Source organism: Streptomyces sp. NPDC001135 (assembly GCF_053598395.1).
In genome coordinates this window covers 1-54,395 of record NZ_JBSFKD010000043.1, presented here as the reverse complement: position 1 = coordinate 54,395, position 54,395 = coordinate 1, and the positions used below count along the sequence as shown (strand labels likewise).

General features: G+C 72.1%; 59 protein-coding genes and 1 pseudogene (1 of these 60 running past the window's edge). 30 read left to right on the top strand and 30 right to left on the bottom strand.

Going from position 1 to position 54,395, the window contains the following annotated elements; all coding sequences use genetic code 11:
* Together ACWC94_RS36970 and ACWC94_RS36965 are read right to left on the bottom strand one after the other, a co-directional pair.
* On the bottom strand, positions 1-285 hold the 5' portion of the coding sequence (locus ACWC94_RS36970; RefSeq protein WP_450801663.1) for a hypothetical protein. 141 nt of this gene lie to the left of the window's left edge; only the first 285 of its 426 coding nucleotides appear in the window; its start codon is at positions 283-285; its stop codon lies beyond the left edge, outside the window.
* 92 nt (positions 286-377) lie between these two features.
* Positions 378-1,244 (bottom strand): SCO2400 family protein, encoded by an 867-nt coding sequence (locus tag ACWC94_RS36965; protein ID WP_450801662.1) that lies wholly within the window; start codon positions 1,242-1,244, stop codon positions 378-380.
* Between the two features lie 148 nt (positions 1,245-1,392).
* Here ACWC94_RS36965 and ACWC94_RS36960 point away from each other — a divergent pair, with 148 nt between their 5' ends.
* The 6 genes from ACWC94_RS36960 to ACWC94_RS36935 all read left to right on the top strand — a co-directional run bounded on the left by ACWC94_RS36960 (position 1,393) and on the right by ACWC94_RS36935 (position 8,094).
* Positions 1,393-2,166 (top strand): VOC family protein, encoded by a 774-nt coding sequence (locus ACWC94_RS36960; protein WP_450801661.1) that lies wholly within the window; start codon positions 1,393-1,395, stop codon positions 2,164-2,166.
* 132 nt (positions 2,167-2,298) lie between these two features.
* On the top strand, positions 2,299-3,057 hold the full coding sequence (locus ACWC94_RS36955) for a GntR family transcriptional regulator (RefSeq protein WP_450801660.1): 759 nt from the start codon (positions 2,299-2,301) through the stop codon (positions 3,055-3,057).
* A gap of 1 nt (position 3,058) precedes the next feature.
* Entirely contained in the window at positions 3,059-4,774 is a 1,716-nt protein-coding gene (locus ACWC94_RS36950; RefSeq protein WP_450801659.1) for an MFS transporter, read from the top strand.
* 98 nt (positions 4,775-4,872) lie between these two features.
* A complete protein-coding gene (sigJ, locus tag ACWC94_RS36945; RefSeq protein WP_450801658.1) occupies positions 4,873-5,817 on the top strand; it encodes an RNA polymerase sigma factor SigJ in 945 nt (314 codons plus the stop codon).
* 148 nt (positions 5,818-5,965) lie between these two features.
* Positions 5,966-7,162 carry an NAD(P)/FAD-dependent oxidoreductase gene (locus ACWC94_RS36940; RefSeq protein ID WP_450801657.1) on the top strand — a complete coding sequence of 399 codons (1,197 nt, stop codon included), beginning with the start codon at positions 5,966-5,968 and terminating at the stop codon, positions 7,160-7,162.
* A 191-nt stretch (positions 7,163-7,353) separates the two neighbouring features.
* Positions 7,354-8,094 (top strand): GNAT family N-acetyltransferase, encoded by a 741-nt coding sequence (locus ACWC94_RS36935; RefSeq protein ID WP_450801656.1) that lies wholly within the window; start codon positions 7,354-7,356, stop codon positions 8,092-8,094.
* 31 nt (positions 8,095-8,125) lie between these two features.
* On the opposite strand, the gene ACWC94_RS36930 is transcribed toward ACWC94_RS36935, so the two are convergent.
* Entirely contained in the window at positions 8,126-8,782 is a 657-nt protein-coding gene (locus ACWC94_RS36930) for a TetR/AcrR family transcriptional regulator (protein WP_450801655.1), read from the bottom strand.
* A 103-nt stretch (positions 8,783-8,885) separates the two neighbouring features.
* Between ACWC94_RS36930 and ACWC94_RS36925 the strand changes: the two genes are divergently transcribed.
* Positions 8,886-9,917 (top strand): medium chain dehydrogenase/reductase family protein, encoded by a 1,032-nt coding sequence (locus tag ACWC94_RS36925; protein WP_450801654.1) that lies wholly within the window; start codon positions 8,886-8,888, stop codon positions 9,915-9,917.
* 2 nt (positions 9,918-9,919) lie between these two features.
* Here the strand turns inward: ACWC94_RS36925 and ACWC94_RS36920 are convergent, their stop codons facing one another.
* From ACWC94_RS36920 to ACWC94_RS36910, 3 genes are all read right to left on the bottom strand, one after another.
* A complete protein-coding gene (locus ACWC94_RS36920; RefSeq protein WP_450801653.1) occupies positions 9,920-10,792 on the bottom strand; it encodes a hypothetical protein in 873 nt (290 codons plus the stop codon).
* A gap of 122 nt (positions 10,793-10,914) precedes the next feature.
* Positions 10,915-11,547 (bottom strand): RNA polymerase sigma factor, encoded by a 633-nt coding sequence (locus ACWC94_RS36915; protein WP_450801652.1) that lies wholly within the window; start codon positions 11,545-11,547, stop codon positions 10,915-10,917.
* A 200-nt stretch (positions 11,548-11,747) separates the two neighbouring features.
* Positions 11,748-13,001, bottom strand: a complete 1,254-nt coding sequence (locus ACWC94_RS36910) for a S53 family peptidase (protein ID WP_450801651.1) — start codon at positions 12,999-13,001, stop codon at positions 11,748-11,750.
* A gap of 265 nt (positions 13,002-13,266) precedes the next feature.
* Between ACWC94_RS36910 and ACWC94_RS36905 the strand changes: the two genes are divergently transcribed.
* Positions 13,267-14,100: a TrmB family transcriptional regulator gene (locus ACWC94_RS36905; RefSeq protein WP_450801650.1), complete on the top strand. Its 834-nt coding sequence runs from the start codon at positions 13,267-13,269 to the stop codon at positions 14,098-14,100.
* Between the two features lie 161 nt (positions 14,101-14,261).
* The gene (locus ACWC94_RS36900; protein ID WP_450801649.1) at positions 14,262-14,480 is read left to right on the top strand and encodes a hypothetical protein; all 219 of its coding nucleotides are present in this window, start codon (positions 14,262-14,264) and stop codon (positions 14,478-14,480) included.
* Between the two features lie 190 nt (positions 14,481-14,670).
* On the opposite strand, the gene ACWC94_RS36895 is transcribed toward ACWC94_RS36900, so the two are convergent.
* Both ACWC94_RS36895 and ACWC94_RS36890 read right to left on the bottom strand, forming a co-directional pair.
* Positions 14,671-15,105, bottom strand: coding sequence for a nuclear transport factor 2 family protein (locus tag ACWC94_RS36895; RefSeq protein WP_450801648.1), 435 nt, complete (start codon positions 15,103-15,105; stop codon positions 14,671-14,673).
* Between the two features lie 58 nt (positions 15,106-15,163).
* Positions 15,164-16,084 carry a zinc-binding dehydrogenase gene (locus ACWC94_RS36890; RefSeq protein ID WP_450801679.1) on the bottom strand — a complete coding sequence of 307 codons (921 nt, stop codon included), beginning with the start codon at positions 16,082-16,084 and terminating at the stop codon, positions 15,164-15,166.
* Positions 16,085-16,227: 143 nt separating this feature from the next.
* Between ACWC94_RS36890 and ACWC94_RS36885 the strand changes: the two genes are divergently transcribed.
* Positions 16,228-17,178: a LysR family transcriptional regulator gene (locus tag ACWC94_RS36885; protein WP_450801647.1), complete on the top strand. Its 951-nt coding sequence runs from the start codon at positions 16,228-16,230 to the stop codon at positions 17,176-17,178.
* A gap of 402 nt (positions 17,179-17,580) precedes the next feature.
* Here ACWC94_RS36885 and ACWC94_RS36880 read toward each other — a convergent pair whose 3' ends face one another.
* Both ACWC94_RS36880 and ACWC94_RS36875 read right to left on the bottom strand, forming a co-directional pair.
* Entirely contained in the window at positions 17,581-18,504 is a 924-nt protein-coding gene (locus tag ACWC94_RS36880) for an NADP-dependent oxidoreductase (protein WP_450801646.1), read from the bottom strand.
* Positions 18,505-18,592: 88 nt separating this feature from the next.
* Positions 18,593-19,663: an alkene reductase gene (locus ACWC94_RS36875; protein ID WP_450801645.1), complete on the bottom strand. Its 1,071-nt coding sequence runs from the start codon at positions 19,661-19,663 to the stop codon at positions 18,593-18,595.
* Positions 19,664-19,867: 204 nt separating this feature from the next.
* On the opposite strand from ACWC94_RS36875, the gene ACWC94_RS36870 reads away from it, so the two are divergent.
* The 6 genes from ACWC94_RS36870 to ACWC94_RS36845 all read left to right on the top strand — a co-directional run bounded on the left by ACWC94_RS36870 (position 19,868) and on the right by ACWC94_RS36845 (position 26,997).
* Positions 19,868-20,401: a MarR family winged helix-turn-helix transcriptional regulator gene (locus ACWC94_RS36870; protein ID WP_450801644.1), complete on the top strand. Its 534-nt coding sequence runs from the start codon at positions 19,868-19,870 to the stop codon at positions 20,399-20,401.
* 410 nt (positions 20,402-20,811) lie between these two features.
* Positions 20,812-21,777 carry a cyclase family protein gene (locus ACWC94_RS36865; RefSeq protein ID WP_450801643.1) on the top strand — a complete coding sequence of 322 codons (966 nt, stop codon included), beginning with the start codon at positions 20,812-20,814 and terminating at the stop codon, positions 21,775-21,777.
* A gap of 118 nt (positions 21,778-21,895) precedes the next feature.
* Positions 21,896-23,476, top strand: a complete 1,581-nt coding sequence (locus ACWC94_RS36860; protein WP_450801642.1) for a GMC oxidoreductase — start codon at positions 21,896-21,898, stop codon at positions 23,474-23,476.
* A gap of 165 nt (positions 23,477-23,641) precedes the next feature.
* Complete coding sequence (locus ACWC94_RS36855) at positions 23,642-24,481, top strand: SDR family oxidoreductase (RefSeq protein ID WP_450801641.1); 840 nt, start codon at positions 23,642-23,644, stop codon at positions 24,479-24,481.
* 36 nt (positions 24,482-24,517) lie between these two features.
* Complete coding sequence (locus ACWC94_RS36850; RefSeq protein ID WP_450801640.1) at positions 24,518-25,960, top strand: cytochrome ubiquinol oxidase subunit I; 1,443 nt, start codon at positions 24,518-24,520, stop codon at positions 25,958-25,960.
* Complete coding sequence (locus ACWC94_RS36845) at positions 25,957-26,997, top strand: cytochrome d ubiquinol oxidase subunit II (protein WP_450801639.1); 1,041 nt, start codon at positions 25,957-25,959, stop codon at positions 26,995-26,997. The genes ACWC94_RS36850 and ACWC94_RS36845 overlap by 4 nt, the downstream gene beginning before the upstream one ends.
* Before the next feature lie 11 nt (positions 26,998-27,008).
* Here the strand turns inward: ACWC94_RS36845 and ACWC94_RS36840 are convergent, their stop codons facing one another.
* The 13 genes from ACWC94_RS36840 to ACWC94_RS36780 all read right to left on the bottom strand — a co-directional run bounded on the left by ACWC94_RS36840 (position 27,009) and on the right by ACWC94_RS36780 (position 36,243).
* The gene (locus tag ACWC94_RS36840) at positions 27,009-28,847 is read right to left on the bottom strand and encodes a glycoside hydrolase family 15 protein (RefSeq protein WP_450801638.1); all 1,839 of its coding nucleotides are present in this window, start codon (positions 28,845-28,847) and stop codon (positions 27,009-27,011) included.
* A gap of 101 nt (positions 28,848-28,948) precedes the next feature.
* Positions 28,949-29,893: a DUF389 domain-containing protein gene (locus ACWC94_RS36835; protein WP_450801637.1), complete on the bottom strand. Its 945-nt coding sequence runs from the start codon at positions 29,891-29,893 to the stop codon at positions 28,949-28,951.
* A gap of 58 nt (positions 29,894-29,951) precedes the next feature.
* Positions 29,952-30,515, bottom strand: a complete 564-nt coding sequence (locus ACWC94_RS36830; RefSeq protein WP_450801636.1) for a gluconokinase — start codon at positions 30,513-30,515, stop codon at positions 29,952-29,954.
* Between the two features lie 141 nt (positions 30,516-30,656).
* Positions 30,657-30,944, bottom strand: coding sequence for an SCO5918 family protein (locus ACWC94_RS36825; RefSeq protein ID WP_450801635.1), 288 nt, complete (start codon positions 30,942-30,944; stop codon positions 30,657-30,659).
* Positions 30,945-31,006: 62 nt separating this feature from the next.
* On the bottom strand, positions 31,007-31,342 hold the full coding sequence (locus ACWC94_RS36820; protein WP_450801678.1) for a CBS domain-containing protein: 336 nt from the start codon (positions 31,340-31,342) through the stop codon (positions 31,007-31,009).
* Positions 31,343-31,493: 151 nt separating this feature from the next.
* The gene (locus ACWC94_RS36815; protein ID WP_450801634.1) at positions 31,494-33,008 is read right to left on the bottom strand and encodes a DEAD/DEAH box helicase; all 1,515 of its coding nucleotides are present in this window, start codon (positions 33,006-33,008) and stop codon (positions 31,494-31,496) included.
* A 242-nt stretch (positions 33,009-33,250) separates the two neighbouring features.
* On the bottom strand, positions 33,251-33,457 hold the full coding sequence (locus tag ACWC94_RS36810) for a cold-shock protein (protein WP_189957423.1): 207 nt from the start codon (positions 33,455-33,457) through the stop codon (positions 33,251-33,253).
* 230 nt (positions 33,458-33,687) lie between these two features.
* On the bottom strand, positions 33,688-34,026 hold the full coding sequence (locus ACWC94_RS36805; RefSeq protein WP_450801633.1) for a helix-turn-helix domain-containing protein: 339 nt from the start codon (positions 34,024-34,026) through the stop codon (positions 33,688-33,690).
* A complete protein-coding gene (locus ACWC94_RS36800) occupies positions 33,918-34,604 on the bottom strand; it encodes a DUF5994 family protein (RefSeq protein WP_450801632.1) in 687 nt (228 codons plus the stop codon). Before ACWC94_RS36800 ends, ACWC94_RS36805 begins: the two co-directional genes overlap by 109 nt.
* 99 nt (positions 34,605-34,703) lie before the next feature.
* A complete protein-coding gene (locus tag ACWC94_RS36795) occupies positions 34,704-35,102 on the bottom strand; it encodes an STAS domain-containing protein (RefSeq protein ID WP_450801631.1) in 399 nt (132 codons plus the stop codon).
* Positions 35,099-35,410 carry a DUF5994 family protein gene (locus ACWC94_RS36790; protein WP_450801630.1) on the bottom strand — a complete coding sequence of 104 codons (312 nt, stop codon included), beginning with the start codon at positions 35,408-35,410 and terminating at the stop codon, positions 35,099-35,101. The genes ACWC94_RS36795 and ACWC94_RS36790 overlap by 4 nt, the downstream gene beginning before the upstream one ends.
* A gap of 192 nt (positions 35,411-35,602) precedes the next feature.
* Complete coding sequence (locus tag ACWC94_RS36785; RefSeq protein WP_450801629.1) at positions 35,603-35,908, bottom strand: hypothetical protein; 306 nt, start codon at positions 35,906-35,908, stop codon at positions 35,603-35,605.
* A gap of 74 nt (positions 35,909-35,982) precedes the next feature.
* Complete coding sequence (locus ACWC94_RS36780; RefSeq protein ID WP_450801628.1) at positions 35,983-36,243, bottom strand: hypothetical protein; 261 nt, start codon at positions 36,241-36,243, stop codon at positions 35,983-35,985.
* Positions 36,244-36,584: 341 nt separating this feature from the next.
* Here ACWC94_RS36780 and ACWC94_RS36775 point away from each other — a divergent pair, with 341 nt between their 5' ends.
* From ACWC94_RS36775 to ACWC94_RS36740, 8 genes and pseudogenes are all read left to right on the top strand, one after another.
* On the top strand, positions 36,585-38,111 hold the full coding sequence (locus ACWC94_RS36775; RefSeq protein WP_450801627.1) for an SDR family oxidoreductase: 1,527 nt from the start codon (positions 36,585-36,587) through the stop codon (positions 38,109-38,111).
* A 16-nt stretch (positions 38,112-38,127) separates the two neighbouring features.
* Complete coding sequence (locus ACWC94_RS36770) at positions 38,128-39,495, top strand: cryptochrome/photolyase family protein (RefSeq protein ID WP_450801626.1); 1,368 nt, start codon at positions 38,128-38,130, stop codon at positions 39,493-39,495.
* Between the two features lie 157 nt (positions 39,496-39,652).
* The gene (locus tag ACWC94_RS36765; protein WP_450801625.1) at positions 39,653-40,552 is read left to right on the top strand and encodes an SDR family NAD(P)-dependent oxidoreductase; all 900 of its coding nucleotides are present in this window, start codon (positions 39,653-39,655) and stop codon (positions 40,550-40,552) included.
* A 133-nt stretch (positions 40,553-40,685) separates the two neighbouring features.
* A complete protein-coding gene (locus ACWC94_RS36760; RefSeq protein WP_450801624.1) occupies positions 40,686-41,480 on the top strand; it encodes an alpha/beta fold hydrolase in 795 nt (264 codons plus the stop codon).
* Positions 41,481-41,597: 117 nt separating this feature from the next.
* Positions 41,598-42,182 carry a TetR/AcrR family transcriptional regulator gene (locus ACWC94_RS36755; protein ID WP_450801623.1) on the top strand — a complete coding sequence of 195 codons (585 nt, stop codon included), beginning with the start codon at positions 41,598-41,600 and terminating at the stop codon, positions 42,180-42,182.
* Between the two features lie 116 nt (positions 42,183-42,298).
* Positions 42,299-42,511: pseudogene (locus tag ACWC94_RS36750) on the top strand (flavodoxin family protein); the annotation flags it as partial.
* Between the two features lie 155 nt (positions 42,512-42,666).
* The gene (locus tag ACWC94_RS36745) at positions 42,667-43,512 is read left to right on the top strand and encodes a hypothetical protein (protein ID WP_450801622.1); all 846 of its coding nucleotides are present in this window, start codon (positions 42,667-42,669) and stop codon (positions 43,510-43,512) included.
* Positions 43,513-43,557: 45 nt separating this feature from the next.
* Positions 43,558-44,064, top strand: a complete 507-nt coding sequence (locus tag ACWC94_RS36740) for a DM13 domain-containing protein (RefSeq protein ID WP_450801621.1) — start codon at positions 43,558-43,560, stop codon at positions 44,062-44,064.
* Between the two features lie 222 nt (positions 44,065-44,286).
* On the opposite strand, the gene ACWC94_RS36735 is transcribed toward ACWC94_RS36740, so the two are convergent.
* From ACWC94_RS36735 to ACWC94_RS36725, 3 genes are all read right to left on the bottom strand, one after another.
* Positions 44,287-44,499, bottom strand: coding sequence for a zf-HC2 domain-containing protein (locus tag ACWC94_RS36735; protein ID WP_450801620.1), 213 nt, complete (start codon positions 44,497-44,499; stop codon positions 44,287-44,289).
* Between the two features lie 4 nt (positions 44,500-44,503).
* A complete protein-coding gene (locus ACWC94_RS36730; RefSeq protein ID WP_450801619.1) occupies positions 44,504-45,184 on the bottom strand; it encodes an RNA polymerase sigma factor in 681 nt (226 codons plus the stop codon).
* Positions 45,185-45,524: 340 nt separating this feature from the next.
* Entirely contained in the window at positions 45,525-46,310 is a 786-nt protein-coding gene (locus ACWC94_RS36725) for an SDR family oxidoreductase (protein ID WP_450801618.1), read from the bottom strand.
* 99 nt (positions 46,311-46,409) lie between these two features.
* On the opposite strand from ACWC94_RS36725, the gene ACWC94_RS36720 reads away from it, so the two are divergent.
* Positions 46,410-46,928, top strand: a complete 519-nt coding sequence (locus ACWC94_RS36720; protein ID WP_450801617.1) for a winged helix-turn-helix transcriptional regulator — start codon at positions 46,410-46,412, stop codon at positions 46,926-46,928.
* Between the two features lie 294 nt (positions 46,929-47,222).
* On the opposite strand, the gene ACWC94_RS36715 is transcribed toward ACWC94_RS36720, so the two are convergent.
* The 3 genes from ACWC94_RS36715 to ACWC94_RS36705 form a co-directional block, all read right to left on the bottom strand.
* Positions 47,223-47,918 carry a hypothetical protein gene (locus ACWC94_RS36715; RefSeq protein ID WP_450801616.1) on the bottom strand — a complete coding sequence of 232 codons (696 nt, stop codon included), beginning with the start codon at positions 47,916-47,918 and terminating at the stop codon, positions 47,223-47,225.
* A gap of 137 nt (positions 47,919-48,055) precedes the next feature.
* Complete coding sequence (locus ACWC94_RS36710; protein ID WP_450801615.1) at positions 48,056-48,628, bottom strand: hypothetical protein; 573 nt, start codon at positions 48,626-48,628, stop codon at positions 48,056-48,058.
* 236 nt (positions 48,629-48,864) lie between these two features.
* Complete coding sequence (locus ACWC94_RS36705) at positions 48,865-49,410, bottom strand: RNA polymerase sigma factor (RefSeq protein ID WP_450801614.1); 546 nt, start codon at positions 49,408-49,410, stop codon at positions 48,865-48,867.
* Between the two features lie 107 nt (positions 49,411-49,517).
* Between ACWC94_RS36705 and ACWC94_RS36700 the strand changes: the two genes are divergently transcribed.
* The 4 genes from ACWC94_RS36700 (at position 49,518) to ACWC94_RS36685 (ending at position 52,261) form a co-directional block, all read left to right on the top strand.
* Positions 49,518-50,426, top strand: a complete 909-nt coding sequence (locus ACWC94_RS36700) for a serine/threonine-protein kinase (RefSeq protein WP_450801613.1) — start codon at positions 49,518-49,520, stop codon at positions 50,424-50,426.
* 236 nt (positions 50,427-50,662) lie between these two features.
* On the top strand, positions 50,663-50,905 hold the full coding sequence (locus tag ACWC94_RS36695) for a hypothetical protein (RefSeq protein WP_450801612.1): 243 nt from the start codon (positions 50,663-50,665) through the stop codon (positions 50,903-50,905).
* A 43-nt stretch (positions 50,906-50,948) separates the two neighbouring features.
* A complete protein-coding gene (locus ACWC94_RS36690; protein ID WP_450801611.1) occupies positions 50,949-51,479 on the top strand; it encodes a SigE family RNA polymerase sigma factor in 531 nt (176 codons plus the stop codon).
* Positions 51,476-52,261: a hypothetical protein gene (locus ACWC94_RS36685; protein WP_450801610.1), complete on the top strand. Its 786-nt coding sequence runs from the start codon at positions 51,476-51,478 to the stop codon at positions 52,259-52,261. The genes ACWC94_RS36690 and ACWC94_RS36685 overlap by 4 nt, the downstream gene beginning before the upstream one ends.
* On the opposite strand, the gene ACWC94_RS36680 is transcribed toward ACWC94_RS36685, so the two are convergent.
* Positions 52,152-52,448 carry a hypothetical protein gene (locus ACWC94_RS36680; protein ID WP_450801677.1) on the bottom strand — a complete coding sequence of 99 codons (297 nt, stop codon included), beginning with the start codon at positions 52,446-52,448 and terminating at the stop codon, positions 52,152-52,154. The genes ACWC94_RS36685 and ACWC94_RS36680 overlap by 110 nt on opposite strands.
* Before the next feature lie 88 nt (positions 52,449-52,536).
* Between ACWC94_RS36680 and ACWC94_RS36675 the strand changes: the two genes are divergently transcribed.
* Positions 52,537-54,395: non-reducing end alpha-L-arabinofuranosidase family hydrolase (locus ACWC94_RS36675; protein ID WP_450801609.1), on the top strand; the 1,859-nt coding region annotated here is incomplete at its 3' end.

Genomic DNA, 54,395 nt, shown 5'->3' with positions numbered 1-54,395 from the left:
GACGCACCAGCGCTCCGGGCGCAGTTGCCTGCGGTAGGTCTCGGTGCCGTCCTGGACCCTGCGGCAGGTGCGGCGGCTCCCGTGGGTGCCGCTCGTGCAGTGCTTGACCAGGTGCGGGCGGGTGGCCCGGGTGGTCTGCCGGGTGATGTGGCGGACCGTGTCCTTGAGACCGTGGACGGGGTCGGGGGCGTCATCCCCCTTGCCGCCGCAGGCGGTGAGAGCGGCCAGCAGGAGCGCCGCCACCGCGGCCGCGCTCAGGCGCTTGCCGCGCAGGGTGCCGAACACGTGTTTCTCCCCCGGTTGCCGGACGTCTGACGTCGTCGTCCACGTTAACGGGGGTGGTTCCCCCCTGTCCCACCGCGTGCCGTGCCGCGGGCTCAGCCGAGGCAGACCAGGACGAGGCAGAGCTGGTCGTGCGAGGTGGAACCGGTGGCCGGGGTGGTCGAGGTGCCGCCGCTCGAGGCGGTGGAGTCCGAGCCGGTGGAGGACGTCGGCTGTGTCGCCGTACCGGATCCGCTGGTGCCCGCGCTGCTGCCGCCGCTGCCGCTCGTGCCGGTGCCGGTGCCGGTGCTCGTGCCGGAGGAGGACGGTGTGGTGGTCCGCGGCTGTGGGGCGGCCGGTGCCGCCGGTGCGGCCGGGTGCGGGACCGTCACCGCGGTGTGCGGCCGGCCGGCGGACCGTACCGTGCGGGACACGGGCGTGAGGGTCTGCTGCCGGGGGACGTCGACGGCGGCCGTCCGTACCGCCGGGGTGGCGGGCGTGACCCGGTGGTGCGTGGTGGCGGGCGGTGCGGGCGTGGACGCCGGGTGACTGGGCGCGGCCGACGGCTCGTCGGTGAGGCCCATGCCGCGGTGGTCCGGTGCGGTGGCCGCCTGGGCCCGGTCGCCGGCGCCGCGGTCCAGCGAGGCGAGCGTCAGGCCTCCGCCGACCAGCGCGACGGCGGTCGCCACCACGGCCCGGCGCTGGCTCTTCTTCCAGCGGGCCCGCTGCCGGCGCCGCGCCGCGCGTCCCCGCGGAGCGGGCGGCGCGTCCTTGACATCGGCGGGCGGCGCGTCCGTGGTTCCGGCGGGCGGCGTGAACGTGGCGTCGGCGGGCGGTGCGAACGGGACGCCGGCGGTCGCGCCGAGGCTCTCGGTGCCGAAGCCGTCGGTGCCCGGCGGGGCTATGTCCGGGGCGTAGGCACCGCACCCGGGACACACCAGGGCGCCGTTGAGGTGACGGCGGCACGAGGAGCAGTAGTCCATTTGTGGTCTTCCTGAGTCCAGGGGGAGCGGCGAGCAGTCACGCTAACGAGCCTTTCGAAAGGCTGTGTGCAGCCCGTGTGGCTCTCCTGCGCAGATTCGTGGGGTTCCGCGGTGGACGGCCGCACACCGGACCGGCAGGAGGACACGCATGCTCGGCACAGAGTTCCGCACCGGCTCGCCCATCTGGATCGACCTCGGCAGCCCCGACACACAGACGGCCGCGGCCTTCTACGGCGCCGTCTTCGGCTGGGAGTTCGCCTCCGCCGGCCCGGAAACCGGCGGCTACGGCTTCTTCCGGAAGAACGGCGGCACGGTGGCCGCCCTCGGCCCGCTGACCGAGGAGGGGGCGACGTCCGCCTGGATGACGTACTTCCGTACCGACGACGTCCATGCCGTCGCACGGGCCGTGACCGGCACCGGCGGCACCGTGCGCACCGGGCCCGTGAGCATGGGGGACGCCTCCTTCGCCCAGTTCACCGACCCGCAGGGCGCGCAGTTCGCCGTGCTCCGGTCGGGGCAGGGCCTGCAGCGGGCGTCGGAGGACGACACGCTGGTGTGGGTGGAGCTGCACGTCGGCGACCCGGATGCGGCCATCGGCTTCTACCGCGGGCTGTTCGGCTGGCGCGCCCAGCAGATGCAGGCGCCGGGCATGACGTACCAGGTGCTCAGCATCGGCGAGGGCGACCAGCAGGAGGGTTCCTTCGGCGGCGTGGCCCCGCTGCGGGACGGCCGGGAGCACGCGCGCTGGGTGCCGTACTTCGCCGTGGCCGACGCGGACGCGATCGTCGCCTCGGTGGGCGACAACGGCGGCACGGTGCTGATGCCGGCCGCGAACGTGCCCGGCGTCGGCCGCATCGCCTGGCTGGCCGACCCCGCCCAGGCGGTGTTCGCCGTCCTCAGGCCGGACCCGCGTCAGGTGTGAACGGGCGGTGGGCGGGCCGCCGTTGCCCAAGACCGTGCCGGCCACCGAGCGCAGTGCTGCTCCAGTAGCTTTCCGCCGGTGAAGTAGCTTGCGGACTCGTCCGGATCACCTCACCCACCGGAGAGTTCGCACATGTCCCGCAAGGCGCCGTACCTCGCCGTGGCCGACGCGCTGCGCGCCCGGGTGCTCGCGGGCGAGTGGGCGATCGGCGAGCGGCTGCCGTCCCGGGCCCGCCTCGCCGAGGAGTACGGCGTCGGGCGCAACGTCATGCAGCGGGCCGTGGACCGCCTGATCATCGAGGATCTGCTCGAGGGACGCGCGGGTTCCGGCACGTACGTCCGTACCCCGCGCGAGCGCCTGCGGATGGTGCGTTCCTGGCACCGTGAGCACCGGGGCTCCCTGGCCCTCGCCGGCCGGCGGGAGCGGGGCCGGGCCGCCGCCTGGGACGCGCACAGCCTGGTCCGCGTCCCCGCCCCCGAGGCCATCGCCGAGCGGCTCGCCGTCGAACCCGGGGACCCCTGCGTCAACACGCAGTACGAGTTCCTCGCCGACGGGCAGCCCGTCCAGCTCTCCGACTCCTGGGAGCCGATGGCCGTCACGGAGGGAACGCCGGTCGTCCTGCCCGAGAGGGGTCCGCTCGCGGGCAAGGGGGTCGTGGAGCGCATGCGGGCCATCGGCGTGGTCGTCGAGACCGTCGTCGAGGTGCCGCGCCCGGCCCGAGCCGGCCGCACGGAGGCGCATCTGCTCGGGATCGGCGTCGGGGACCTGGTGCTCCGCATCGAGCGGACCATCTACGACACCGACGGACGTCCGGTGGAGACCGCCGACATCGTCATTCCGGACGTACGCCGCGAGGTCGTCTACGAGTTCGCCGTCGACGTGAGGTCGTGAGGTGGTGCGCCTGCGCCCGCGTGACCCGGACTTCGGGCTGCTGTTCGCCGCCACCGCGCTCGGCCAGCTGGGCGACCGCGTCCTCTTCCTGGCGCTGCCGCTGGTCGCCGTCGTCGCGCTGCACGCCGACCCGTTCCAGGTCGGACTGCTGACCACGCTGACCACGGCGGGCTCGCTGCTGGTGGGGCTGCCGGCCGGGGCCTGGGTGGACCGGACGCGCAAGAGGCCGGTGCTGGTCGTCGCCGACCTCGCGCGGGCGCTGGTGCTCATGACGGTGCCGACGGCGTGGTGGACCGGTCTGCTGTCGGTCCGCTGGCTGTACGGCGTCGCACTGGTCCATGGCGTGCTGACCGTGTTCTTCGACGTCGCGTACGTCGGCTTGCTGCCGCACCTGGTGGGGCGCGGACGACTCGTCGAGGCGAACGCGAGGCTGTCGGCCGTCCGCTCGGTGACCAGCATCGGCGGACCGGCCGTGGCGGGTCCGCTGGCCGGCTGGGCCGGGGCACCGGCGGCGGTCGTGGCGAGTGCGGCCGGGATGGCCGTGTCGGGGCTCCTCGCGAGCCGTATCCGTGAGCGTGAGACGGAGCCGGGGGCGAGGGGGCGGAGCGGGACGCGCCGGCGGCCCCGGCTGCGCCGGGAGATCAAGGAGGGGCTGAAGTTCGTGCTCGGGCACCCCGTCCTGCGCGCGACGGTCGTCGGCGACGCGGTCTTCAACCTCTTCCTCGTGATGTACCAGACCATGCTGCTGGTCTTCCTGGAACGGGAGGTGGGCCTCGGGCCGTCCGCCGTCGGCCTGGTTCTGTCGGGCATGGGCTGCGGCGCCCTGCTGGGTGCCCTGCTGGCGACCCGGGTCTCGCGGCGGCTCGGGCAAGGCCCCGTCATCTGGCTCGCGCCGCTCGTCACCTGCCCGCTGACCGCTCTGATGCCGGCCGCGCGACCGGGGTGGAGCGTGTGCGTGGCGGCGGCCGGGCTCGCGGCCCTCTCGCTGGGCGGGGTGGTCCGTGTGGTGGCCCAGTCGAGCGTCCAGCAGGCCCTCACCCCGGACCGGCTCCTGGGCAGGATGGGTGCGACGGCCCGGTTCGTGTCCTGGGGCGGCCTGCCGCTCGGCGGCGTCCTGGGCGGAGCCTCGGGCTCGGCGTTCGGAGCGGCGCCCACGCTGTGGCTCGGCGCGGCCGGCATGACACTGAGCTTCCTGCCGGTCTTCCTCTCACCGCTCCGCACCCTGCGCACCCCGCGCCCGTCACCGCTCCCCGCCGGACAGCCGTCGGCACCGTCCGCACGGTCGGCACCGTCCGCGACCGGTGGCCGCCCGGTCGGCCCGCCGCCTGCCCGCGCCCACGGGAGTCCGGCGTCCGGAACAATTCGGGTGTACAGCGCGCTGTTCTCCATGCCCAGTGAGCGGAGCCGACCGGTGGAGGAGCGTGGACCGATGGTGAGGGCGATGGCGGGTGCGGCAGGCACGGCGGGTACGGCGGCGGGACACGACCGGCGTGGCACCCCTCTCGTGACCGGGTGCGGGCGCAGGATCGACGTGCGGTGCCTGTGGCTGGGCCGGCCTGAGCGTCCCGTCGGCCGGATCACGCTGGACGTGGGCGAGGACCAGGGCGGGGAGCCGGGGGTCTGGGCGGCACTCACCCCGGACGAGGCGCGGGACCTGGCCCGGCTGCTGCTCCAGCAGGCGGGCGCCGCCGAACGGCCTGCCGCCGACCGTCCGTAGGCCGGCTCGGCCCGGGACAGCCCACGCCCCGTGCAGCCCCCTCACGGACCGAGGACGAGGACCGGCCGGCGTGCGCGGTGCGGGCTAGGATCCCGGCCATGGCCCTGACCGCGAACGACGTGGACCGCTTCGAGGCCTCCAGGCCCCGCCTGGAGGCCATCGCCTACCGCCTGCTCGGCTCGGCGAGCGAGGCGGAGGACGCCGTGCAGGACACGTTCCTGCGCTGGCAGGCGGCCGACGTCGAGCGCATCGAGGTCCCCGAGGCGTGGCTGACGAAGGTGCTCACCAACCTGTGTCTCAACCAGCTCACCTCGGCCCGCGCCCGGCGCGAGACGTACGTGGGCCAGTGGCTCCCCGAGCCGCTGCTCGCCGGTGACCCGATGCTCGGCCCGGCCGACACCGCCGAACAGCGCGAGTCGGTGTCGTACGCGGTCATGGCCGTACTGGAGCGGCTGTCCCCGGGCGAGCGCGCCGTGTACGTCCTGCGGGAGGCCTTCGGCTACCCGCACCGGGAGATCGCCGAGATCCTCGACGTCACCGAGGCCGCCAGCCAGCAGATCTTCCACCGCGCCAGGAAGCACGTCGCGGACGGCCGGGCCCGTGCCGAGATCGACGGGGCCGCCGCCCGGCGGATCATCGACGAGTTCCTCGCGGCCGCCACGAGCGGCCGGACCGAGCCGCTCGTACGGCTGCTCACGCAGGACGCCGTCTCGATCGGCGACGGCGGCGGGAAGGTCCCGGCCCGCGCCAAGGCGTTCGAGGGCGCCCTCGCGGTCGCGAAGTTCATGCGGGGCCTGTTCAAACCCAGCAAGGCCAAGCACGACCTGGTCGGCGGCTCGCCCGAGCTCCACGCCACGACCGCCAACGGCGGACCCGCCCTCGTGGCGGTCCTCGACGGCCGGGTCATCGGCGTCATGTGCCTGGAGATCACCCCCGAGGGCATCGCCGCGTTCCGCAACCAGGTCAACCCCGACAAGCTCGAACGCGCGACCCGGCGGTGGGCGGCCACGGACCACGGAGAACCCCTGCTCAAGGCCTTCTGACCACCTTCTGGCCACCTCCCGACCGCCGTCCGGTCGCGATGTGAGCTGCTTCACAGCACGTCCCTGTCAGGAAACGGCGGGCCGCCCGGTTCAAGGGGCGAACCCGCTGGAGCCACTGAAGCGAATCCGCTGAAGACAGGAGCAGGACATGCAGCACCGCATCGTCGTCCTCGGAGCCGGATACTGCGGAGCCATCGCCGCCGGGCGCCTCGCCAAGCGGCTGCACCGCGAGGACGTCGCCATCACGCTCGTCAATGCCGAGCCCGACTTCGTCGAGCGCGTCCGGATGCACCAGCTCGCGACCGGCCAGGACCTCAGGCCCCGGCCGTTCAGCGAGATGTTCGCGGGCACCGGCGTCGAACTGAGGCTGGCGAGGGTCACCGGTGTCGACGTCGACCGCCGGACCGTGACCGTGAACGGCACCGGTCCCGCGGAGGAGCTGGCCTACGACACCCTCGTCTACGCCCTCGGCAGTGGCTGGAGCGACCAGGGCGTCCCCGGTACGGCCGAGCACGCCCACGAGATCGCCAGTCGCGCCGGCGCACTCCGGCTGCGTGAGCGCCTGGCCGGTCTGGACGCCGGAGCGCCCGTGGTCGTGGTCGGCGGCGGCCTCACCGGCCTGGAGGCCGTGACCGAGATCGCCGAGGCCCGCCCCGACCTCGACGTCGCCCTCGCCGCCCGCACCGGCCTCGGCGACTGGCTCTCGCCCAAGGGCCGCCGGTACCTGCGCGAGGTCTTCGACCGGCTGGGCATCACCGTGCACGAACAGGCCGAGGTCACCGCCGTCGGGAGCGACCGCGTCACCACCGCCGAAGGCCGGACGATCCCCGCCGCGGTCACCGTGTGGACCACCGGCTTCGCCGCCCACCCCATCGCGCGGGCCACCACCCTGGAGGTCACCGGCACGGGCCGGATCGTGGTCGACCGGACCATGCGTTCGGTCTCGCACCCGGACGTGTACGCCATCGGCGACGCGGCCATGGCGAAGGGGCCCGGCGACAAGCCGCTGCGGATGTCGTGCGCCTCGGGCGTCCCCACCGCCTGGCAGGCCGCCGACGCCATCGCGGCCCGCCTGACCGGCGGAAAGCTGCCGAAGGTGCCGCTGCGCTACTTCAACCAGTGCATCTCGCTGGGCCGCGGGGAAGGCCTGATCCAGTACGTGACCGCCGATGACCGCGCCGTCCGGGCGGCCCTGACCGGACGCCTCGCCGCCCGCTACAAGGAACTGGTCTGCAAGGGCGCGGCCTGGGCAGTCGCCAACCCGATGGTGGGGATACCGACCCGGCGCCACCGCGTGGCAGGCCTTCCGGCCCCAACTCCCTCCCCGGCCGGGACCCCGGCCTGAGCCACCGCCGCCGGCGCGACGGCCGCCCTCGTCGCTCTCCTCGCGCAGGGGGGCGAACGCCGCGGGCGATGGCGATGTCGCGCACGTACAGGCCGATGCCGCCGCGGGCGGCCACCAGCACCCGCGCCCCGACGCCTTCGGTGTGACCGGCCCGCCCGGGACGCCCGGTGTGGGGCTGGCAGGATGGAGTCATGCCGATGGATCCCTTGCTGGCCAGGGCCCGTGCGCTGTGGGAGGGGCTGGCGGCGGCGCCCGTGTCGTTCACCCCGGGGCCCGGCGTCAGCGTGGTCGCCTCGCCCGGGTCGGGCCTGTGCCCTGCCGGCTGGGTGGGTGTCGTGTCCCTGGGCGGTGCGGCGGTCGTCACCGCCCCCACCGCCCGTTCGGCGGCCCTGGTCCGGGACGGACTGGCGGCGCTGCCCGTGGAGGCGGTCACCGACGCCGACGCGGTGCGTGAGGTCCTGCCTGTGGCCGGGGTGCTCGGCCCCGCGGCCTTGTCCTACGCGTCCCCGGACACGTTCCGCCCCGTCCCGCCGGGCGCCCCGGCCGTGTGCGGGCTTCCCGGTGACCACCCCGGACTGCGGGGCCTTCAGGAGGCCGCGGGTGAGGACGAGGCCGAGGAGGCGGCCCTCGGGGACATCACCTCGCCGGCCTTCGTGGTGCGCGCGGGCGATGGGGTGGTCGCCGCCGCCGGATACCGGTCCTGGCCGGGCCGGACCGCCCACGTCAGCGTGTTGACGGCTCCCTCCTGGCGGGGCCGGGGCCTCGCGCGGGCCACGGCGTCGGCGGCCGTGGCGCACGCACTCACCGCCGGACTGCTGCCGCAGTGGCGCGCCCGGCTCCCCGCGTCCCGGCGGGTCGCGGCCGCTCTGGGCTTCCGGGAACTGGGCGCCCAGCTCAGCATCGAGCTCGCCGGGGCGCAGGCGCGGGCTTGAAACGGCCCGCCGGGAACCGGATCGCGTCCGGTCAGCGGGCCGACGGGCCGGACAGGGCGTCCAGTTCGGCGGCGAAGAGCCGGGCGGGGTCGAATCCCATCCCGGTGAAGTGTCCGGCGAGTTCCAGGGACAGGACACCGTGCAGCCGGGTCCAGAAGGTCAGGGCCCGGTGGAGCACCGCGGGCGGGGCGGGATGGCCGTCCGCCCAGTCCCGGTGCCCTTCGAGGTGCGCGTCGAACGGCGTCGCCGGGCCGTCCGGGGGCTGGGTGGCGCAGGCGTCCAGGAGGGTCGCCATGATCTCGGACGCGATCGCGGTGATGTCGTCGGGCGCCTGGTAACCGGGGACGGGCGTGCCGTAGACGAGGAAGTAGCGCTGGGGGTCCGCCAGGGCCCATTCCCGCAGGGCGTGCGCCAGCGCGGTCAGGTCGGCACCGGTCTGTGAGGCCGCGCGGAAGGTGCCGGCGAGGCTTCGGTACGCGTCTCTGACGAGCTCGGTGATCAGTTCGTCACGGCTGCCGAAGTACCGGTACAGCGCGGGTCCGCTCATGCCCATCCGCTTGGCGATCGCGTTGAGCGAGAGCGCGGACGCGCCCGCCGTGGCGATCTGCTCCCACGCCCGGTCCTTGATCTCCGTACGCACCTGGGCGCGGTAGCGCTCGCGTGGGGTCTTCGCTTCGGAACTCACCATGGTTAGAGGGTATCACTGGCGTTATTGACAGTCGCACAGGCATTGGGTTACAACTTCTAACGAACGCGAGAACAAGCAACTCGCCGGAGCGGTGGAGGTCGTCATGCACAGCGAAGGACTCGTCGAGGTCGTCCTGCCGGGCAAGGTCGAGCCCGAAGGGCTCCGGATCCGGCACGGAGCCGTCCCCGCCGCGGGCCCGGGCCAGATCGTGATCCGCATGGAGGCGACCGGTGTCTCCTTCGCCGAGCAGCAGATGCGGCGTGGCCGCTACTACGACCAGCCGCCCTTCCCCTTCGTCCCCGGTTACGACCTCGTGGGCACGGTGCTGGCGACCGGTGAGGGCGTCGAGCCGGGCCTCGCCGGCACCCGGGTCGCCGCGCTGGTCAAGGTCGGCGGCTGGGCCAGCCACGTGCTCGTCGACGCGGCGGACGTGGTGCCGGTGCCCGACGGGATCGGTGCCGCGGAGGCGGAGACCCTCGTCGTCAACGGCATCACCGCCTGGCAGATGCTGCACCGCAAGGCCCGCGTCCGCGCGGGGCAGACCGTCGTGGTGCACGGCGCCAACGGTGGCGTCGGCTCGGTCCTGGTCCAGCTCGCCCGGGCGGCGGGCGCGCACGTGATCGGCACGGCGTCCGCGCGGCACCACGACGCCCTGCGGGAGAAGGGGGCCACCCCCGTCGACTACCGCACCGGCGACGTCGCCGCACGGATCCGCGCACTCGCCCCTCACGGGGTGGACGCCGTCTTCGACCACGTCGGCGGCAGCGGCATCGTCGACTCCTGGCGCCTCCTCGCCCCCGGCGGCACCCTCGTCTCGTACGGCAGCGCCTCCACCCGGGACGCCGAGGGCTCCAAGCAGTGGCCCGTACTGAAACTCCTCGGCCGGGTGTGGCTGTGGAACGCCCTGCCCAACCGCCGCCACGCCTGCTTCTTCAACATCTGGGCCGGCCGGGCGCTGGCCAAGGACCGGTTCCGGTCCCGGCTGCGTGCCGACCTCACCCAGGTCTTCGCCGCGTACCAGCGGGGGGAGGTCAGCGCCCAGATCGCCGCCCGGTTGCCGCTCGCCCGTGTCGCGGACGCCCTGCGGCTGGCCGAGTCCGGCACGGTCGCCGGAAAGGTCGTACTGAACCCGTAGGGCTACGGATGCTTCCCGCCGCCCGCCCGGCCGCTCCCGCCGCTCGCCCCGCCGTGCCCGGTCGCGGTGTCCGTGCCGCCGGTCCCGTCACCGGACGTGCCGCCCGCGTGGGCGCCGGACGTGCCGGTGCGGGAGGTGCCGTTGCCGGAGGCGCCGTTGCCGGAGGCGCCGGTGTTCCCCGCCGTGCCGTTGCCGGCGTCCGCGGTACCCGCGCCGGGCTTGCCCGTACCGGCCGGCCCCTTCGGCGCGGCCGTCCTGCGCGCCAGCTGCTCGGCGCAGTAGGCGGCGACCTTGTCCTTCCCGCCGGCGGCTGCGACGAGCCGCTGCCACGCCCGCGCGTCGAGTGCCCTGCCGCGCCTCTCGACGTGCTCGTAGGCGCGGCAGTGGGCCTCGGTGTCCTGGGCGCGGGAGGGCCGGTCCGTCGGCCCGGTGCCGCCGGAGGCCGCCGACGAGGCCGCACCGCCCGGCCGGCCCGGGGCGGCCGACGGGTGTGCGGACCCCCGGCCGGTACCGGAGGCGTCCGTTGACGAGCCCGCGGAACCGATGGCCGCGACCGCGACACCGCCCAGGGTGAGGCTGGCGAAGACCACGCCGAACGTCATCCGCAGCGGGCGCCGGACGCGCCGCTCCCCGCGCAGCCGCCAGTCGTCCCGGTGCCGGACACGCGCCCGGCGCGCGCCCGTGCCGTGGGCGGCGGCCCGGAAGGCGGCCACGGCCCGCTGCTCGGCCTCCGGGTCGAGGTGGTCCGCGCGGATGACGGTGGCCAGCAGCGTTTCCAGCGGGGATTCCTGGGCGTCCCACGGGCCGGACACGGCGCCCCCAGGGTGCACACGTCGACGGCCCGGGACTCCGTCGGCGCTCAGCCGTTCACCCATGTGCGTTTCCGTTTCTGTCCGACAGCTTCGATTCGTTCGGCGTAGGGGCCTGATGCCTTTCCGTACGCACACTGTCGACGTCGTTGTTCATTTCGGCGTCGTAGTTCATTCGGTGTCGTAGTTCATGTCGACTCCCCCAGCGTGCGGGGAGCCCCATCCGTCACACCCGCCTCCGCCTCGGCGCCGACGCCCAGTTGGCGGGCGAGGCGTTTGAGGCCCCGGTGGGCGGCCGTGCGCACCGCTCCCGGGCGCTTGCCGAGGACGCGTGCGGTGGTGGGACCGTCCAGGCCGACGACGACCCGCAGGAGCACGGCCTCGGCCTGGTCCCGGGGCAGCCCGCGGACCAGTTCGAGGGCCCGCTGGGTGGAGAGACCCTCCAGGGCCTGCTCATGGGTGCTGTGCGGGGCGGGCAGGTCGAGCACGTCCTGTTCCGTGCCGCCCGCCCGGGGCCGCACCCGTTGCCTGCGCAGGTGGTCCAGGGCCCGGTGCCGGGCGATCGTCGCGGTCCAGCCCCGGAAGCCGGCGCCGTCGCCCGTGAACCGTCGCAGGTCGCGGGCTATCTCCAGCCAGGCGTCGGACGCCACGTCCTCCGCGTCGTCGCCGACGATGCCGTGCAGGTAACCGAGCAGGCCCGGCTGCACGATCCGGTAGGCGACCGCGAAAGCGCTCTCGTCGCCGTCCTGGGCCCGCGCGACCGCCGCGCCCAGTTCCCCGTCGTACGCCTGTACGCGCCGGGGTTGCCGTACCTGGCCCAAGACTGTCCTCGTTCGCGCCGGTCCACAGCGATGCGCTGCCGTCCGCCGTGCTCCGGTCGCATCGACGGCCCATGGTGACCAGCGTCCGGGCCCACGGAAACGTCACCGCACCGGGCGCCCGTCGAACCCCCGTGGGCGGACAGCACTTCGCCCCGTCGGGACACCGACGGGGCGAAGGGGGTGGAGCCGCAGACTCCGGTCTACTTGGTGAAGGCCGCGACGCCGTTCGGGGTGCCGAGGCCCGTGGGGCCGTCGTAGCCCTTGCCCGCCTTGCACTGGTAGTCGCTGCAGGACCCGTTGGTGCCCTCGGTGACGTCGTTCAGCTTGTCCGGGTGGGCGTACGGGTAGGACGCCGGGACGTCGTCGGCGGCCGGGGTGCCCGCGAGGGCGTAGACGCCGGCGATGAACGGGGAGGAGGCGCTGGTGCCGCCGTACACGTTCCAGCCGCTGGCCTGGTAGGTGTCGTAGACGGCGAGACCGGTGGCCGGGTCGGCGACGGCCGCGACGTCGGCGACGCTGCGCTTGGTGCAGCCGGTGTCCTTCTGCCAGGACGGCTTGGTGTCGTACGACGAGCAGCCCGAGCCCGCTCCCTCCCCGCCGGCGGACGTGCCCCAGACGGACTCGGAGTAGCCGCGGGTGCTGCCGTCCTTCTTGAGCGAGGTGCCGCCGACGGCCGTCACGTACTGGGAGGCGGCGGGGTACTCGGTGCCGTAGCCGCTGTCACCGGAGCTGACGGTGATGGCGACGCCGGGGTGCTTGAAGTACTTGTCGTCCGCGGAGGTGTCGGCCGCCTCCTCGTTGCCGCCGTAACTGTTGGAAACGTACTTGGCGCCCTGCTTGACGGCCTGGTTCACGGCCGCGCCGAGGTCGTCCATGCTGGCGGACTTGGCCTCGACGAGCAGGATGTGGCACTGGGGGCAGGCCGCGCTGACCATGTCGACGTCGAGGGAGATCTCACCGGCCCAACCCTGGTCCGGCGTCGGGTAGGTGGTGCCGCCGTCCTGGTCGATCTTCTTGAAGCAGCCGTTGCTCGTGCTGCACTCCGGCAGGCCGTACTGGGACCGGTAGGCCGCCAGGTCCTTCTCGGCGTTCGGGTCGTCGTTCGCGTCGACGATCGCGACGGTGGCGCCCTTGCCGCCGTCCTTCGGCAGGTGGTACGCGGCCTGCAGATCGGCCGGTCCGAAACCCTTGGGGGTGTCGTGGCGGCCGAGGGACTTCTGCGCCTTCAGGTCGGTGCGGACGACCGCCTGGCACGCCATGTAGCCGGGCTTGCTCGGCTCCGAACAGAGCCGGTGGACGGGCACCGTGGAGGCGGTGGGCGACGCGGCGGCCGTCGTCGTCGCGAACGCCGACGACTGCGAGGCGACGGCCAGGCCGCCGGTGATCAGGGCCGCTGCGGACAGCAGCGCGGGCGCGCCGCGGCGTATCAGGGACCTTCTGCGGTGAGAACGCAATGAACTGCCCTCCGTGGGGGGATGGGTGGGCCTCACGACGGCGCGAACCGGTGTTATGTCACGTGCATGACAACAACCGGCGTTGGGGGGTGCCGAAGCGAAGCCGACTTCCGGGCAATGTCGTCGGCCGGTCGACCGACGGGTTGTTGCCACCCCGGTCAGTGGTGGCTACAGAAGAGGCTATGGACAGTTTGCCGAAGAGAACAGGGCCAGTTGGTAAAACCTTGGCCTCAACTCCTGGGCGGCGCAGGTAGCTTGTGCAGCCATGGAGCTTGAAGACGGAACCATCAACGACCTGATGTCGCTGGGCCTGGCCCGGTACGAGGCACGGGTCTACCTGACGCTCATCAGGCGTGGTTCTTACACGGCCGCCGAGGTGGCCCGGGAGGCCGACGTGCCGCGCCAGCGTGTCTACGACGTGCTGGACGCACTCGTACGGCGGCAGCTGGCCACCACCCACCCCGGGCGAGTGGCCACGTACTCCGCCGTCACGCCGGAGCTGGCCCTCGCCCGGCTGATGGCGGTGCAAAGGGAGTCGGTCGACCGGCTGGAGCGGGTCTCGCAGGGCCTGGCCGGCATCCTGCAGCCCCTCTGGTTCCAGGGCCGTGAACACACCGACCCGCTGGACTACATCGAGATACTGCGCGACCCGAAGGCGATCTCCGAACGCTTCGCCGACATCCAGCGGCAGGCACGGCACGAACTTCTCACCTTCTGCAAGCCGCCGTTCGTCGCCCCCGCCGAGAACACGGAGGGCATGGAGGTGGTCCGCCGGCTGCACCGGGCGGGCGGCACCGTCCGCGCGATCTACCTCGACGACGCCCTGGACGACCCCGAGACGGTGGACCACGTACGGCGCTTCGCCGCCGCGGGCGAGGAGGCCCGCTTCGCTCCCGAACTCCCCCTGAAACTCGTCGTCGCCGACGCCTCCCTCGTGCTGTGCGACATGCCCGACCCGGTGGCCGGCGCGGGCTCCACCACCACCCTCTTCATCGAGCACCCCGCCCTGGCCGGCTGTCTGCGGCTGGCCTTCCACACCGTGTGGAAGGACGCCGTGCCGGGGCCGGAGTCCAGACCGGTGCCCGAGAGCGGGACCTGACGGGGTGTGGACCCCCGAAGGAAGCCGTCCCGACCGGGTGAACCGCGGGGCACCCGGATGGCGCCGTCGATGAGCGCCGGGACGAATGTCGCATTAGCCTCCGAAATGAGCGCGAAGTGGATCTTCATGTCGGCGCGCTCCACTCGACCCAAGGAGGACACATGCGCAAGCTCTCCAAGGCCGCTGTCGCGGCCGCGGTGGTCGCTAGCGTCGGCTTCATAGCCACCGGCACCACCACCACCGCCGCCACCGCCCAAGGCGCGGTCGTGCATCGCGGCGGATGCGTCGACATCCTGGGTGAGGTGGGTATCCTCAACGGCCTCGGCGGCAACTTGCTGAACGGCGAAGGCAATCCAGGCGCTCAGTTCACCGAGTGTTAGCCGGCCACCCGGCTCACCGAATTGGGTCTCGGCGCCCGGGCCACAGGCCCGCCGCCGGTTCGGCCATCCGTGGCCTGTCCTCATGTGAGAAGTGGATGCCGAAGGCCCCGGACCGTGACCGGTCCGGGGCCTTCGCGCGGGCGGAGGAAGGGGAGCGGGGGGCGGACACCTCCGGGCCCGGCGGTGCGGCTCACTCGCCACCGGCGGGCCGGAGGAGGCCGTGGTCCGGGAAGAGAGTCGCGGCGACGTGCCCGGTGTCGGTGTACTCGACGACGGAGACGATCCTTCCGTCGCGGACCGTGTAGATGCCGAGGCAGCGGTTGTCGTAGGTGCCGCCGTACACGGTCGTGGCCCTGGAGGTCCATTCGGCCACCACGCGGTCGCCCTCGGCGACCGTGCTGACCAGTTCGATGTCCATGGTGCCGGGGACGAAGACCGGGCCCATGCTGCCGAGGAACTCGTCGATGATCTCGTCCCGGCCGTGCCACACCCTGGAGATGGGCAGGTCACCCGGGTAGTGCCAGGTCGCGTCGTCGGCGAAGCTCGCGCGGATGACGTCGGTGTCGCCGTCGCGTACGGCCTCGACGTAACGGATGACGACGGTCCTGGGGTCGCTGCTGGTCATGCTGGTGCTCCTTCGCTCGTTTCTCGGTGTGTTTGCCCGGGTCTGCGCGTCGCCGCGGTCAGGACAAGGTGAGGACGGCCTTGCCGCGGATGCGGCGGTCGCGCAGGTCGGTCAGTGTGGTCGCGGTGTCGGCCCAGTCCGCCACGCGGCCGATCTCCGGGTGCAGCCGGCCTTCGGCGGTCAGCCGGACGAGCGCCGCCAGGTCGTCGTCGAGCCGGGTGTCCGCGTCGAGGTAGTGGAAGTGGCGGATGACGGCCGACTCGGGACCGGTGAAGAAGTCGAAGAAGTCGAGCGTCACCGGTGTGCGGCTGGCCTGCCCGAACCAGATCAGCGTCCCGCGCCCGGCCAGCCGCGCGAGCGCGAGGGGGAGGGCCGCCCCGCCGGTCGACTCCAGCACGATGTCGTAGGGGCCGCGGGCGTCGCCGACGTCGTGGACGATCTCGGTGGCGCCGAGTTCGGCGAGCCGGGCGCCGCGTTCGGGGTCCCTGGTCACGGCGGTGACCTGGGCCCCGGCGGCGGCCGCGAGTTCGGTGACGAAGTGGCCCACGCCTCCGGAGGCGCCGGTGAGCAGGACACGCCGCCCGAGGACCGGCCCGGCGGCACGCAGCAGCCGCAGCGCGGTGAGCCCGGCCAGCGGCAGTGCCGCGCCCTGGAGCACGGACACGTCGTCCGGCAGCTCGGTGAGCGCGTCGGTCGGCACCGCCACGTACTCCGCCCAGCCGCCCGCCATGGGGTGGCCGACGACCCGTGCGATCCCGGACGGCCCGCTGCCGTCGGCGGCCGGCTGCACCACCAGCCCCGCGACGTCCTTGCCCGGCCGGTCACCGGAGGCGGGCCTCTCCAGCCTGAACGTCTCCCCCCGGTTGACCGAGAACGCCTCGACCTTCACCAGTGCCTCGTCGGGGCGCGGAGTCGGCTCCGCGACGTCGGCGAGGACGACCGGCTCGGCGGGATCCCCGGTCGGTACGAAGGCCTTCATCGTGGTCATCCCCTCGGTGGCCCGGGGCCGTCCCCGGGGTTGTCTTCCGTCTTCCGGGACCATCGGACCTCGTGGGGCGGACGTACGGCCAACAACGCGAACCCCCGGCCGACAACGCGGGGTTGTCGCATAAGGTCAGCGCCATGGACCTCGACCTCACACTGGTCCGCGCCTTCGTCGCGACCGCCCGGACCCTGCACTTCGGGCGGGCGGCCGAAGAACTCGGCACCAGCCAGCAGGCGCTGTCCAAGCGCATCGCGCGGCTGGAGGAGCTGCTGGCCGTCCGGCTGTTCGAGCGCCAGGGCGGCACCCGGCTCAGCGAGGCCGGGGAGCGGTTCCTGCCGGCCGCGCGCGAGGCGCTCGCGGCCGGTGAGCGGGCGGTCGCCACGGTGACGGGCACCGGCCCCGCCCTTCGGGTCGACACCTGGGGTCATCTGTACGCGCCGATGCGCACGGTCGCCGACGTGGTGCAGGAACTCGGCCCCGTGCGGTGCGAGCCGGGCCCGGGACGGGACTGGCCGTCCGTCGCACAGGCGTTGCTGCGCGGGGACACGGACCTGGGATTCGGCCGGGTCCACCCGCTGCCCGACGGCCGGGACGCGGGACTCACCCAGCGGCTGGTGCGGCTGGAACCGGTCGACGCCGTGGTCGGCCCGTCCCACCCGCTGGCCGGTGCCACCGCGCTGCGCCCCGCCGACCTGTGCGACAGCGCCCTGTGGTGTCCGGCCGAGCTGAGCCGCCTGGACTTCCTGCTCCGTTTCGCCGACGCGTTCCGGATCCCGCGCCGGCACGACGGCCCCAACCTGGGCCTGGACCACCTCGTGCAGCGCATCCGCACCGACCCCGGGGGCTTCACCCTCCTCCCCGCCGACGCGCCGCTGCCGGACCACGCGGGCCTGCGCTGTATCCCGCTCGTCGAGCCGACCCCGCTGTACGCGTGGTCGCTGGCCTGGCGCGAGTCCTCCAGGCACCCTCTCATCGACACCTTGCTGCGCGGCTTCGCCCAAGTCGGCCGCGCCCGGCGCTGGCTGGAGTACACACCGCAGCGGGACTGGCTCCCCGACACCGACCACCCGAAACTGAAAGCCGCCTGAGCCGGGCGCAGATGAGCCGGCCCCCCCCGGCCCGGTGATCGATACGGCGCCCACGCCGCCCGTCGTCCTCCTGGTGGCCAGCCTGGCCCGCGCGGCGGCGTTCGGCGTGGCCGGGGCCCGGACCGTGCGGATCTGGCGTGGAGCCGAGGGCGAGGTGCTGCGCAAGGGGACGGCTGCGACGACCGGACCGTGGCTCGCCTCGGTCGCCGTGCACATCGGGCTGGGACTCTGCGTCGACCACGCGGCCGGGGCCGGACTGCTGGGACCGCGTCGGTGTACGCCTACCTGGCGATCGGTCCGGGCACGCAGAACCTGTTGGTGCGCGACCGCGCGGCCGTACCGTGACCCGACGCCCGGGCCCGTCCGGTCCGGTGGGCAGGTGACCCGCCGGACCGGGAGGGGTCAGGGCAGCAGGACGGCCTTGCCGCGGTTGCGGCGGGCCTCCAGGTCGGTGTGGGCCCGTGCCGCTTCCGCCAGGGGGTAGGTGCGCCAGACCGGCACCGTGAGCCGGCCGGCGGCGGCCAGCCGCACGAGCTCCGGCAGGGGATCCCGGGCCCGGTCGGTGCCGTCGGTGCTGTCGGAGCCGCCGGCGCTGAAGCGCACACCGTGCTGCGCGGCGGACATGTCGGCGATGGTGATGACGTGTGCGCTGTCACCGGTCAGGGCGACCGAGTCGGCGAGCACGCCCGCGCCGGAGGCGTCGAGGACGAGGTCGACTCCGTGCGGGGCCACGGCCTTCACCCGCTCCACCCAGCCGTCGCCGTAGTGGACCGCGGCGGCTCCGAGCGCGGCGACACGCTCGATGTCGTGCTCGCCGGCCGTCCCGACGACGGTGATGCCACGGGCGACGGCCAGCTGCACCGCGAGGGAGCCGACGCTGCCGCCGGCACCGTGGACGAGGAGGCTCCGACCCGCCTGCACGCCCAGCTGCCCCAGCACACGGGATGCGGTCCGGCCGACCGTGACCAGCGAGGCGGCGACCTCCCACGACAGCGCCCCGGGTTTGGCCACCGGCCGGTCGAGCAGGGCGTACTCGGCGTAGCTGCCGCCGACGGCGGAACCGAGGACCTCGTCGCCCACGGCCGCGCCGGCGCCCTCGCCGACGGCGTCGACGACACCGGCCGCGTCCAGGCCGGGGGTCACGGGGAAGCGGACGGGGACGGCGCGGGCCATCAGACCGGACCGGATCTTGATGTCGAGAGGGTTCACGGAGGCGGCCCGCACCCGGATCCGGACCTGGCCGGGACCGGGTTCGGGCACGGGGACCTCGGACAGCCGCAGCACCTCGGGCGTGCCGTACTCGGAGAAGGTGATCGCTTGGGGCATGGGAACTCCCAGGTGGAAAAGGGATGGGGGCGGGAACCGCCGCACGCTCGTCCGACTCACTGTGCGGCGGTCCCGGCGGCCTCGCCGCTCAGGCGGTGAGGGTGGGGTAGTCGGTGTAGCCGCGGTGGTCGCCGCCGTAGAAGGTGGACGGGTCGGGGGTGTTGAACGGACCGCCGGCGGCGAGACGCCGGGGCAGGTCGGGGTTGGCCAGGAACAGCGCTCCGTAGGCCACCATGTCCGCGCTGCCGTCCTCGACCAGCTTCAGGGCGTCGGGGCCGGTGGCGGCGGGGTGCGTGAAGGGGTTGAGGACGAAGGTGCCGGGCCAGGCCTTGCGCAGAGACGCGGTCAGATCGCGGTCCGGGCCTTCCATCAGGTGCAGGTAGGCCAGGTCCAGGCCGGCGATGCCGTCCAGCAGGGCGGAGTAGACCTCGCCCGGGTTGTCCTCGGTCATGTCGTTGTACGGGTTCCCGGGCGAGATCCGCAGGCCCGTCCGGTGGCCGCCGATCGCCTGGGCCACGGCCGTCGTGACCTCGACGGCGAAGCGGACCCGGCCCTCGGTGCTGCCGCCCCAGGCGTCGGTGCGCCGGTTGGCGTTGGGCGCGAGGAACTGGTGGATCAGGTAGCCGTTGGCGCCGTGGATCTCCACGCCGTCGAACCCGGCCTCGACGGCGTTGCGGGCCGCGTCGGCGAAGTCGGCGATCGTCCGCCGGATCTCCGCCTCGCTCAGCTCCTTCGGCGTCACGAAGTCCTTCGGGCCCTCGTGGGTGTAGACCTGACCCTTGGCGGCCACCGCCGACGGTCCCACCGGCACCAGACCGTCGGGCAGCAGGCTCGGGTGCCCGATCCGGCCGGTGTGCATCAGCTGCGCGAAGATCACCCCGCCCGCGCGGTGCACGGCATCGGTCACCGTCCGCCATGCCCGCACCTGCCCGGGCGTGTGCAGCCCGGGGGTGTCGGGGTAGCCCTGGCCGACCGCCGAGGGCTGGATGCCCTCCGTGACGATCAGCCCGGCGCCGGCGCGCTGCGCGTAGTACGTCGCCATCAGCTCCGTCGGTTCCGCGCCGGGGCCGTAGGCACGGCTGCGGGTCATCGGCGCCATCACGACGCGGCTGGCCAGGCGCTTGCCGCCCAGGACGATCGGTTCGAAAGCAGTGGTCATGGTCTCTCCCTCAGTGGATGCCTGTCCGGACAAGTAAATCACCTGTCCGAACAGGTAAATGGGTCGATCCCCTTCCCGGGATGGGTGTGAAACAGGTCACAAGGTCGCACGCTTGTCCTGTACCTGAGCGGAGGGACGGCCCCGTGGGCGGCGGTGGCCGGGCAGGTAGGATCAAGTTGACCGGACAGGAAAGTGAGGGAAGAGATGACGCAGCCCAGACCGGAAGCCCCGCAGGGTCCTCCGGAGGCGGACCAGGCGGCCTCGGTCCCGGTGCCGGGCGCGGCAAGCGGTGGGCCGGTCAGTCACGCGATCTTCCGCCTGGCCCGTCTGCACCGCATGTTCGCGGGACAGCTGCTGCGCCGTATCGGACTGCATCCGGGCCAGGAGCTGGTCATGATGCACCTGTGGGAACTCGGCCCCCAGCGGCAGGCCGACCTGGTGCGGCTGATGGATTCCGACGCCGCCACCATGACGCGCACCGTCCGGCGGCTGGAGCAGGCCGGCTTCGTCCGCCGCCGCCCCTCGCCCACCGACAGACGCGCGTCACTCATCGAACCCACGGTCGCCAGCCACGCCCTGCGCCGCGAGGTCGAACGGGTCTGGAGTCAGCTCGAGGACATCTCGACGGCGGGCTTCTCGGACGACGAGCGCACCGCGGCCCTGCGCACCCTGGAGCGCCTGGAGCACAACCTCGTACAGGCCGCCGCCGATCCGGCGGGCGCGGACGGGGAGCGCTAGGGCCTGTCGTCACATTCCCGTCTGCCCGGCGGCGCCATGCACGCTCCCCCACTGCCTCAAGGGCGTGGGAGGTGCCCCCACTCGCCGCACCGGGCGTGGACCCGAGTACGTCCAGTACGCGGGTTTACGCCCGGCACGCCGAGAGCACGCACCTGACGCCGCCAGGCCGCCCTCCGGGCAACGACGGGAATGTGACGACAGACCCTAGGCTAGGCCCTCTCGTTTGGATCACCCCGGCGTCGGCTGGAAGGCACCCCACCTCACCGCCGGCCTGATCCAAACGACAGCTCCCCCGGTGCCGGAGCCCGGCCGGGTGCGGCCGATCGGCGCAATCCGCCGACGCCCGGTGTGTGGCCCGGGCGTTCGGATGGTTCGGTGTCGGCAGGAGTCGACCCGACCCGGAGTTCTGGATGACCTCGCACCAGCAGCCCCCGCCCCCGCATCCGGCGGCACCGCGGACCCTCTCCGAAGCGGCCTTCCGTGACCTGTACCGCCGACTGCGGGACCAGGCCCCCGACGGTGGGCAGGATCAGCGTGGCGCGCTGGGCCGGCTGACGCCGGAGCGGGTCGTGGCGGCCGCCGCCGAGGTCCGCTGCGGGCGTACCGTGTCGCTGGCCGCGACCGTGGAGACCCGGTCCGGTCCGGACAGTCCGGAGCCCGCGTCCCATCGGATGACCGCCCCCACGCACCGGGAGACCGGCGCGCCCGGGCTCGCGTTCGCCCGCGACCGGTTCGCCATGAACGTGCACGGTGACGTCGACAGTCACCTCGACGCGCTGTGCCATGTGATCTTCGACGGCGAGCTGTACGGCGGCGTCCCGTCGAGCACGGTGACACCGGACGGTGCCGGAGCGCTCAGCCTCGACCTGGTGCGTGACGGAATCGTCGGCCGCGGTGTCCTCCTGGACATCCCGCGCCTGCGCGGGGTGCGGTGGCTGGAGCCGGGCGATCAGGTGACCGCTGAGGACCTCGTCGCGGCCGAGACCGCCCAGCGGACCACGGTCGGGCCGGGTGACCTGCTGTTCGTGCGGGTCGGGCACCGCCTGCGGCGCCGGAGCCTCGGCCCCTGGGACGTGACACGGACCCGGGCGGGCCTGCACCCGACGGCGATGGACTTCCCGGCCGAGCGAGGCGTGTCGGTCCTGGGGTCGGACGGCAACAGCGACGCCGCGCCGAGCGCGGTCGCCGAGGTCGCGTTCCCCGTCCATGTGCTGGCCGTCAACGCCATGGGGCTGCATCTGCTGGACTGGCTGGACTTCGAGGAACTGGTGCCGGCGTGCGAGGAGCTGGGGCGCTGGCACTTCCTGTGCGTCATCGCCCCGCTGCGGCTCCCGGCGGCGACCGGTTCCCCGGTGAACCCGATCGCCGTGCTGTGACGTGCCGGCGCGGGGCCGCTCCGGGTGCCGCACCCCCGTACGGCGCGTACGTTCGGAGAAAGGGACCTGCAAGAACCTGCAACGGGCGCGGACCACGCGAACAAGGACGGTGGTTGCCATGGACGCGCTGCCCCCGTACGACGTCATCGTCATCGGTACCGGAGCCGGCGGCGGCACCCTGGCCCACCGCCTCGCCCCGTCCGGCAAACGGGTGCTCATCCTCGAACGCGGCGACTACCTACCGCGTGAACGCGACAACTGGGACTCCACGGCCGTGTTCGTGAAGGCCAAGTACCGGGCCCCGGAGTTCTGGCTGGACCGGCTCGGCAACGAGTTCCCGCCCGAGGTGAACTACTACGTCGGCGGAAACACCAAGTTCTACGGCGCGGCGCTGTTCCGGCTGCGCCCCGAGGACTTCGGCGAACTCCGCCACCACGACGGCATCTCCCCCGCCTGGCCCATCGGTTACGACGACCTGGAGCCGTACTACACCCAGGCCGAACACCTCTACCTGGTGCACGGCCGGCACGGCGAGGATCCCTGGGAAGGGCCGTGCAGCGCCCAGTACGCGTACCCTCCGGTCGAACACGAGCCGCGGATCGAGCAGTTGAGCCACGACCTGGAGAAGCGGGGGCTGCACCCCTTCCACCTGCCGATCGGGGTCAACCTCACCCAGGGCGAGGACGGCCGGGCCACCCACTCCAGCGTCTGCATCCGCTGCAACCGGGTGGACGGCTTCCCCTGCCTGGTCCGGGCCAAGTCCGACGCCCAGGTGATCTGTGTGGAGCCGGCGCTGCGGCACCCGAACGTGGAGATGATCACCAACGCCCGGGTGACCCGGCTGGAGACCGACGCCACCGGACGCAGCGTCACCACCGTCGTCGCCCAGCTCCCCGGCGAGCGGGAGGCCCGGTTCTCGGCCGACGTCGTGGTCGTGGCCTGCGGGGCGGTCAACTCCGCGGCGCTCCTGCTGGCTTCGGCCAACGACCGGCATCCGCGCGGACTGGCGAACAGCTCGGACGTGGTCGGCCGGCACTACATGCGCCACAACAACCTTGCGTTGATGGCCGTTTCGAAGGAACCCAACGACACCCAGTTCCAGAAGACCCTGGCCCTGCACGACTGGTACCTGGGCGCGGACGACTGGGAGTACCCGCTCGGCGGGATCCAGATGCTCGGCAAGTCGGACGCCGAGCAGATCCACGGCGAGGCCCCGCGCTGGGCCGGAGCGGTCACGCCGGACATGCCGTTCGAGGTCCTGGCCCACCACGCCGTCGACTTCTGGCTGTGCGGCGAGGACCTGCCGCAGCCGGACAACCGGGTGACCCTGGAGGACGACGGCCGTATCCGGCTCACGCTCGACGAGGGCAACAACATCGCCGGTCTCAAGCGCCTGCGGCACAAACTGCAGCACATGCTCGGCCACCTCGGCATGCACGAGCACCGTCTGCTGTCCCGCAGCATCTACCTGCACAAGGGGATGCCGATCGGCGCCACTGCCCACCAGGCCGGCACGGTGCGCTTCGGCAGCGACCCGGCGTCCTCGGCCCTGGACGTCAACTGCAAGGCCCACGACCTGGACAACCTGTACGTCGTCGACACCAGCTTCTTCCCGAGCATCGGCGCGGTCAATCCGTCCCTGACGGCCATCGCGAACGCCCTCCGCGTCGGCGACCACCTGCTGGAGCGGCTGGGCTGAGGCCCCGCCGGCCCCCGGGCCCCGACCGGGCGAACATCCTCCTCCGGGCAGCGCAACGCGGACCGCCGCGCCGTGCCGCCGTCCCTCCGGGGTGCTTGTGTGATCTCCGGACCGCCGGGCGACGAGCCCGGCGGAAGCGGGCACGCAGTGGAGGAGCAGGACATCGTGAGTTCCACCGAGGGCGCACCCCAGAACGTCGTCCCCGCCCACCTGCTCAAGGGGCAGAAGGCGCTGGTGACCGGCGCGAACTCCGGAATCGGCAAGGCGACGGCCATCGCGCTGGGCCGTGCGGGGGCCGATGTCGTGGTGAACTACGTGGCCGGCCGTGAGGACGCCGAGAACGTGGTCGAGGAGATCACCGGATTCGGGGTACGGGCCGCCGCCTACGAGGCGGACGTGTCCCAGGAGGACCAGGTCGTCGCCATGGTGGACCGGATGGTCCAGGAGTTCGGCACGATCGACATCCTGGTCGCCAACGCGGGACTGCAGCGGGACGCGCCGGTCACGGAGATGACCCTCGCCCAGTGGCAGAAGGTCCTGGACGTCAACCTCACCGGGCAGTTCCTCTGCGCCCGTGAGGCGACCAAGGAGTTCCTGCGCCGTGGGGTCGTCCCCGAGGTGTCGCGCGCCGCCGGGAAGATCATCTGCATGAGTTCGGTGCACCAGATCATCCCATGGGCCGGGCACGTCAACTACGCCTCGTCCAAGGGCGGCGTGGGGATGATGATGGCGACCCTCGCCCAGGAACTCGCCCCGAAACGGATCCGGGTGAACGCGATCGCCCCCGGAGCGATCAAGACCCCCATCAACCGCGACGCCTGGGAGACGCCGCAGGCGCAGCAGGACCTCCTGCAGCTGATCCCCTACAAGCGGATCGGCGACCCCGACGACATCGCCCACGCCGTCGTCGGCCTGGCGTCCGACCTCATGGACTACGTCGTGGGCACGACCCTGTACGTCGACGGCGGGATGACGCTCTTCCCGGGATTCGCCACCGGCGGCTGACCCGACCCTCCCGCGCCGGTCCCGGAGAGACGACACATGCACACGGTCCTGCTGCTGGCTGACGTACCGGCGCAGACGCTGCCGGCCAGATCGATGATGGCCTTCACCCTGGCCTCCCACATCATCCTGGTGCCCCTGGGCGTGGCGCTGCCGCTGATCACGCTCGTCATGCACGGTTACGGTCTGCGCCGTGGCGATGCCACCGCCCTGCTGCTGGCACGGCGGTGGTCGGCCGTCATGGCGGTGCAGTTCGCGATCGGTGTGGTCACCGGCACGGTGCTGTCCTTCGAGTTCGGGCTGCTGTGGCCGGGCATGATGGGCCGGTGGGGCGATGTCTTCGGCATCGGCTTCGGCGTCGAGGCGTGGGCGTTCTTCCTGGAGGCCGTCCTCATCGCCATCTACCTCTACGGCTGGCGAAGGCTTCCCTCCCGGACCCACTTCCTGCTCGGCCTGCCCCTGCCTCTCGTGGCCCTGCTCGGCGCCTTCGGCATCCTGGCCGCCAACTCGTGGATGAACACCCCGCGCGGCTTCACCCTCGACTCCGCGGGCAACCCGGTCGACGTGAAGATCTGGAAGGCGGTCTTCACCCCCATGTTCGGCCCGGAGTACTGGCATTTCGTCTTCGCGATGTTCGTGACGGCGGGCTACGTCGTGGCGGGTGTCTACGCCGTCGGGTGGCTGCGTGGCCGCCGGGACCGCTACCACCGGCTCGGCTTCACGATCCCCTTCACGCTCGCCGCGGTGTGCACGCCCGTGCAGTTCATGCTCGGCGACTCCATCGCCCGGCAGGTCTTCCACAAGCAGCCCGTGAAGTTCGGCGCCATGGAGATCGTCTGGAAGACCGACACCCACGTGCCGGAGTACCTGTACGGCCGGCTGCACCCCGACGGCACCATCTCCGGCGGCATCAGGATCCCGCAGCTCGACTCCATCCTGGCCGGCTTCCGCCCGGACACGCAGGTCACCGGGCTGACCTCGGTGCCCGCGCACGACCGGCCGACCGCCACCCAGGCCACCATCGCCCACTGGGCCTTCGACACCATGGTCGGGATCGGCTCCCTGCTGCTCCTGCTCGCCCTGTGGTACGGCGTCCTGTGGCTGTGGCGCCGCCGGCTGCCCGCCTCCCCGTGGTTCTTCCGCGGCGCGGCGTGCGGGGGCGTGGCCTCCGTCGCCGCCGTCGAATGCGGCTGGATCACCACCGAGGTGGGCCGTCAGCCCTGGATCGTCTACCGGAACATGCGGGTCGCCGAGGCGGTGACGGCGACCCGCGCCACCAGCCTGTGGATCACGTTCGCCCTGGTCGTCGTCGTGTACGTCTTCGTGTTCGGGTCGTTCCTCGCGGTGCTGCTCAAGATGCGCTCACGCTGGCGGCTCGCCGACGAGACCGGCGGGCCGCGGCCACCGACGGAGACACCGGAGCCCGACACACCGGAGACGGACACGCCGTACGGGCCGCGCTCCGCCGGGAGCCGACCGTGATCGCCGGGGTGATCGCCGTCGTCCTGCTGCTCGCGATCGCCGCCTACGCCTGCGGCGGCGGCACCGACTACGGAGCCGGCTTCTGGGACCTGACCGCGGGCGGAGCCGAGCGCGGCAAGCGCCCGCGGTGGCTGATCGACCACGCGATGGAGCCCGTCTGGGAGGTCAACAACGTCTGGCTGATCTTCGTACTCGTGATCATGTGGACCGGTTTCCCCGTCTTCTTCCAGCAGGTCTTCACCACGATGTGGCTGCCCCTGGCGCTCGCCGCCGTGGGCATCGTGCTGCGCGGCGCCGGGTTCGCGCTGCGCAAACCCGTCCGGCGGCTGGCCGGCCGGCGCCTGTACGGGGCGGTCTTCGCCGTCTCCTCGCTGCTGACGCCGTTCTTCCTCGGTGCCGCGGCCGGGGGAGTGGCCTCGGGCCGGGTGACCGCCACGACGACGGCGTCCACGGACGTCTGGGCCAACCCCACGTCCCTGCTGTTCGGCCTGCTCGCCATCGCGGTCACGGCGACGCTCGGCGCCGTCTTCCTCGCCGCGGACGCCCGGCGCTTCGCCGAACCGGACCTGGACCGCTACTTCCGCCGACGGGCCCTCGCCGCCCTCGCCGCCCTCGCCGTGCTCGCCGTCATCACCCTGTTCGTCACCCACGGCGACGCGCCCCATGTGTGGCACGGCCTCACCCACGGCGCCGGTCTCGTCTTCGTCGTCGTGGCGGTGCTGGCCACGCTCGCCACCACATGGCTGCTGGTCCGCCCCTCCGGAGCCTGGTCCCGGGTCACGGCGGTCGGCGTGGTCGCCTCGGCCGTCCTCGCCTGGGGCATGGCGCAGCGCCCCTACCTCGTCCCGACCTCGCTGACCGTCGCCGAGGGCGCGGGCGCCCCCACCACACTGCGCTGGCTGGCCTTCGTCATCCTCGTCGCCGGCGTGTTCGTCGTCCCGGCGGTCGCCCTGCTGTACTGGCTGGACACCCACGGCGAGCTGGAGGGTCTCACCGACGCCGACCTGCGGCGCGGCGGCACAGGTGACGAGGGCTGAACCGGGCCGGACTACTTCCTGTCGAGAGCGCCGTTCAGGGTGATGGCCGAGTCGATGAGGGCGAGATGGGTGAACGCCTGCGGGAAGTTGCCGAGTTGACGGCCCGTCGGGTCGATCTCCTCGGAGTACAGGCCCAGATGGTTGGCGTACCCCATCATCTTCTCGAACACCAGCCTCGCCCGGTCCGCCCGTCCCGCGCGCGCCAGGGCATCGACGTACATGAACGTGCACAGGGAGAAGGTGCCCTCCGAGCCGCGCAGTCCGTCCGGCGAGGCCTCGGGGTTGTAGCGGTAGACCAGGCTGTCGCTGACCAGTTCCTGCTCCATGGCGTCCAGGGTCGACGCCCACATCGGATCTCCCGGGGTGAGGAACCCGACCGTCGCCATGCGCAGCAGCGAGGAGTCCAGGACCGTGCTGCCGTAGTGCTGGACGAAGGCCTGCCGGTCCTCGCTCCACCCCTTGGCCATGACCTGCTCGTAGACGGCGTCCCGTTCGGCCTTCCAGCGGTCGGCGGCGGACGGCCACCCCTTCGCCTCGGCGAGCCGCAGCGCACGGTCGAACGCCACCCACGACATCACCCGCCCGTACGTGAAGTCCTGGCGGCCGCCGCGGGTCTCCCAGATCCCCTCCTCCGCCTGGTTCCAGTGGTCCGCCAGCCATTGCAGGTCCGTCCGCAGCGAGGTCCATCCCCCGTGTCCGACCTCGAATCCGTGCCGGTGCGCGAAGTAGATGCTGTCCAGTGCCTCGCCGTAGATGTCCAGTTGGAGCTGGGTGGCGGCGCCGTTGCCGATCCGTACCGGGGCGGAACCCGCGTAGCCCTCCCAGTGGCCGAGGATGTGCTCGTTCAGGTCGGAGGAGCCGTCGACCTTGTACATGATGTTGAGCGGGCCCGTGTTCCCGTCGCTGCCGGCCCGCTCCTTGACCCGTTCGCCCAGCCAGATGATGAACGCCCTGGCCTCCTCCGTGAACCCCAGTCCCAGCAGGGCGTACACGGAGAAGGAGGCGTCCCGGATCCAGGTGAAGCGGTAGTCCCAGTTGCGCTCACCGCCCAGTTGCTCCGGAAGGGCCGCCGTCGGAGCGGCCACCAGGCCGCCGCTGGGGGCGAAGGTCATGAGCTTCAGCGTGATCGCGGACCGCTCCACCACCTCCCGCCAGCGCCCGGTGTAGCGGGACTGCGCCAGCCAGGAGCGCCAGAACGCCACCGTCTCCGCGAAGAGCTGTTCGTGTGCGGCGCGGCGCACCTCCGCGGGCGGTCCCTCGGCACCCATCTCCAGGATCAGCCCGCGCTCCTGACCGGCCTGCAGGGTGAGCGAGACCTGCAGGTCGGCGTCCTGGTGCGTCAGGACGTCCGAGAGCCGCTCGTCCTCCGGCTCCCGGATGGGGTGCACGGTGAGTTCCGTGCCGTCCTCCGCGACGAAGACCGCCCCGTGCGGGGTGATGTGCGCCTCGTGTTTGCTGCGTCCGTAGTCGAACCGCGGGGCGATCTCCACATCGAAGGTCATGGTGCCGCGCACACAGCGGATCAGGCGGACCAGCCGGTGCCGGCGCGTGGCCGTCGTGCCGGTCACGGGCATGAAGTCCATCACCTCACCGGCGCCCGCCTCGGTCATGAACCGGGTCACCAGGACCGCCGTGTCGGGCAGGTACAACTGCTTGGTCGAATGGGTCCGGTGGGCCGGCCGGACCGTGCAGTGGCCGCCCTTCTCCTTGTCCAGAAGCGCCCCGAACACACTCGGCGAGTCGAACCGCGGGGAGCAGAACCAGTCGACCACCCCCTCGGTGGTCACCAGCGCCGCGGTCTGCAGATCACCGATCAGCCCGTGGTCCTCGATCAGCGGGTAGTCGTCCATCGGGGCGCCCCTTCCGGTGTGCGATTCACCCGATTGCTCCCCCTCGATCAGCGTATGCCGGAGCTCCTGCTGCGGCTCGCCGGGCAAGATCCACGGGACCTCTAGCCCCGCGCACCGGCCCTGCGCGCCGCGCGATACCACAGGCGCCGCTGCACACGCAGCGTGAGAACCCCGACGATCACGAGCACCACCACGTTGAGCAGCAGTTGGACCAGCGAGCCCCATGCCTGGTGCCACTCGGCGAAGGCGAGTGAGACGGCGATGTCCGAGGCGGCGGGAATCGTGGTCACGGAGATGAACACCCCGAGCAGGGCGCTGTCGCGTCCCTCCGTGAGCGAGACGATGCCGACGACGCCGGCCAGGACGGCGACGACGACCGAGAAGAGGTCCGGCGTGTCGATCAGGTGGGACACGGGCCGTAGTCCCAGCTCGAAGGCCTTGGACTGCAGGCCGGCGGCGCGCGCCAGCGCGGCGAAACCCAGAGTGGCCACGATGGCCAGCCCGAAACCGGCCGTCAGCGCCCGCATACCTTCCCGGACCCTGCGACGGCTGCGGTGGTCCAGACCGAGCGCGATGCTGGTGATCGCGTTGTACTCGGGGCCGACCACCATGGCCGCCACGATGAGGATCTGCGAGTTCGTCATGATGCCGACCGAGCCGATGATCCCGGCGACCACCAGGAACAGGTAGAAGGACGGCGGATAGGTCCCCTGCGCGCGGATGCGGGCCTCGACCGAGGCCCACAGCGGCACGTGGACGAGCGCGCTCGGCAGGCCCGCCTCGATGCGCTCGGCGTGCCGCGAGAACATCACCCCGGCGTCGGCGACGGCGATCGCCCCCGTACGGTCGACCCCCAGCTCGCGCAGGTCACCGAGCACCCCGTTCGCGGCGCCCTTCAGCACGTCGCACTCGACCGCGTCACCACCCGGGAGGCGGGCCTCCCGCACGACCACGAGGTTGAGCACGCCGTCGTGTGAGGCGAGCAGCCCGACGGCAGCCTCGGTGAGTGCGGACGGCATGACCATACGGAAGTGGATCAGATCCATCCGGACCTCCTGGGGGCGGGATCCGACGTGATCGCGCACGGCACCGGGCCGGGAGGGGCTACCGTTCCGGCGCGGACACGGCCCGCACCGCGGCCGCCAGAACCTCCGCCGGGTCCTCCGAGTCGTTGATGTCGATGGTGACGCCCGGTTCGTCGGCGTGCAGCGGATCCAGCGTGGCGTACTGGGAGTCGAGCAGCTCCGTCGGCATGAAATGGCCCTTGCGCCGTGTCAGGCGCTTCTCGGCCACCTCACGGTCGAGGGCCAGGTACAGGAACCACACGTTCGCTCCCGTGCTCCGGAACCGGTCGCGGTACGCGCGCTTGAGCGCGGAACAGGCGGCGACACCTCCCTGTCCGCTCGATGCGGTGGCCCGGATCCACTCCGTGACCGCCTCCAGCCAGGGCCGCCGGTCGGCGTCGTCCAGCGGGTGTCCGGACGCCATCTTGGCGCGGTTCGACGCGGGGTGAAGGTCGTCCCCCTCCAGGAACGGCACACCCAGCAGCCGCGCGAGCCCGGCTCCCGCGGTGGACTTGCCGGAGCCGGACACGCCCATCACGATCACCACGCGCGGACCGCCACCGGGTCGGCCGGCGGTCCTCCCGGAACCGGGTGCGGAACGCATGCCTCCACTATCACCCGCACTCCTCGGTCGAGGCAGCCGAGGAGTGCGGGATCACCGGTGCTCTCCTTCCGGGCCGTGAGGCCGGACGGAATCGGGTTCACCGGCTTCGCCGGCCACGAGGGCCGGGACACGGTCAGGCGTTCACCAGCCGAGCGCGTCGTCGTTCCCCCGTGCATCCCAGCCTGGCGCGACCGGGCGCGCGTCGTGGCAGGTGAAGCCGAGCCGGGTCAGCGCCCGGCGCATCTCGGCCACCGTGAAGTCACGGCGGTTCTGCCGGGTGATCACTTCCCCGACCTGCATCACGGAGTAGACGCGGCGGTCGATGGTGACGGACACGCCGTTGACGGGTCCGGGCGGGACGCCGGTCATGGACTGTTCGACCTCGATCTTGGTCAGGTCGAAGGGGTACCGGGCGATGACACAGCGCATGGCTGCCTCCACGAGGTGGGGAAGAACGCCGGAGACGGTGGTCGGGTGGGGGCGGACGACGGTCAGGGCATGAGAGCGAGCACGCCCAGGGCGTAGCCGTGTTCATCGATCACGGGGGACACGTCCAGCGTCCGGACCCGCATGGTGGCCTCCGCCTCGCTGAGCATGGATGTGGACGAGGTGAACGGCCCGCGGTCGAGCGGGATGTCCCGCAGCCGCGTCCGGTCGCTGTACCACGAGCCGCCGCGGTGTGCGGCCAGCTGGGCCCGCGTGACCAGTCCCGCGCACCGACCGTCCTCGTCCCGCAGGAGCAGATGCGGGACACGCGCACCGATGAGCACGGACAGGGCCACGTCGACCGCCATGTGGTCGTCGACCTGCGGCCCGGGAGCGTGCATGGCGTCGCGGGCGGTCAGGCCGGTGCCGTCGGCGCTGTCGGGCTGCTGTGTTCGGGGCGGAAACGTCGTCAAGGGCTTCTCCTCGTCGTCGGGGCGGGCAGAACGGGCGACGGCTCGTCCCGGCCGCAGGGAGCGCTCCCCCGTGCACGGGCTATGGGTTGTTCCTCGGTGCGGGCCGACGGCCCCGGGCGGCGGCCCGGCCTCTTCCGCCGAGGCCGGCCCCCTGGCCGCTCCTGCCACGGTCGGCGGCCCGGCTCCGGCGATGCCGGCCGACGGATCCCTTGCCCTCGCCTGCTTCTTCGACCGATGCGGTGAGGGTGACAGGTACGCCGGAGGGGGTGCGGGCGCCGGTGATGCGCTGCAGTTCGGACTCGCCCGGACGGATCCGGGCGGTACGCGGGGCGATGCCGGCGTCGCCCATCAGACGGTCCACCGCTCGCCGCTGGTGCGGCAGCACGAGGGTGACGACGGTGCCGGACTCGCCGGCGCGTGCGGTACGGCCGCCGCGGTGGAGGTAGTCCTTGTGGTCGCCGGGCGGGTCTACGTTCACGACGAGGTCGAGGCCCGTGACGTGGATTCCGCGGGCGGCGACGTTGGTGGCCACCAGGACCGTGACGTGGCCGTCCTTGAACTGGGCGAGCGTCCGGTTGCGCTGTGACTGGGACTTGCCGCCGTGCAGGGCCGAGGCTCGCACCCCGACGGACAGCAGGTGCCTGGTGAGCCGGTCCACCGCGTGCTTGGTGTCCAGGAACATGAGCACGCGTCCGTCGCGGGCGGCGATCTCGGTCGCGGCGGCGTCCTTGTCGGCGTCGCGCACGTGCAGCAGGTGGTGCTCCATGGTGGTGACGGCCCCCGCGGACGGGTCGACCGAGTGCACCACGGGGTCGTGCAGGTAGCGGCGTACCAGGAGGTCGATGTTGCGGTCCAGCGTGGCCGAGAACAGCAACCGCTGGCCGCTCGCGGGAACCTGGTCGAGCAGCGCGGTCACCTGCGGCATGAACCCCATGTCGGCCATCTGGTCGGCTTCGTCCAGCACGGTGACGGCGACCCGGTCCAGTCGGCAGGCCCGCCGCTCGATGAGGTCCTTGAGGCGGCCGGGCGTCGCCACGACGACCTCGGCGCCGTCGCGCAGCGCACTCGCCTGGCGGCCCATCGGCATGCCGCCCACCACGGTGGCGAGCCGCAGCCGTAGGGCGCGGGCGTAGGGGGTGAGCGCGTCGGTGACCTGCTGGGCCAGTTCCCGGGTGGGGACGAGGACGAGGGCGAGCGGCTGCCGGGGCTGGGCCCGCTGTCCGTCCAGACGGGCCAGCACCGGCAGGCCGAAGGCGAGCGTCTTGCCCGAGCCCGTCCGACCCCGGCCCAGGACGTGCCGGCCGGCCAGCGCGTTCGGCAGTGTGGCCGCCTGGATCGGGAAGGGCACGGTCACGCCCTCGGCGACGAGCGCGGCCAACAGCCGTGCGGACATGTCCAGTTCGGTGAACGTCTCGACCGCCGGCAGCGGCTCGGTGAGGGTGACCGGCAGGGCGAATTCCTGTCGGCGCGGGGCGGGGCGTGTGCCCTGGCCGGTCTTTCGTCCGGTACCCGGGCGGGGACCCTGGCGGCCCGTCCCCTGCGTACGGAAGCGGCTGCCGGGAGCGGTGCCGGTGCGACGGGGGGTGCGGTTCATGGAAGAACCTTCCTCGATGCGGCGCATCGAGGAATTCCGTCCAGCGGCGATGGCCGCGGGGGGATTCGCAGGAATGAGCCGAAGAAAAAAGAGCCGGGCCTCGTGGTGCTGAAGCGGGGGCGGCCGGCGGTCCGGGAAATCCGGATAACGGGAAAATCAATGAGCTGGGGCCCGCACCCCAAGAGTGCGGGCCCCAGCCACATGATGCGCGAACCGCTGGCTCGCGACGACTCGTGTCAGCGTCAGGCGGCCACGATGTTCTCGGCCTGCGGGCCCTTCTGGCCCTGCGTGACGTCGAAGCTGACCTTCTGGCCTTCCTGAAGCTCGCGGAAGCCACCGTTGCTGATGATGTTCGAGTAGTGGGCGAACACGTCAGCGCCGCCGCCCTCCTGCTCGATGAAGCCGAAGCCCTTTTCCGCGTTGAACCACTTCACGGTGCCAGATGCCATATTGAATCTCCCTTGAGGGGCAGTGTCGGGCTCCGCACTTTGCGAAGCCGAGTCGCCGCGATGATCACCCCTCCGGAAGGATCCGGAAAGCTCTGCAAAGAAAAAATCTCTGGCAACCAAAACTGCAACTGCTATCACGTTAACACAGGCCGGATGGAGGCGGTCATGCGTTTTCGGGAGCGTCCGGTAATTGTCCTCCCGCGCCGGGGTGTATTTCTGTAGTGGCGGGACTAGGTATCCGCGCCGTGCTCGTCCAGCTTCCGGTGTATTTCCCGGTTCAGACGCAGGGCCTCGTCCAGCTGGTCCTCGAGGGAGACGATGCGGCACGCGGCCTCGATGGGGGTGCCCTGGTCGACGAGCTCACGGGCGCGGCCGGCGATGCGCAACTGGCGGCGGGAATAACGGCGGTGGCCGCCTTCCGAACGCAGCGGAGCGATCAGCCCGACGTCACCGACGGCCCTCAGGAAGGCGGGAGTGGTGCCGAGAACGTCCGCGGCCCGCCCCATGGTGTAGGCGGGATAGTCGTCATCGTCGAGGTTGCCGGCGACGGAGGCGTTCTCAGCGGGCATAGCACCTTCGTTTCGAGGGGCGGCGAGGGAGCCGGTCGTGAGGGGCACTGGTCTGTGAGGGAGTCGGCGCCCTCCGCGTCGTGCGACAACCCTAACTCCGGCAGGCACGGAGATGTGGGCTCGCCGTGGCAGATTTCCCCACTGCCCGGGGCCGCGCTCAGGACGCGGAACCGCCCGGTTCCGCCGTCAGACCGGCGGCGGACACGAGGCGATGCGACCGCCCGCTCGGTCGCGTCCGGCGGCACGACCAGAAGGTCCCTGCGCCCATGTCCGGGTGCCATCAGAACGACGGTGCCCGACGCGTGCGCCGTGGTGGTCCCGCGCACCCGGACGACCTGGTCGCGGACGAGCAGCCGGGCCGGTGCTCCGGTCCACACCGTGCCGTTCACCCGGACACTGAGGATTCGGCCCCAGCCCCGGGGCAGGCCGCCCAGGAGCTGCCGGACTTCTGCCAGGAGATCGGAGGTGCGTGGCCACCACGCCCCGTCGATACGGCGTGGCAGGGCGCTCTCGGGCGCCAGGTACAGGCGGAGGAGGGGCGGGGCCGGCGGTGGAGGCCGTAGGCGGTCGCTCGTCATGAAGGCGTCCTGTCGAGTGGTTCGGCGCGGTACGTCGTCCTGTGCCGGGACGGTGTTCCTCGGCGGCGGGGAACGCGTCGGCTCGGCTCGCCGGTGCGGTCACCCGGCTCGTCGGGGCGGCTCCGCTGCGCCGGGGTCGGCCGTTCGTCCCTCCCAGGCGTCCTGCGCGCTGGCGTATGCGGGGAAGCGCTCGAGGAGACCGGTGCAGCGGAAGACCAGGTCTGTCGTGTGGCCGTCGTAGACGATGCGCAGCCAGCCGCTCCGGGCGCGGCAGTCGTACCAGGCATCGCACAGGGGCGTCAGGATGCTGCAGTCGGTGAAGGTTGCCTCGCTCAGGTCCACGATGAGGAGGAGCCGTCCGGGCCGGGCCGCGCGGGCTTCGGCCAGGGCGCGGGCCAGCGGCGCCACGGTCTGCCTGTCCAGTTCGCCGTGTGCGCGGACGATACGGCACTCCTCGAAGAGTGCGGGCTCGAAGAGTGGGGGCGCGACGTGCCTCATTCCGCCTCCCCTGTCGTGCCCCCGAGGCGGTCGGTCTCGGCGAGGGCCAGCATGCGCGCGCCGGTCAGCGGGTTCTCGGGGTCGGCCGGCTCCACGGCTGTCACCCGGCCGGGCGCCATGACGGTGCACGGCGTGTCGGGCCATTCGGCGGGGTCCACGGTGACCCGTACCGTCGTGTCCGGGTCCGGCTCCAACGAGCCGACGAGCGAGGGAAGTTCGAGCTCCAGCGCATCGCAGCGCGGCCACCAGGCCCCGTCCAGCGGGCCGTGGCTGACGTCCGGGGTGAGGGCCAAGCGAGGCGTGGGCATACGGTACGTGTGCGCGTCGGCCGAAGACGCGCCTTCGGCCTGCGTTCCGCCGGGTTCCATCGTGCGGTCCCGTCCCGGGAGCCGTCGGACGACTGCCCGTTTCGTCACTCGCCGGGAACGGCACCGCCGGTCGCGCTGCGCGAAAGCTCTCGGTCCGGCCAGGTTACCTCCGGACGAGGAGAAGAGGGCCGGTCAGTCGTCCGGCTGTGCCTCCTCCGGCTTCCCCCGGTCTTCCTGTTCCTCCTCTTCCTCCTCCATCAGACGGATGCCCTCATGCGTCAGGGCGACGGTGGCGGGGGTGCGGTGTGATGTCCAGTCCACGCTGATCAGGCCCTCGTCGGCCAGATAGGCGCAGGCGGCGGAGAGGTCCTCGTCGGGCAGGCCCAGTTCGGCGCGCAGCACCGATCCGTTGACCTCGGGGCGGTTGTGCTCGACGGCCCCGTACAGGGACCGCAGGACCGCCTTCCGGTTGTTCTTGCGTTCGCGGAGTTTCGTCATGGCTGTCGTTCTCCGGTTTGACGGCCGCGTGGGGACGGGGGCGACGACGGATCCTCGGGCCGCTCGGATCCGGGTCACACCTCGTCGGCGTGTGTCCGTGTCTGCTCTGTCGAGGTGCTGGTCGTGAGCCAGGACTGTGCGGGTTCCGCCGCTTGAGCGGTGTCGAGGGTGATGTGGAGCCGGGTCCCTCCTGCGCGGCCGGCGGGATAGCTGCGCTGCTCGGTCGAGGCGAAGCAGCGCCGGAGCACTTCGGCGACGCGCCGGGCGACTTCCGGCGTGGCGGCCACGATGCGGACCTCGGCGTGGCTTTCGGAGGGAAAGGGCACGTGCTTCATACGGACCTCCTGCCGGGTGAGGGCGCGACCACGACTCAGGTCCGCTGCCCGACGCCCGTCGACGGTGCGGGGCTGCGGCGCGTCGCCACGGCCACCCCCCTTTGAAGGGTATGCCGGGCAGGGGAGCGTGCGTGCCACGGCCGACCGCTGGTCCGGCCGGGACCGGCGAGGTTGCGGTGCCCGCCCTCGGGCCCAAGCATGGGCTCAGGAGAACCAAGCATGGGCTCAGGAGAACAGCGACAGAGCACATCGGGGGGAACGTCCCGGGAGGACATGAGAGCCATGACGTTTCCCGCCCCCCGGCCCGCCGGCCGTCGCAGGACAAGGCGCACTCCACAGGCATGCGCGCGATCGGCATGACCGACGACGACCGGCCGCTGCGCTGTCTGGTCACCGGTGCCACCGGTTACATCGGCGGCAGGCTGGTGCCGGAGTTGCTGGCCGCCGGGCATTCCGTGCGCTGTCTGGCCCGCGCCCCCGGCAAGCTGCGGGACCACCCGTGGTCCGAGCAGGTGGAGGCCGTGCGCGGGGACGTGACGGACGAGGGGGCCGTACGCGCGGCCATGGAGGGCATGGACGTCGCGTACTACCTGGTGCACGCGCTGGGCACCGGTCGGGGCTTCGAGGAGACCGACCGGCGCGCGGCCAGGATCTTCGGTGAGCAGGCGCGTGCCGCCGGAATCCGCCGGATCGTCTACCTCGGCGGTCTGGGCCCCTCCGGAGTACCCGGGCGCGCACTGTCACCCCATCTGCGGTCCCGGGCCGAAGTGGGCCGCATCCTCCTGGCCTCGGGCGTGCCCACCGCGGTACTGCGGGCAGCCGTGATCATCGGGTCGGGTTCGGCGTCGTTCGAGATGCTGCGGTATCTGACCGAGCGGCTGCCCGTGATGGTGACCCCGAGTTGGGTTCGCACCCGCATCCAGCCCATCGCCGTCCGCGACGTGCTGCGCTTCCTCGTGGGATGCGCGAGGCTGCCGTACGAGGTGAACCGTGCCTTCGACATCGGCGGACCGGACATCGTCACGTACGAGGAGATGATGCGGCGGTACGCCGTCGTCGCCGGGCTGCCGAAACGCGTCATCGTCCCCGTTCCGCTGCTCACCCCCCGACTGTCCAGCCTCTGGGTCGGTCTGGTCACCCCCGTACCGGGTGCTCTCGCGCGCCCGCTGGTCGAGTCGCTGAAGCACGAGGTGGTCTGCGCCGAGCGGGACATCGTCCGTTACGTGCCGGACCCTCCCAAGGGATTGGTCACCCTCGACCGGGCGATCGGGCTGGCTCTGCGGCGCGTGCGGGACGCGGACGTCGCCACCAGGTGGTCATCGGCCTCGACTCCCCGTGCCCCCAGCGACCCGCTGCCCACCGACCCCCACTGGGCGGGGGGCAGCCTCTACACGGATCACCGCGAGCGCACGGTCGGGGCGTCGCCGCAGGCGTTGTGGCGGGTGGTGGAGGCGATCGGCGGCGAGAACGGCTGGTACTCCTCGCCGCTGGCCTGGTCCCTGCGGGGCTGGCTGGACACCCTGGTGGGCGGTGTCGGTCTGCGCCGGGGCCGCCGGGACGCGACCCGGCTGCGGGTCGGCGACAGCCTGGACTTCTGGCGAGTGGAGGAGATCGAGCCGGGCCGGCTGCTCCGGTTGCGCGCGGAGATGCGGCTGCCGGGGCTGGCCTGGCTGGAGATGGCCGTCGACCGGGATCCCCAGGGGCGCACGGTGTACCGGCAGCGGGCCCTGTTCCATCCGCACGGCCTGGCCGGGCACGCCTACTGGTGGGGCGTGGCCCCCTGCCACGCCGCGGTCTTCGGCGGCATGGTCCGCAACATCGCCGCCGCGGCCGAATCGGCCGCCCCGGAACCGGCCCGTACGCACTGAGGGGGCTCAGGGAACTGTGCGCGTCTCGGTCGCCCTGTTCACCGCCGACCTGCGGGTGCACGACAATCCGGTCCTCCAGGCCGCTCTGAAGGACGCGGAACGTGTGGTCCCGCTCTTCGTCGTCGACAGCGGCATCCGCCGCACCGGCTTCGCCGGACCCAACCGCGCGGCGTTCCTCGCCGACAGCCTGGCCGATCTCGACACGGCCCTGCGGGCTCGGGGCGGCCGGCTGGTGGTGCGCGTCGGCGACGTGGTCGAGGAGACCTGCCGGGTGGCGGCGCAGACCGGGGCCGCCGTGGTGCACATCGCGGGTGGGGTGAGCCGCTACGCGGCACGGCGCGAGGACCGGCTGCGCGCGGAGCTGGCCGGCGACCGACGCGAACTACGGGTCCACGACGCCTCGTTGACGGTCGTCCCCCCGGGAGCACTGACACCGGCGGGCAAGGACCACTTCGCCGTCTTCACCCCGTACTTCCGCCGGTGGGAGAGCTTCTCCGTGCGCGGCGTCCTGCCGGCACCGGACGCCGTACGGCTACCGGACGTAGGCTCGGCCGGCCTTCCTCGCGCAAGGTCCCTCGCGTCGGGCTCCGCGTCACCGGGCCTGCCCGCCGGCGGAGAATCCGAGGCCCGCCGCAGGCTGCGGTCATGGCTGGCAGGCCCGCTGTCCGCATACGACGACCGGCACGACGACCTGGCCGCCGACGCGACCTCCCGGCTCTCCCCCTACCTGCACTTCGGCTGCCTCTCACCGACCGAACTGCTGCACCGGGCCCGCGCCCAGGACAGTCCCGGTGCGCACGCCTTCGTTCGCCAGCTCGCCTGGCGGGACTTCCACCACCAGGTCCTGGCGGCCCGCCCCGACGCGGCCGATCACGACTACCGGCCCCGGCACGACCGCTGGCGCCGCGCCACGAAGGAGTTCGAAGCCTGGCAGGACGGCCGCACGGGCTACCCCGTCGTCGACGCCGCCCTGCGACAGCTCCGTCACGAGGGCTGGATGCCGGGCCGGGCCCGCCTGCTCGCGGCAAGCTTTCTCACCAAGACGCTGTACGTGGACTGGCGGGCGGGAGCCCGCCACTTCCTGGACCTCCTGGTCGACGGCGATGTGGCGAACAACCAGCTCAACTGGCAATGGGTCGCCGGGACCGGCACGGACACCCGCCCGAACCGGCTCCTCAACCCACTCGTCCAGGCACGCCGGTACGACCCCCGCGGGGAGTACGTACGCCGCTGGCTCCCCGAGCTCCGCCACCTCGACGCCACCGCGGTCCACCGCGTCCCCCACCTCGACGCAGCCACCCGTGCGGTCCTGGGCTACCCCGCCCCGATCGTGGATCTCGCCGCGGCCGCCGCCCGTTTCAGGGAGCTGCGGAGAGCCGACTGACCGGACAAAACAAACCCCAGGCCGCTGACCGTCCCCGTGCGGCGGCCCAAGCCGTGTGGACGGGCCCGTGACGCCTAACCGGATAGGTGATCCGGATGTGTGTTACCGTCTCGACTAACCGGATGGACTATCCGCTTTTCTCGGGGTGGAGGAGCTCATGACGAAGACAGCTGTGGTCACGGCGGGGACAGGGGGCATCGGCCTGGAGACGGCGCTGGGTCTGGCCGCTGCCGGGTTCGCGGTCACCGTGGTCGGGCGCGACGCGGAACGGGGAGCCGGAGCGGTCGAGCGGATCAACGCGGCGGGCCCGGACGGCGCCGGCCAGTTCCTGTCCGCCGACCTCTCCTCACTCGACCAGGTGCGCGCGCTCGCCGAACGGATCGCCGCCGACCACGCCGCCTCGGGGGAACCGCTGACGGTGCTGGTCAACAACGTCGGAGCGATGTTCCCGCAGCACCGGACCCTGGGCGGCGTCGAGGCGTCCTTCGTCGTCAACCACCTCTCGCCGTACCTGCTGACCGAACTGCTGCTGCCCACCCTCGCCGCCGGGGCGCCCAGCCGGATCGTGAACGTGACCTCGGGCGCGGTCGGCGTAGGCAAGAGGGTGTTCGACGCCGTCGAGCCGCCCGGCGGCTACTACGGCTTCCATTGGTACGGCCGCGCCAAGCTCGCCAACCTCGCCTACACCCTGGACCTGGCCGCCCGACTGGCCGGCACGGGCATATCGGTCCTTGCCGCCGACCCCGGAGGCGCGGCCACCGAGATGACCAACGGCACCCTGACCGACCCGAAGATCGTCTCCCCGCCGCTGCGGCTGCTGTGGCCGCTGGTACGCCGCAGGTTCGAGCGCTCCACCTCCGGCCCGGCGTCGGTGGCAGCCAGGCCCTCGATCGTCGCCGCCACCGACAACGCGTTGACCGGCCGGACCGGCCTGGTCATCGGCCCCCAGGGCCACCCGGTCGCCCCGCTTCGCGCGGCGACCGACCGCCGCCTCGCCGAGGCCGTGCGCCGGCTCAGCGAAGCCCACGCACCCACACCGGCCGACGCAGACGCGTGAACATTCGGCCCCCACGCCCGTCACACCGACAGGGCCGGCCAACGCTCACACGGCCGCGTCGGCCCCTCGCGCCCGCCACCCGGAACACGCCGGACCACCGCCGTGCCCATCCCCACCCGACCGAGGACACGACATGACCAACGCAGTCCCGACCGCCAGTGCCCGCACCGTCCACGGCACCGGCCCCGGCCTCCTCCTCGCCCATGGCGCCGGCGGCGGCATCGACGCCAACTACGGGCCGATCATGGAAGGGCTCGCCGCACAGCACACCGTCGTCGGGGTCGACTACCCCGGCTCAGGACACACCCCCACCACGCCCACGCCCCTGCAGCTGGACCTCATGGCGGACCAGCTCGTCGCCGCGGCGGACGCCGAAGGGCTCGACACGTTCGCCCTCTGCGGATACTCGCTCGGCGGCCCGGTCGCGATCCGAGTGGCCGTCCGCCACCCGCGGCGGGTCACCGCGCTCGTCCTGAGCGCGACCTTCGCCCGCGTGGACACCCGCACCGAGCTGGCCGCCGCGATCTGGCAGCAGCTCTACGACACCGGACAGCACCTTCTGCTCGCCCAGTACCTGACCCAGCTGGCCGTGAGCGCGCCGTTGCTGAACTCCCTCACTCCCGCCCAGGTGCGCGCGGCCGCCGAGCAGACCGCCGCCGCCCTGCCGCCCGGCACCGGCGCCCAGGTCGACCTGGTCCGCCGCGCCGACGTCCGCGACGACCTCGCCGCGATCACCGCCCCGACCCTGGTCGTCGTCACCACCGCCGACACCCTGATACCGGCCACTCTCCAGTACGACCTGGCCGCGGCCATCCCCGGGGCGCAGACCGCCGAGCTCCCCACCGGGCACCTGCCCTTCCTGGAGCAGCCGAACCACTGGCTGGAGGTCATCACCGGCTTCCTCAGCAGGCAGCGCGACCAGCGCTGACAGCCCCGCGGGGGCGGGCTGCCCGGCCCGCCCCCACGGCGGGCGCGTCACCCGGAAACGCCCGCATATGATCGGACGGCAAGCCTGCCTTGAGACGAGCGACCTGGACTGTTCCCCATGACGACCACACCGCTGCGCAAGGACGCCGCCCGCAACTGGGAGCGGATCGTCGCCGTCGCCCGCGACCTGGTCGACCAGGGCACCGAACTACAGCTCAACGACGTCGCACGCCGGGCCGGACTCGGCGTCGGCACGGTCTACCGGCACTTCCCCACGCCCGAGGCGCTGCTGGAGACCGTCGCCACCCCCTGCCTGGAGGCCCTCTCCGAACACGGTCGGCACGCCCTGGACGACACCGACCACGGGCGCGCCCTGGAAGACTTCCTGTCCCGCATCGTCGAAGCACAAATCACCGATGCCGCCCTGCCCCCGGTCGCCGCCACGACCACGGACGCCCTTCCGCGCACCACGGAACTCAAGAAGTCGCTCCAGTCGACCGGGACCACCCTCCTCGAGCGGGCCCGCGACGCCGGGGCCGTCCGCCCCGACCTCGCCGCCGCCGATCTCGTCCCCCTCATGTGCGGTATCGCCCACGCCGTCACCGTCCACGGCGGCACCCTCGCGGACCGCATGCAGACCGCCCACCGCTACCTCGCCACCCTGCTCGGGGGCATGCGTACCGCCACGCCACCGAACGCCTGAGCGGCCCGCCGCCGCCCAAGGGCTCGGCGGCGACAGCCGTGCCGTCCTTGTCCCGGCGGGCGTGAACGGTTCGAGCGTCACTTGTAACGTCCGACGCGCGCGCCGCACTGAGGGGTATGAGCCATGACGACCTGCGTGCGCTGTTCCTCAACTGCACGCTGAAGAAGAGCCCGGAGCGCAGCCACACGCACGGCCTGATCGACCTCAGCTCGCGCATCACGGAGAAGCAGGGCGTTCAGGTCGAGCACGTGCGGCCGATCGATCACGAGATCGCCACCGGCGTGTGGCCGGACATGACCGAGCACGGCTGGGCAACGGGGACGGCGCCACGCACTGCGCCATGAACGTCCTGTACAGCCAACGACTTCACCCACAGGAACACCACGCTCATGACGTGGAACCTGTTGCACCGCTGAGCCCGAGTACCAGCGAGCACCGCCAACGCATCAGCCAGCACCGCCAACACACCAACGAAGGGCCGAACATGACCGTCGAGTCCGTCGAATCCGTCGAGACCGCCCCCACCTGTGCCTACCCGGGCTGCACCATGCCGCCCGAGCCGCACGCCCCCGACGCGCAGGGGCCGGCGCCCCGCTACTGCGGGCACCCCGAGCACAACGCGCTCGGCGCGTTCCGGAAGTTCCGCGCCAAGCGGCAGCAGCGCAAGGAGGACAAGCGCGCGGCGGCCGAGGCCAAGAAGGCGGCCGAGGGGGCCGCGAAGGGGGCTCAGGCGCCGGTCGCCGGGCAGGTCCCGGCCGGCGAGGTGGTGCCCCCGCAGCCCGGACATGCCCCCGTCGCCGATGCGTCCGAGCAGGTCCCGGAGGAAGCCGTGACCAGTGAGAGGGCGGCCATGACAGCGATGGCGACGGTCGAGGCCGACCAGGACGCTCGGTCACGCGACTCCCTGGTCGCGCTCATCGAGCAACTGGCCACCGATCTGCCCGTCTACATCGAGGAGTTGGCGATCATCACCGACTCCGCGGCGGCCGAGGCCCGGATCGAGACGGTCACCCGCGCCTCCGCGCAGCGCATCCTGGCCGCCGAGGAGCGCGCCGCGCTCGCCGAGGAGGCGGCGGACATGGCCGTCGCCGCGCTCGACGCCGCGCAGGAGAAGTTCGCCGAGGAGACCGCGGCGATCCGCGAGGAGGCGGCCCGCCAGGTGGCGGACGCCGCATTCGTCCGGGCCGAGCTGGAGCGCTACCGCGAGCGGGTCGGCTTGCTCGAGGTCCGACTCGACGCCGTCCGCGACGAGACCGACGCGCTGCGCCGCGAGAGGGCCGGGCGCTCCACTGCGGAACAGGAGCGAGCGCGCCCCGCCGAGCAGTGCTGAACAACCGACGGCCCGCGTGAACACCCATCAGAAACGGACATCCCCATGAGCCGAACCAAGCGCCCGGTCCTCTGGATCACCACTGCCGCCGTCGTCGTGGTGGTGGCCGTCGGGCTCTACCTCTTCCAGCCCTGGCGGCTGTTCACCACGCACCGCGTGGATGAGGCGGCTCCCGTGGTGGGCGGCCAACAGGGGGCTGCCGCCGCGCCGTTGGCGTCCGGCAGCTTCATCTCCCACGAGCACTCCACCAGCGGCTCGGTGCAGATCCAGCCGCTCGCCGGCGGGAAGGCGAACCTGCGCCTGACGAACCTGCGTACCTCCGACGGCCCTGCCCTGCACGTCTGGCTCAGCGACCAGCCGGTCAAGCGGGACGGCGGCGGCAACCTCGACGACGGCAAGCACGTCGACCTCGGCAGCCTCAAGGGCAACGAGGGCAACCAGAACTACGCGATCCCGGCGGGCACCGACCTGAAGAAGTTCTCCACGGTGACGATCTGGTGCGAACGCTTCAACGTGTCGTTCGGCGCGGCCGAGCTGAAGCAGAGCGCCTGACGCCCCACGGCTTTCCGGTGGCCGGGAGTCCGACGACTCCCGGCCGCGCCGCCAGGCGGGAACTCCGCTTGCACTTCGAAGTTTCTTCCATTGTCGCAAACACTGAACAAGCCCGGCGTGGCTGCCTGCGCGCCGGCGGCCGGCACCAGCGCGGCGCCCACCGCGACCATGGAGACGGCGTAGGTCGGACCGAGGCCGGGCCGTCCTACGGAGTGCGGGTGATCACTGACGCGGCCAGTCCCGGAAAGCGGAGAGCAGCTGCTGCTTTGCGTCCGGCGAGATGCCGTCCGGGGTCAGTTCGCCCGTCGTGGCGATCGTCCGGCGGAATTGGTCGAGGTAGCGCTCGCACCCGGAGCATTCCGCCAGGTGCTCGATGAAGCGCCGCTCGTCGTCTTCGGGCAGGGCACCCTCAAGGAAATCGGTCACCAGCTCCACGAAGTCAACGCAGTCCACGCTCGTCCCCTCCCGCCGCGACGTCCTGGGCGCTCGACAAGTAGTTCTCCAGCTTACGGCGCAAGACGGCCCTGGCCCGATGGAGGAGGACGCGTTGGTTGCCGGGCGAGATCTCCAGCAAGGAGCACACTTCCTCCGAGCCGTACCCTTCGACATCGCGAAGGGTGATCACCGTGCGGAGGCGGGGCGGGAGTTCGTCGAGCGCCTCCGCTATCACCTCCCGGACTTCGCCGCGCAGCACGTGGTCCTCGGGAATGTGCCAGTGACGCGGTTCCTGCCCGACGGCCCAGTGTCCGGCGTACCGCTCACCGGCGGGACGGAACCGTGCGGCGTCCACCGTCGGCCCCTCCTCCTCCGGCAGCAGGCTGGCGAAGGGAACGGTCCTGCTCTCCTTCGTGCCGCGTGCCTTGGCCGTGTGGACCAGGATCCGGTACACCCATGTCTTCAGCGATGAACGGCCTTCGAAGCCGCCGATACCCCTGATGACCGCCAGCCAGGTGTCCTGGACGGCCTCCTCCGCGGATGCCTTGGTCGACACGAACGACATGGCCAGCCGGAGCATCCCACCTGACCAGGTGTCCAGCACCAGGGCGAACGTCGCCTCGTCACCGTCACGCAGCCGCTGGACCAGGACCTCGTCCGGTGGCAGTACGCTCGCGCCCGCCATTCGTCTGTCTCCTTGCCGGCCGTCAACTGAGGGTGTCAGCTTAGGGCAGTCAAGTGGCCTGCCTGGCCTGTGCCTTCGTTCATGTCCGCCTTCGTTCATGTCCTGGTCAGGATTTCGCAGAGCGGCCGCCCTGGGGCTTGGGGCCGGTTCGGGCAGGGTCTGTGGCATGGCGGCGCAGTGCTGAGCGTCCTTGGGCTCGAATCTCTTCAGTCCGGGATCGAGCCCGGTCGGCTCCTCATATCCGACGGTGCCAGAAGCGGGTGATCACCTCGGGCAGGTCGTCCGGGGGATGGTCCGGGGCTGGTTGCCGTGCATGACGCTCCTGAGGGGGGTGGCGGGTTCAGACGGTGGGGGTGGTGCCGCCGTCGATGACGTGTTCGGCGCCGACGATGGCCGAGGCGCGGTCGGAGACGAGGAAGGCGACGAGCTCGGCGACCTCCTCGGGCCGGTTGGGACGGCCGAGCGGGATGCCTCCCAGGGAGTCCATGAGCCGGCCCAGCGCCGCTTCCTGGCTGATGCCGGCGTCGTGGGCGATCCGGGTGACGAGGTTGTCGGCGGCCGAGGTCTGGACGAAGCCGGGGGAGACGGTGTTGACGCGGACGCCGTGCGGGGCGACCTGGTTGGCCAGGCCCTTGCTGTAGGTGGTCAGGGCGGCCTTGGCGGCGGCGTAGGCCAGGGTGCCGTTCCACAGCGGCATGCGGCGCTGGATCGAGGTGACGTGCACGACCGCGCCCTTGCCCGTGGCGATCATGTGCGGGAGGAGCGCGCGGTCCAGGCGGACGGCGGCCAGCAGGTTCGTGTTCAGCTCCCTTGCCCAGTCGTCCTCGCCCAGCGCGGCGAATCCTCCTGCTGGTGCCTCGGAGCCGCCGAGGTTGTTGACCAGGATGTCGACGCCTCCCATGCGGGCGTCCACCTCGGAGGCGACGTGGGCGGCGCCCTGGGCGGTGGACAGGTCGGCGGTGATGAACGTCTTCTCCTCGACGTCGTCGGGGCGGCTGCGGGCGGTGACCAGCACGGTCGCGCCGGCCTCGGCGAGCCGTCGGGCGATCGCGGCTCCGGTGCCCTTGGTGCCGCCGGTGACCAGAGCGCGTCGGCCTTCGAGGGATTCGCTGATGGACGTGGTCACGTTGTGCTCCGTTCCCGGGCGCGGGCGTACGAGGCGCCGCTCCCGTCGTGACTGCTAAAATCGAAGCTACTAACTTCGACATTAGCAGTAACGGAGGGGATGGTCGCCGTGGCGAGCCGCATCAGGCTGGAGGACCGGGAGTGCCCGCTGTCCACGACGGTGGAACACGTCGGCGAGTGGTGGACACTGCTGATCCTCCACGACGCGTTCGACGGCTACACCCGCTTCGACCAGTTCCAGGAGAGCCTGGGCATCTCCTCCAGCATGCTCACCACCCGGCTGAAGACCCTGGTCGCCGACGGTCTGCTGGAGCGTCGGCCCTACCAGACCAGCCCCGTCCGGCACGAGTACGTCCTGACCGAACTCGGGCGCTCCCTGCGCCCGGTGATCGTCGCCCTCGCGGCGTGGGGCAACTCCCGCCTCACGCCGACGGAGCGCAGCATGATCCTCGTCGACGCGCACACCGGCGAGGAGGTCGAGCCCGTCGTCGTCGACGCCAAAACCGGCCGCCGACTCGACGACAGCGCCGCCTACGTCTTCACCGCAGGCCCCGCAGCCAGCGACGCGATGCGCACCCGCTACGCGGCACGGCCGGCCATTCCCGCGGACGAGGCGTAAGCCCGCCCGGGAGAGCCTCGTTGACACGGGGGCCACCGCCGAGGCCCTGGTGGCCGCCGGCAATCCGAAACCGGCCGAATGCCTCACCAACCGCCCCTGCGCCGAGTACCGACCGGGCCATGCACCCGGAAGGCAACTGGTTCGGCCTCTCGGAACACGGCTTCGGCGGCCCGTGACTGCCGTCCGACGCCACCGGTTCCTGAACCCCGACCAGACGTTCACCGGCCGGCCCGGACGGTCCCAGGGCCGGGGGCTGCACCCCCGCGAACAGCTCCCGGAACCGCCCGGACCAGATCAGCCGGCGAGCCGGTTGACGGCACCGGCGGTGATGCCCTCCATGTAGCCGGGGTCGTCGCTGGGCTGACCGGTGAGTTCGACGATGCCGAACCTGTGGCCGCTGCGGATCACCGCGACGCCGCCGGCAACCTTGCCGTCGCCGCTGAAGGCCGGGTACCAGATTCCCTCGCCGGTCTTGACGGTGATCGTGTGCCCCTTGCCGTAGTACCAGTGACCACGCGGCTCGTCCTGGCAGCCGCGCACCAGCTTGTCGAGCTGCTTCGCGTACGAGGCCGCCGATGTGTCGGTGGTGCCGTCCGCGACGGATTCGGTCAGCGAGGTGCCTTTGGTGTCGAAGGCCCAGGTCACGTCGGCATAGGCGGCGGCCTTCCCCTTGGTCAGCTCTCGCATCGTCTCCTCGCCGGAGCACGCCGAGAGAGCTTGCTTCCCGGTCAGGTCCACCGTCGCGCGGACCGGGTCCAGGCCCTGCTGGAAGAAGTCGTCACTCTGCAACAGGCCGGCGGAGCCGAGGCCGGGTGCGGCAGGAGCGGCGGCAAGGGCGGTCGCCGACCGGCTCGCAGAACCCGCGTCCGCGCCGGCGGCGGGAAGCGCGCCGATGCCGACCGCTATCAGGGCGGCACCGACGGAGGCGGCTATGCCTGCGGTACGACCGCGACGCGCGGACTTCCTGCGGCCTGCCTGGTTGTCGAACATCTCATCTCCTGTCTGGTCGCGACGCGGTGGGCGTCGTCGTACATCTGGGAGATGCCGGAGGTGCGGGAGATGTTGGATGGCGATCCACCGCGATCAATGTGACCCGTGTCACGTCCGCTGGTGGGGCGGGGGTGGTCTCAGAGCCGTGTCACGGCCGCACGGACGATCCGCGTCATCGCAGCCGTGTCCAGGCAGGCATCGATCTCCAGGACCCCGTAGTGCGAGCCGTTGCGGAGTACGGCGACGCCTCCACACGGCTCCTTGTCTCGTGGCGCGGTTCCTGTGGTGTTCAGGTCGCCGCCGTACACACCCATCCAACTCGCGGTGATGTCCGCAGCGACGTCAATCGTGTGCGTCGGCCCGTAGATCCAGTGGGTGGCGGGCTCGCTCTGGCACGGCACTTCCTCCAACAGCAGGCGTTGCGCGTAGTTCTGAGCCAGCGCGCGGCTCCTGGCGTCGTCGGCGACTTCGCGTGCGACCTGATCGTCGATGTTCGCCGCCTCGGTGGGGTCGCCGGGGCCTGTGTCCTTGCTCGTCACCAACCCGCGGAAGTGCGCGTCGTACGCTCCCAGCGTCTCACCGAGGGTCTTCTCGCCGGTGCAGGTCGCGTTGGCGTAGTTGCCGTCTCCGACGCGGTCCCGCACGTAGATGCGCTTGGAGAGACCAACCTTCCGGAACTCGGCCGCTGTCAACAAGTGCCGGTTCGTCATGGGCCCGCTCGCGGGCCTCGGCGTCGGAGAGCCGTTGCCCGGCGAGGACGCCGCAGCGCCTGGCGTCACCCTCGGGGTGGCCGGAGCAGAGGGCGCGGGCAGGACGAACCGGCCGGTCAACAGACCGAGTCCGATGGCTACCGCCAGGATGACGACGATCGTCCGAGCACGCACGGCAGCACCTCCCGGCCCGCGGTCGAGCTGAAGCCAGGTGGGAGCGGGAAGACCGGGGCGTCTCAGAGGCCACCGCCGAGGCGGTCCCGCATGAAGCGACGGGCCTGATGGATGCGGTCCTTGACCGTGCCCAGAGGAGCACCGGTGATCTCGGCGACCTGAAGATAGGTCAGGTCGCCGAGATCGCGGAGCACGAAGGACTCCACCAGGGCCGGGTGCCGCTCCTCCAGTGCGGCCAGCGACTCCATCAGGTCCAGACGGGTCCCCGCGATGACGCTCGTCGTCCGTGGGTCGACACCGTCGGGGACGACGGCATGACTGTCCTCCGCCCGTCGGCGCATCGAGCGGTACGTGGACCTGGCGGCGTTCGAGGCGATCACTGTCACCCAGCCGAGGAACGAGCCCCGCCCGGTGTACTCGTGCAGATGTGTGCTGATGGACAACAGGGCGTCCTGCGCGGCCTCTTCGGCGTCGGCATGGTGCGGAAGAAACCGGGAGCAGCGGCGCATCACGGTGGGCCGAAGCCTGACGAGGAGGCGGTCCAGGGACGCCCGGTCACCTGCCTGGGCGGACGCCACGAGGTGCGTCAGCTCATCCTCCTCGAGCACCCTGCTGTCCCCCCGCTATCGTCCGACCTGGACCCCACCGGGTCGCACGGAAGTTCCCGACCACCGCCAGCCACATCCGCCACATCGCCCCGGAAAAATGTTGCCACATGCAGAAGCTAGGTCGTTATCTCCTTGAGGACAGGCTGGGAGCCGGTTCGTTCGCCACCGTCTGGAAGGCATACGACCCCGAGCTCGACACCGATGTCGCGGTCAAGGTGCTGGCCGACAACTGGGCGTCGAACGCCGATGTACGACAGCGCTTCCTGGCGGAGGCGAGGCTGCTCCGCAGGATCTCCAGCCCACGTGTCGTGCGCGTTCACGACGTCGGCGTCCAGGACGACCGGCCGTACTTCGTCATGGACTACGTCCGAGGCGGCACGCTGGCCGAGAAGACAGGGCACTGCCGGCCCGCGGAGGCGCTCCGGCTCGCGGCCGAGGCCGGGTACGCGGTTCAGGTGCTCCATGACGCGGGCGTCATCCACCGCGACATCAAGCCGTCGAACCTCCTGCTCGACGCCGGCCGCACGCCTGCCGCCGTACTTGTCGCGGACCTCGGCAGCGCGAAGCAACTGGCCGACGCGTCGGGGCTGACAGTCACCACCGGCACTCCCGCGTACATGGCGCCCGAACAGGCCTTCCAGACGGGTGGGTTCGACGGCCGAGCCGATGTGTACGCCCTCGGTGTCGTCGCGTTCGAGTTGTTGACCGGACGCAAGCCGTTCGGGTCGGGCGGTCGCACAGTCCTCGTGACGCAGCAGGCGTCGACGTCGTCGTTGCCGTCCCTGCCCAGGGAGCTGGGGGTTCCGGACGGCGTCGAAACACTGCTGCGCGCTGCGCTGTCCGTGGAACCTGACGAACGACCGCAGAGCGCACAGGCGTTCGCGGATGCGCTGCTGTCACGGGAGGAAGAGGAGTGGGCGTCGGTCAGGCCTTCAGGGCCGACGCGCCTGATGGTCTGGCTTGCGGCGGTCGTCGTGTACCTGATGACAGCGGTGCTGACCTGGTTGTTCCGCTGAACTTGCGGGTACCGCGTCCCCTACGGAAGGTGCCGCCTGTTCGCGAGCGCCGCAGCGGGTTGGCCGAGCTGCACAAGATCGCCAGCACCCTCGGAGTGGGCACCGGGGCGATGTGGCCGCGGCCTATGCGGATGCCAACGGCGGTCGCCGGGAAATCAGCGTCGGGGCGGCAACCTTCTCGTCCCCTGCGGCAACTGGGAGCCGAAAGGCCGAGTCGAACTACCGGATGGACGGGCATGAGGGCAACGAAGCACGCCGCGCCGCAACCGTGTCGCAGGCGCGGACTGGGCACGGGCGTTCCTGTGCGGGGCCGCCGGCGGCTGCCCCGCACCGACTGCAACTACTTCCTGTCCGCCGATGGCACCGGCTGCGGCGGGGCGCTCAGGATCACCGACATCTACGGGGAGCAGCTGACCGCCGACGGCATCGCCGTTCGGATCCCGGGCCTGGGCGCTGCTAGGCTGCGCCCCCATTGTTAAACGCGCAACTAACGTGCACATCATTGCCAGGAGAGGGCGGGGGATGCTCCTCGATGACGCGTCCGCGGAGTTCCACGAATTCTTCGAACGCCACTATGTCGAACTCGCCCGTCTGGCACACCTCCTGACCGGCGAGACCGACGCGGCGGACGACCTCGCGGCGGATGCCCTGGTCGCCCTGTGGCAGCGCTGGGACCGGTTGCGGCAGGCCGACCACCCGCTCGCCTACGCCCGCGGTGTGGTGGCCAACCTGGCGCGCGGACGGATCCGCAGCGCGGTGCGCGAGCGACTCCGGGTCACGCTGTTCTGGTCCCGCAGCCCCGAGAAGGTGGAGGGGCCGGACATGGCGGCCGTGCTGGACGTCCGCGCGGCGCTCGCCCGGCTGCCGTTCCGCAAGCGCGCCTGCGTGGTGCTGCGGCACGCCTTCGACCTGTCGGAGAAGGACACGGCGGCAGCGCTGGGCATATCGGTCGGTACGGTGAAGAGCCAGACCTCGAAGGGAATGGCCGAGCTGGAAAGGATACTGGGCGCGCGAGCGGTCGGGGACCTGGTGGCAGGGAGGAGGAACCGGTGAACGAGGAGATCGCCCGTCGGCTGCGCGAGGCCGCCGAGGCCCACCGGCCCGACCGTGCCCGGATGCTGGCCCGGGTGCAACGCGGCATGGCCGGCCCCGCCGTCCGCCACCGCGCGCGGCCGTTCGCGAGGTCCGGGACCAGGGTCGCGCTCGCCGGGCTCGCCGCCACCGGCATCCTGGCGACCGGCGGCCTCGCCGTCGCCGCCATCGTCGCGCACTCGTCGCCGTCGGCCACCGTGACCACCCCTTCCACCCCGTCCCCGACCGCCGGCTCCCCGCACCCGACATCGGCCCGCCCCACCCCCGTCGCGCCGGCCCCGGCCACCACCCCGGGCAGCGCGCACCCGACTCCGCCGGCCACCAGTCCATCACCGTCCGCCGGCGAGAGCCGGAACGGGCCGCTGTGGGCGGCCGGCTCGGTGGACCCGCACAGCACCGTCTACTGGACGCAGAGCAACCTCGCCCTCAAGACGACCCGGGCGCTCACCTCGCTCACGATCGAGATGCGGATCGTGCAGACCGGCGGGGTGAAGAACACCGGCACCTGGCAGACCCTGCCGAGCGCTGACTTCACCGTCACCGCCCAGGAGGCCGGCGGCACCCTGGTCTACCGCTGGGTCCTCAAGCCGGGCCTGACCGTGCCGGCCGGGAGCCATGAGTTCGCCGCCCAGTTCAACAACGGCACCGGCGCGCGCAGTGCGGCGGGCGACGGCTACCGCGTCGAGGCGCAGGGTTCGGGCGGCTCCGCGTCGGTCCGGGGAGGGTTCGTCCCGACCCGGTGAACGCCGCTGGGCGGCAAAGGGAGGAGTCCCCTTGCCGCCCGGCTCGACGGGAGAACACGTACCGGAACTGCTGGCGCGGGGTCCAGTCGGCCGGGCCGGCGTTGGTCCCGTCGCCGTAGGTGGCCTCCACGGTGGCCGGCGGGTCGCCGTGCAACTGGGTGGGGACGGTGACGGCGGCCGTGAAAATTCTTCCCCCGATCGCGGCAACCTTTGTGTGCGTGGCGGCAACTGGCGGGTAACCAGGGCCGGATCAAGGCCCGTTGTGCCAGAAGGACATGCCGTTGTCAGATCAGAACCGCCCTCATCGCCGCCGTCCGGCAACCCGCCGCGTGCTCGCCGCCGCCGTGGTCCTCGCCGCCGCGGGTGCCGCCGTACCGCTGGTCGCCCAGGCCGCTCACACGCCGAAAGCCCGCACGCCGACCCTGGCCGCCGCGGCGGCCGGCAGCGGCCGCTACTTCGGTACGGCGGTGGCCTCGGGCAGGCTCGGCGACTCGCCGTACTCCACGATTCTCGACCGGGAATTCAACATGATCACCCCGGAGAACGAGATGAAGTGGGACACCACCGAACCGTCCCGCGGCACCTTCGACTTCGGCCCGGCCGACTCGATCGTCGGCCACGCCTCCGCACACGGGCAGCGGATGCGCGGCCACACCCTGGTGTGGCACTCGCAACTGCCCGGCTGGGTGAAGTCCATCACCGACGCCCACACCCTGCGCAGTGTGATGGACAACCACATCACCACCGAGATGACCCACTACAAGGGCAAGATCTACGCCTGGGACGTGGTCAACGAGGCGTTCGCCGACGGCGGCAGCGGTCAGCACCGCAGCTCGGTCTTCCAGGACGTGCTGGGCAACGGCTTCATCGAGGAAGCCTTCCGCACCGCCCGGAACGCCGACCCCTCCGCCAAGCTCTGCTACAACGACTACAACATCGAGAACTGGACCGACGCCAAGACGCAGGGTGTCTACGCGATGGTCAAGGACTTCAAGTCCCGCGGTGTGCCCATCGACTGCGTCGGCTTCCAGAGCCACTTCGGCGCAGGCGGCCCGCCGGCCGGCTACCAGACCACTCTGTCCAAGTTCGCCGCGCTCGGCGTGGACGTCCAGATCACCGAACTCGACATCGCCCAGGCGTCACCGACGGCGTACGCAGGCGCCGTCCAGGCGTGCCTGAACGTCGCCCGGTGCACGGGCATCACGGTGTGGGGCATCCGCGACAGCGACTCCTGGCGCACCGGTGAGAACCCGCTGCTGTTCGACGCGGGCGGCACCAAGAAGCCCGCCTACAACGCGGTACTCACCGCCCTGGGCGGCAGCAGCGGCGGCACGCCGGACGAGGGCGGCATCACCTCCGGCACCGTCTACACGCTCTCCGACGTGGCCGCCGGACGCGTCCTCGACGAGCCTGCGGGACAGAACGGAAACGGCACCCCGCTCCAGGTGTGGGACGCCAGTGGTGCCTCCCATCAGCAGTGGCGGGCCGACCGGAACAGCGACGGCTCCTACACGCTGACCGACGTCGCCAGCGGCCGGGTCCTGGACGAGCCGGGCAACCAGACGGGCAACGGGACGAGGACGCAGGTCTGGGACTCGAACGGCGGCGCCAACCAGCACTGGCGAGCCCACCAGAACGACGACGGCTCCTACACGCTGACCAACGTCGCCAGCGGCCGCGCGCTGGAGATCCCCGGCGGCCGGACCGCCAACGGCACCCCCGTCCAGGTCTGGGACTCGGCCGGCGGCGCCAACCAGCACTGGAACCTCAGGACCGCGAAGCCCAGGCCGACGAGCAGCACGTGCGCCCTGCCGTCGACGTACCGGTGGGCGTCGACGGGTGCGCTGGCGCAGCCGGCGAACGGGTGGGACGCGGTGAAGGACTTCACCGACGTCGTGTACAACGGCAAGCACCTGGTCTACGCGTCGAGCGTGTCGGGATCGTCGTACGGCTCGATGGCCTTCAGTCCCTTCACGAGCTGGTCGGACATGGCGTCGGCCGGCCAGACCGGGATGAGCCAGAAGGCGGTGGCGCCCACCCTGTTCTACTTCGCGCCCAAGAAGATCTGGGTGCTGGCGTCCCAGTGGGGCGCGTCGCCCTTCGTCTACCGCACGTCGAGCGACCCCACCCACCC

Coding starts and splice junctions, on each gene's coding strand:
- ACWC94_RS36965 (WP_450801662.1), bottom strand. CDS start 1,244: ATGGACTACTGCTCCTCGTGCCGCCGTCACCTCAACGGCGCCCTGGTG.
- ACWC94_RS36960 (WP_450801661.1), top strand. CDS start 1,393: ATGCTCGGCACAGAGTTCCGCACCGGCTCGCCCATCTGGATCGACCTC.
- ACWC94_RS36955 (WP_450801660.1), top strand. CDS start 2,299: ATGTCCCGCAAGGCGCCGTACCTCGCCGTGGCCGACGCGCTGCGCGCC.
- sigJ (WP_450801658.1), top strand. CDS start 4,873: ATGGCCCTGACCGCGAACGACGTGGACCGCTTCGAGGCCTCCAGGCCC.
- ACWC94_RS36940 (WP_450801657.1), top strand. CDS start 5,966: ATGCAGCACCGCATCGTCGTCCTCGGAGCCGGATACTGCGGAGCCATC.
- ACWC94_RS36935 (WP_450801656.1), top strand. CDS start 7,354: ATGCCGATGGATCCCTTGCTGGCCAGGGCCCGTGCGCTGTGGGAGGGG.
- ACWC94_RS36930 (WP_450801655.1), bottom strand. CDS start 8,782: ATGGTGAGTTCCGAAGCGAAGACCCCACGCGAGCGCTACCGCGCCCAG.
- ACWC94_RS36925 (WP_450801654.1), top strand. CDS start 8,886: ATGCACAGCGAAGGACTCGTCGAGGTCGTCCTGCCGGGCAAGGTCGAG.
- ACWC94_RS36920 (WP_450801653.1), bottom strand. CDS start 10,792: ATGGGTGAACGGCTGAGCGCCGACGGAGTCCCGGGCCGTCGACGTGTG.
- ACWC94_RS36905 (WP_450801650.1), top strand. CDS start 13,267: ATGGAGCTTGAAGACGGAACCATCAACGACCTGATGTCGCTGGGCCTG.
- ACWC94_RS36900 (WP_450801649.1), top strand. CDS start 14,262: ATGCGCAAGCTCTCCAAGGCCGCTGTCGCGGCCGCGGTGGTCGCTAGC.
- ACWC94_RS36895 (WP_450801648.1), bottom strand. CDS start 15,105: ATGACCAGCAGCGACCCCAGGACCGTCGTCATCCGTTACGTCGAGGCC.
- ACWC94_RS36890 (WP_450801679.1), bottom strand. CDS start 16,084: ATGAAGGCCTTCGTACCGACCGGGGATCCCGCCGAGCCGGTCGTCCTC.
- ACWC94_RS36885 (WP_450801647.1), top strand. CDS start 16,228: ATGGACCTCGACCTCACACTGGTCCGCGCCTTCGTCGCGACCGCCCGG.
- ACWC94_RS36880 (WP_450801646.1), bottom strand. CDS start 18,504: ATGCCCCAAGCGATCACCTTCTCCGAGTACGGCACGCCCGAGGTGCTG.
- ACWC94_RS36875 (WP_450801645.1), bottom strand. CDS start 19,663: ATGACCACTGCTTTCGAACCGATCGTCCTGGGCGGCAAGCGCCTGGCC.
- ACWC94_RS36870 (WP_450801644.1), top strand. CDS start 19,868: ATGACGCAGCCCAGACCGGAAGCCCCGCAGGGTCCTCCGGAGGCGGAC.
- ACWC94_RS36865 (WP_450801643.1), top strand. CDS start 20,812: ATGACCTCGCACCAGCAGCCCCCGCCCCCGCATCCGGCGGCACCGCGG.
- ACWC94_RS36860 (WP_450801642.1), top strand. CDS start 21,896: ATGGACGCGCTGCCCCCGTACGACGTCATCGTCATCGGTACCGGAGCC.
- ACWC94_RS36850 (WP_450801640.1), top strand. CDS start 24,518: ATGCACACGGTCCTGCTGCTGGCTGACGTACCGGCGCAGACGCTGCCG.
- ACWC94_RS36840 (WP_450801638.1), bottom strand. CDS start 28,847: ATGGACGACTACCCGCTGATCGAGGACCACGGGCTGATCGGTGATCTG.
- ACWC94_RS36835 (WP_450801637.1), bottom strand. CDS start 29,893: ATGGATCTGATCCACTTCCGTATGGTCATGCCGTCCGCACTCACCGAG.
- ACWC94_RS36830 (WP_450801636.1), bottom strand. CDS start 30,515: ATGCGTTCCGCACCCGGTTCCGGGAGGACCGCCGGCCGACCCGGTGGC.
- ACWC94_RS36825 (WP_450801635.1), bottom strand. CDS start 30,944: ATGCGCTGTGTCATCGCCCGGTACCCCTTCGACCTGACCAAGATCGAG.
- ACWC94_RS36820 (WP_450801678.1), bottom strand. CDS start 31,342: ATGCACGCTCCCGGGCCGCAGGTCGACGACCACATGGCGGTCGACGTG.
- ACWC94_RS36815 (WP_450801634.1), bottom strand. CDS start 33,008: ATGAACCGCACCCCCCGTCGCACCGGCACCGCTCCCGGCAGCCGCTTC.
- ACWC94_RS36810 (WP_189957423.1), bottom strand. CDS start 33,457: ATGGCATCTGGCACCGTGAAGTGGTTCAACGCGGAAAAGGGCTTCGGC.
- ACWC94_RS36805 (WP_450801633.1), bottom strand. CDS start 34,026: ATGCCCGCTGAGAACGCCTCCGTCGCCGGCAACCTCGACGATGACGAC.
- ACWC94_RS36800 (WP_450801632.1), bottom strand. CDS start 34,604: ATGACGAGCGACCGCCTACGGCCTCCACCGCCGGCCCCGCCCCTCCTC.
- ACWC94_RS36795 (WP_450801631.1), bottom strand. CDS start 35,102: ATGAGGCACGTCGCGCCCCCACTCTTCGAGCCCGCACTCTTCGAGGAG.
- ACWC94_RS36790 (WP_450801630.1), bottom strand. CDS start 35,410: ATGCCCACGCCTCGCTTGGCCCTCACCCCGGACGTCAGCCACGGCCCG.
- ACWC94_RS36785 (WP_450801629.1), bottom strand. CDS start 35,908: ATGACGAAACTCCGCGAACGCAAGAACAACCGGAAGGCGGTCCTGCGG.
- ACWC94_RS36780 (WP_450801628.1), bottom strand. CDS start 36,243: ATGAAGCACGTGCCCTTTCCCTCCGAAAGCCACGCCGAGGTCCGCATC.
- ACWC94_RS36775 (WP_450801627.1), top strand. CDS start 36,585: ATGCGCGCGATCGGCATGACCGACGACGACCGGCCGCTGCGCTGTCTG.
- ACWC94_RS36765 (WP_450801625.1), top strand. CDS start 39,653: ATGACGAAGACAGCTGTGGTCACGGCGGGGACAGGGGGCATCGGCCTG.
- ACWC94_RS36760 (WP_450801624.1), top strand. CDS start 40,686: ATGACCAACGCAGTCCCGACCGCCAGTGCCCGCACCGTCCACGGCACC.
- ACWC94_RS36755 (WP_450801623.1), top strand. CDS start 41,598: ATGACGACCACACCGCTGCGCAAGGACGCCGCCCGCAACTGGGAGCGG.
- ACWC94_RS36745 (WP_450801622.1), top strand. CDS start 42,667: ATGACCGTCGAGTCCGTCGAATCCGTCGAGACCGCCCCCACCTGTGCC.
- ACWC94_RS36740 (WP_450801621.1), top strand. CDS start 43,558: ATGAGCCGAACCAAGCGCCCGGTCCTCTGGATCACCACTGCCGCCGTC.
- ACWC94_RS36730 (WP_450801619.1), bottom strand. CDS start 45,184: ATGGCGGGCGCGAGCGTACTGCCACCGGACGAGGTCCTGGTCCAGCGG.
- ACWC94_RS36720 (WP_450801617.1), top strand. CDS start 46,410: ATGGTCGCCGTGGCGAGCCGCATCAGGCTGGAGGACCGGGAGTGCCCG.
- ACWC94_RS36715 (WP_450801616.1), bottom strand. CDS start 47,918: ATGTTCGACAACCAGGCAGGCCGCAGGAAGTCCGCGCGTCGCGGTCGT.
- ACWC94_RS36710 (WP_450801615.1), bottom strand. CDS start 48,628: ATGACGAACCGGCACTTGTTGACAGCGGCCGAGTTCCGGAAGGTTGGT.
- ACWC94_RS36700 (WP_450801613.1), top strand. CDS start 49,518: ATGCAGAAGCTAGGTCGTTATCTCCTTGAGGACAGGCTGGGAGCCGGT.
- ACWC94_RS36695 (WP_450801612.1), top strand. CDS start 50,663: ATGAGGGCAACGAAGCACGCCGCGCCGCAACCGTGTCGCAGGCGCGGA.
- ACWC94_RS36690 (WP_450801611.1), top strand. CDS start 50,949: ATGCTCCTCGATGACGCGTCCGCGGAGTTCCACGAATTCTTCGAACGC.